The organism is Brachybacterium sp. YJGR34, from assembly GCF_003347015.1.
Taxonomy (GTDB): Bacteria; Actinomycetota; Actinomycetes; order Actinomycetales; family Dermabacteraceae; genus Brachybacterium.
The window spans coordinates 1-57,084 of sequence record NZ_PNFB01000013.1; the positions used below are offsets into that span (position 1 = coordinate 1).

The window sequence follows — 57,084 nt, forward strand, 5'->3', positions numbered from 1 at the left end:
CCGCCCCGGCACTGACAGACGAAACCCCCACCCACTGCAGGGCATCATTCTGTGGACAACCCACCCCGGTGGAGGAACCATGGCCGCACCCCACCACCCCCAGCCACCCGAACCCCAACGACCTGCAAACACACCGACATGCAGACCCAGCCCCGAGAGGACCCGTCGCCCACTGCGTCAACCCCTTCCGCCGAAATGTGGATAACCCGCCCCTATGGAGGAGAAATGACGTTCGGCACCTCCGCTGCCGAACAGCCACCTCTGGCGCACCATTTGACTCGTAGAACATGGGATAGCGGTTCTCGGAGCGGCGGCGAAGCCGTTCACGGCACCGACATCGCCCCGTCCGCTCGGGCACGAGAACAGCGGCGGAGCCGACCGGCTACGCTCCACCGCATGCCCGACGACATCCGCAATGTGCACACCGCTCTCTCGATGATCACCGAGCCCTGGCAGCCTCACCGACTGACGAGCATCAACGACTACGACGTCAAGGTCGTGAAGCTCCAGGGCGAGTTCACCTGGCACACCCATCCCGAGACCGACGAGCTGTTCCTGGTGCTCAGCGGAGTGCTCACGATCCAGATGCGGGACCGGGACGTCGTCCTGCACCCGAACGACGTGTACGTCGTCCCCCGCGGCGTCGAGCACTGCCCGATGGCGTCCGAGGAGGTCCACGCGATCCTCATCGAGCCGCAGGGCACGGTCAACACCGGGGACGCCGGCGGCGATCTCACCTCCCCGCTGCGCGAGCTCGACGGGAGCTGACTCCCCCCACGAGCTCCAGGACCTCAGCCGCGCAGCCCTCGATCAGCGAGGTACCCGCGCAGCAGGTGAGGCCAATCGGTCTGGATCGCCGTGGCGCCGACGTCCACGAGGTGCCCCCAGCCCGCGTCCCCGCCCTCGCGCAGCGAGACGTCGTCCGAGTGCTCGAGGTGCAGCCGTGCGCCGTTCTCGAGGTTCAGCGCGTTCAGCAGCACCAGCGGATGACGCGCGGCGACCTCGGCGACCCGGGCCGGGTCCGCGAAGGGGTCCGTCGGCTCCGCGGCCAGCAGCTCCGCGCCGATGAGATGGAGCCCGTCGATCGCCTCGACCTCGGCCAGCTGCTCGGGGGTGCGGACGATCGGGAAGTACAGGAACGGCACCGGATGGTCCGCCAGGGCCGCGAGCGGCTCGACCAGGGGCGGGGACTTCAGCAGCACCCGGTCCGCGTGCGGAGCCAGCACGTCCAGCAGGCCCGGCCACAGGCCCCAGGAGCGGTCGATGTTCAGCCACACGTCGGGCAGGGCCTCGAGCAGATCCGCGAGGCGATCGGGGCCGGACCGCGTCACCCCGCCCTGCCAGAGGAAACGCAGTTCGTCGATCTCGGCGGCGGGCATGCTGCGCAGGTCGAGCTCGCGGCCGAAGTGCTTCGCCTCGTAGCCGTGGTGGAAGAGGTAGGGCACGCCGTCGGCCGAGGCGAGGACGTCGAGCTCCACGACGTCGGCCCCGGAGCGCACGGCACCGATGGCCGCGTGCACCGTGTTGTCTGGGGCGCTGCCCAGGGAGGTGCCGCGATGGGCGATCACCAGCGGCGCGCCGCGCGTGTCGAGGAGGTCGTCGAAGGCGGCACGGAGCGCGGCGCGGCTGGTCACAGGACAGTCTCCTCGAGGATCGGCGGCAGCGACCAGTCTTCCGCACCGCCGCGCGTCCCGCGCCGGGTGCTCCCCCTGCGAGATGATGCTCCGAGCGCGGGGCACCCGTACCCCGCCGGCAGCCACCACGAGAGGACCCAGCAGTGAGCGTGAAGATCATCCACGTCGGACTCGGCGGATGGGGAGGCGATTGGGCGCGCACCGCGATCCCGGCCGTCGCCGAGGTCGAGGTGGTCGCGATCGCCGATCCCGACGCGACGACCCTGCAGACGGTGGGCGCCGCCATCGGCGCGCCCGCCGCGGCCCGGTTCCCGAGCCTCACCGCCGCCCTCGCCCGGGTCGAGGCCGAGGCGGTCGTCATCACCGCACCGGCGGTGACCCATGCCCCGCTCGCGCTCGAGGCGCTCGAGGCCGGAAAGCACGTCCTGGTCGAGAAGCCCTTCGCGAACACCGCCGAGGAGGCCGCGACGGCGGCACGGCGCGCGGAGGAGCTGGGGCTGGTGCTCCAGGTCAGCCAGAACTACCGCAACTATCCGGCGCCGCGGACGGTCCAGCGTCTGCTGCAGGAGGGGGTGCTCGGGGAGCTCGCGGGCATCAGCATCGACTTCCGCCAGTGGGACAACGACCGGCCCTTCGAGGACCACCCGCACTACCGCTTCCCGCACCCCATGATCAATGACATGGCCATCCACCACTTCGACCTGCTGCGCAAGGTCACCGGCCAGGAGGCGGCGCGGGTCTACACCAAGGTCAAGGATCCCTCGTACAGCAAGTACGTCGAAGAGGCCTCCGCCGTGATGACGATCGAGATGACCGACGGCCTCGTGGTCAGCTACCGCGGCAGCTGGCTGAGCCGCGGGGAGCCCACGCCGTGGGCCGGGGAGTGGCGCATCACCGGTGAGCACGGAGAGCTCTTCTTCACCAGCCGCGGGGGTGGGGGTGCCGCGGACCCCGCGCACGCGGACCTCGTCACGCTGCGCCGTCCCGGCGCCCGACCGGAGCCCGTGGCGCTCGAGGCCCAGGAGCTCTACGGGCGCTCCGCCGGGCTCGCTCTGTTCGCCCGCGCGATCCGGACCGGCGGCGTCCCGGAGACGGTGGGATCGGCGAATCTCGGCAGCCTCGCCCTCATGGAGGCGGCCGGACGCTCCGCGGCCTCGGGCAGGGTCGAGGACGTCCTCCTGCCCTGAGGGGCCGCCCGCGCACAGCGGCCCCCGCCGGTCCCGGTCTCCCGGGTCCGACGGGGGCCGCTCCCTGCGGCGCGACTCAGAGCGTCGCGGAGAAGGGGTCGAAGTCCACCGGGACGGGCGGGACCGTCTCGACGGAGCTGTCCACCGTCACGAACTCGCCGCTCGCGGCGGATTCCTCGGCCGAGAGCATCACGTCGAGCACGTGATAGCCGAGCTCGCCGCTGGCCACGTGGGGGCGGTCCTCGGCGATGGCGCGGACCATGTCCAGCAGGCCCATGCCGCGGCCGACGACCACGCCCTCCTGCGGGACCTCGATCCACGACTGCTCCGGCGGCGCCTCGCCGAAGGACTCGAAGGGCTTCACGTACGCGATCCGTCCCTCGAACATGTTGGGATCGGGCACGACGAGCGAGCCTTCGGTGCCGTGGATCTCGACGATGCCCTGGCGGGCCAGGGGCGAGTCGAAGCTGACCAGGGAGGTGCCGGTCTGGCCGGCCTCGAACTGGGTGAGCACCGAGATGGTCGAGGGCGTCTCGACCGGGAAGGTCTGCCCGGCGTCCGGACCCACCTGGATCCGGCGCTCCTCCTGGGCGCGCAGGCCCATCGCGGCGACCTTGTCCACCGAGCCCAGCAGGCTCACCAGGGCGGTGAAGTAGTACGGGCCGATGTCCAGCAGCGGGCCCGCGCCCTTGGCGAAGAGGAAGGCGGGGTTGGGGTGGAAGACCTCGGGACCCTGCCACTGCATGGAGGTCTGGGCGAACAGCGGGCGTCCGATGGTGCCCTTGGCGATCTCGCGCTTGGCGGTCTGCACGCCGGGGCCGAGCACCGTATCCGGCGCGCAGCCCACCCGCAGACCGGCCTCGTCGGCCGCCGCGAGCAGCGCCGAGGTGGACTCGCGGTCCAGACCCAGCGGCTTCTCGGTCCACACGTGCTTGCCCGCGGCGATCGCCGCGGAGGAGATCTCCGCGTGCACGGCGGGGATGGTGAGGTTGACGACGACCTGCACGCCGGGGTGGTCGAGCACGTCCTGCGCGGTGCCGTGCGCGGGCACGCCGTGCTTCTCCGCCTGGCTGCGGGCGCGCTCGGTGTCGAGATCGCCGAGGATCAGGACCTCGACGTCCGGGAACGAGGCGAGGTTCTCGAGGTAGGTGTCGGAGATGACGCCGACGCCGATGAAGCCGACTCCGACGGCGCTCATGCCACGAACCCGCCCTCGACCAGGAAGCGGTAGCTGTCCGCGATGTCCTCGAAGACGTCGCCCGGGGCGTGGTCGTACTCGATGACGGCGTACTTGACGTTCGTGGCGGCCTCGAGGGCCTCCTTGGTGGGCACGTCGCCCTCGCCCGCGTGGCGCTGGTCCAGGCTGTCCGAGGAGAACTTCGGCGCATCCGGCGCGAAGGGGTTCGAGGCCGGGGCGACGCCGTCCTTGACGTGGACGGCGACGAGACGGTCGCCGACCTCCTTGACCAGCGAGACGACGTCCTGACCGCCGACGAGGGCCCAGAACAGGTCCAGCTCGATCTCGACGGCGGGCTCGGCCAGCTCCAGGAAGCGCTGGTAGGCGGTCCGGCCGTCGAAGGACGCCAGGAACTCCTGGGCATGGTTGTGGTAGCCGACGGTGAGGCCGAACTCCTTGGCCTTCTCGGAGGCGGTGTTGAGGCGCTCGGCGATGTCCTTCACGCCGTCCTCGGTGAGCCAGCGCTCGGTGGGGACCATCGGGTCGATGACGGTCTTCATGCCGATCTCGGCGGCGGCCTCGAAGACGACCTCGTTCGAGGGGGTCGGGATGGAGCCGTCCGGGGTCCACAGCTCATCCGAGAGCAGCGGGGCGTGGCCGGTGGGCGAGGTCAGGCCGGCCTTGTCCAGGGCGGTGCGGATCTCCTTCGGGCGGCGGACGAAGTCGAAGGCCTCGACGGTGCGCAGGCCGATCCCGGCCAGTCGGTCGAGGGAGCCATCCATGTCCGCGGAGAACTCGGCGGCCAGCGAGTAGAGCTGGACGGAAGCGATGGGCAATGCCACAGGGCACCTACTTTCGAGAAGGGGGTGGTCGCCCACGTGCCGCGCATCACGGCGAGGGCGTGGATCGCAATCTATCACGCAAACCCTCCACGCGGAGGTTTCTGCGCGGCTAGCATCAGCCCCATGGTCGAGACGGAGAAGTCGCATCCCGAGAGCCCCGCCGAGCGGCGCGGGACGCCCGCGGTCATCGGCCGCGCGGGCTCCTACAGCAAGGGCGTCGCCCGGCGGCAGGAGATCCTCGATCGAGCGATCGAGGTCTTCAGCGAGCGCGGGGCGGAGGGCACCTCCCTGCGGCAGATCGCGAGCGCGATCGGCGTCTCCCATGCCGCGCTGCTGCACTACTTCTCCTCCCGCGAACAGCTGCTGGTGGCGGTCTACGAGCAGGCGGAATCGCGGCGGGACACCTCGCGGATGTACGGGGACTCGATCTCCGCCGTCGATGTGCTGGTCAAGGCCGCGATGATCAACCTGGGCGTCCCCGGGATGGTCGAGCTGTACACGACCCTGGTCGCCACCTCCCTCGCGGTCGAGGGCTCCCCGGCCCACACCTTCTTCCGCGACCGCTTCGCGCGGATCCGGGAGGAGCTCACCGAACGGCTCGGCATGGAGCAGGCCGCAGGGCGCGTGCGGCGGGACGTGGATCCCTCCGACATCGCGGCGCTGCTCATCTCCGCCTCCGACGGCCTCCAGATCCAATGGCTGCTCGAACCCTCGATCGAGCTCGAGCGCACCCTGGAGACCTTCTCGGTGCTGCTGGCCCCGCCTACCGCTTGAGGCTCCCGCGCAGGTCCGGCACATCGGCGAGCAGCCGGCGGGTGTACTCGGCCTGCGGCGAGAAGATCACCTCCTCAGTGCTGCCGCGCTCGACGACGCGGCCCCGCTCCATGACCGCGACCCGGTCCGCCAGGTAGCAGGCCTGACCGATGTCGTGGGTGATGAACAGGACCGTGAGCCCCAGATCGTTCTTGAGGTCGTGGAGCACGTTGAGCACGTTCACCCGCAGCGTGGCATCGAGCATGCTCGTGGCCTCGTCCGCGAGCAGCACCTTGGGCCGCATCATGAGCGCCCGCGCGATCATGACGCGCTGGCGCTGCCCGCCGGACATCTGGTGGGGGAACTTGTGCAGGACCTCCTGGGGCCGCATGTCCACGTAGCCCAGGCACTCCTCGATGAGCGCATCGGCCTCGTCCTTCGGGACCTGGGCGAGCGCGAGTCCGCGGCGCAGCAGCGAGCCGACGGTGAAGAACTGGTTGAAGGAGGCGAAGGGGTCCTGGAAGACGGCCTGCACCTCGGTCCAGTACTCGCGCAGCGCGCGACCCCGCAGCGAGGTGACGTCCTGGCCGCGGTAGGAGATCGTCCCCGAGGTCACCGGCATCAGCCGCAGCAGCATCCGCGCCAGGGTCGACTTGCCCGAGCCGGACTCCCCCACCACCGCGAGCACGCTCGAGGCGGGGAAGTCGAGGCTCACGTCGTCGACGGCGGTGATGGTGGAGCCCGCGACGCTGAACTCCTTGGTGACGTCGCGGCACGACAGCATGATCTCGCCGGTGCTGCGACTGCGGGTGATGGTCTCGTCCTGGGCGTTCACGGGGCGCCCACCTCCTCGGGGTTCGGGCCGGCGCCGGCCGTGAAGCGTGCCGCCCCGCGGGCGCGGGTCTCGTGGCTCGGGTCGAGCACCGAGGACAGCAGCGTGCGGGTGTAGGGGTGCTGGGGGTCCTCGACCAGCTGCCGGGTGGGGCCGGACTCGACGATCTGCCCCGCGTTCATGATCGCCAGCCTGTCGGAGACCTGCGAGAGGACCGGCAGGTCATGGGTCACGAAGACGACGCCGGACATGATGCGCTGGTCGACCATCTCCAGCAGCATCTCCACCAGCATCCGCTGGCTGGAGACGTCCAGGGCGGAGGTCGGCTCGTCGGCGATCAGCAGGCGGGGATTCTGCAGCGTGGAGATCACGGTGATCATGCGCTGCTTCATCCCGCCGGAGAGCTGATGGGCGTAGGAGTCCAGCGCCCGCACCGGCATGTCCAGCATCGTCAGCCGCTCCCGCGCGAGGTCCAGCGCCTCGTCCTTGCTGATCCGCGGGTCGTGCGCCCGCATCACGTCCCGGACCAGCGAGCTGATCCGCAGCGTGGGGCTGATGGAGTTCATCGCGCCCTGCGGGAGCATCGAGACGGTCCGTCCCCGGTAGGGGCGGTGCCGTGCGACGTCGGCCGTCGAGAGGGTCGAGAGGTCGATGTCGTCCCCGTCGATCTCGAGGGTTCCGGACAGGACGTACAGCGGCGGCACGGCGATCATCGCCAGGGCGTTGCCCAGAGTGGTCTTACCGCAGCCGGACTCCCCGGCCAGTCCCAGGATCTCGCCGTCGCCCAGCTCGATCGAGACGCCGTCGACGGCCGTGAAGTCCGTCTCCCCGCCGCCGTAGACGCAGCGGATGTTGCGGGCCCGGGCGAGCGTGCCCCCGGTGGAGCCGGCCGGCTCCGGATTCTCGGTGCTCATGCGGGATCTCCTGCTCTGCTGCTCTCGGGGGTGGTCTCCGCAGGATCCTCCTGCTCGGCGAGCCGTCGCGCCTCCTCGGCGCGGCGCGCCGCGGCCTGCTTCATCTGCTTGCGCTTGCCGCGGCGCAGCCGTGGGTTGAACACCTCGTCGAGGCTCGCCTGCAGCAGCAGGAAGCCGAAGGAGACGAGGGTCAGCACGATCGTCGGCGGGAGGAAGGCCCACCAGGCGCCCGAGGCGACGGCCTGGAAGGCCAGTGCCCAGTGCAGCTGGGTGCCCAGGGAGTTCGCTCCCGAGGGCCCCAGGCCCAGCATCGAGAGCGCCGCCTCGGCGAGGATGGCGCCGGCGACCTGCAGCACGAAGGCCATCACCGCGTAGGACAGGATGTAGGGCAGGACGTCCTTGACGAGGATGCCGCCCAGGCGGGCCCCGGAGAGCCGGGCGACGTCGATGTGCTCGCGGGTCGCGACCGAGGACGCCTGGGCGCGCACGGCGCGGGCCGTCCAGGGCCACGAGGTGATGCCGATGACCACGGCGAGGGACCAGATGGTGCTCTGCGGCAGCGACACCGAGATGAGGATCAGCACCACGATCGCGGGGATCGCGAGCACCACGTTGGTGACGCCCATCAGCAGCTCCTCGAACCAGCCGCCCACATACCCGGCGAGCAGGCCGATGGTCACGCCGATGGTGGTGGCCACGGAGCCGGCCACGAGACCGATGATGAGGGAGGTACGGGTACCGGCCATGAGGACGGCGAGCACGTCGTGCCCGAAGTTGTCCGTCCCCAGCGGCAGCCCGCTGCTCGGGGCGTCGTAGAGCGAGCCGACCTTCTCCCCCGGCCCCGTGGGATAGACCAGGCCGGCCATGCCCAGGGCGATCACGAAGACCACCAGGACCAGGGCCACCCAGAACCGTGCGGAGAAGTTGAAGGAGCGCAGCGTGTTGGCGCGGGGGGCGGCCGTCTCCTCGGCCATGGAGGTGTTCACGGTGCTCATGTCACTTCTCCCCCGACTTCGCCGCGCGGATGCGCGGATCGACGATGCCGTAGACGATCTCGACGGCGAAGTTCGCCAGCAGCACCGCCACCGTGATGATCAGCGTGATGGCCTGGATGACGGGATAGTCGTTCGCGGCGATCGCGTTGAACAGCAGCAGCCCGACCCCCGGATAGCTGAAGACGAGCTCGGTGATCAGCGCACCGCCCACCAGGGTGCCGATCGCGAGCGCGAGGCCCGTGATCTGCGGGAGCATCGCGTTGCGGAAGATGTACTGGGTGATCTTCCCGTCCCGGATGCCCATGGCCCGGGCGTAGTTCACGTAGTCCCCGCCCAGCTCGTAGATGGCCATCGAGCGCATGCCCACGGCCTGACCGCCGATGAACACGATGACCAGCGACAGGAACGGCAGCCAGTAGTAGCTCAGCGCATCCCAGAAGAAGGCGACGGAGAACTCCGGCGTGAGTCCCAGGGAGTAGGCGCCGCCGACGGGGAAGAACCCGGTGACCACGGCCAGCAGGTACAGCAGGATGATCGACAGGCAGTAGTACGGCATGGCGGAGAGGAACAGCGCGGAGGTGAACACCGAGCGGTCCCAGTTCCCGCCGCGGAACGCCGCGATGGCGCCGATGACGTTGCCGAGGATCCAGCCGATGAGGATCGCCGGCAGCTGCACGGCGATGGACCAGGGCAGCGCGTCGCCGACCAGCTCGTTGACCGAGGCCGGATAGTACGCGAAGGAGGTCCCGAGGTCCCCGCTGAAGACGTTGCGGAGGTACGTGAGGAACTGCTGGCCCAGTGACTGGTCGAGACCGAACTCCTGTACGTAGCTCTCATAGATCTGCTTCTGCTGCTCACTGGTGACGGAGCCTCCGCGCACCAGGTTCGAGACGATGACGTCGACGGGGTTGCCGGGGACGAGCCGCGGCAGCAGGAAGTTCAGGCTCACTGCTGCCGCGAGCGCGACCACGTACCACACCGTCTTCTGGGCGATGTAGCGGCCGAGTTTCACGAGAGGACCTCAGCCGCCGATCTTCGTCAGCTGGAAGATCCACTGGTTGCCCGCGCCGCGGAACATCGGCGGGGCGTAGTCGTTCTCCTCCGTGGGCCAGTTCGCCCAGTTGCTGGCGTTGAACTCGAAGAACTCATCCGGGCGGTACATCAGCGGGAAGGCCGGCACCTCGGCACGATAGAGATCGTCGAGCGCGACCAGCGCCTCCCTCTTCTCCTCGTCCTCCACTGCCGCGGCCGCATCCTGCAGCAGATCGTTGACCTGGTCGTTCTCCCACCTCCCGAAGTTGCGGTAGGCCGTCTCGCCGGGCGGAACCATCTCGACGTTGCTCATCACGTCGCTGAAGCGCTGCCACGGCGTGGAGGGCCCGGTGCCGGCCACGTACCAGCAGCACAGATCGAAGTCCCCGTTCTGGATCGCGGTCTGGGTCTGGGCCTGCTGCGGGAAGTTCGTCGCCGCGTCCACGCCGATCGCCTGGAAGTTCTTCGCCACGATCTCCAGCGCCGCGTTCCAGTCGGTCCAGCCCTGCGGCGTGATGAGCTTCCACGGCCCCAGCTTCTGACCGTCCTTGGCGTAGATCCCGTCCTCGCCCTTGGCGTAGCCGGCCTCCTCGAGCAGGGACTCCGCCATCGCGGCGTCATAGACCCAGCCGTCGGCCTCGGCCTTCTCCCGGTCCAGCCACTGGTCCTCGGCGCCGTCCGGGATCACCAGCGAGGCCAGCACCTGCGAGGAATACCCCGACATCGCGGTCTCCGCGATCGAGGCGTAGTCCACCGCGTGGGCGAGCGCCTTGCGCACCAACGGATCGTCCAGACCCGGCCGGGCGGTGTTCATCATGAGCATCGGCATCGAGCCGGGGACGTAGTAGGGCTCCTCCTGGAGGTAGGTCCCCACGGGCTTGTCCGCTTCCCACATCTTCCAGATCTGCGGCACGAACTGCTGCATGACGTCGAGCTCGCCGTTCTGGAACTTGAGGTTGCCGTCCTCATTGGACTTGAAGATCGGGTGGACGATCTTCGAGACCACGGGCAGGCCGCCGTAGAAGTCCTGGCCCCAGTACTCCTCGAAGCGGGCGAGGATGATCTGGGTCTGGTCGGCGAGCTCGAGGGTGAAGGGGCCCGTGCCGATCGGCTCCATCGTCTCCCAGGAGGCGATCGCGTCCCCGCTGTCCGCGGCGGCCTGCTCGAACTGCACCTTCTGGACGATGAACTGCGTGGCCAGCGAGTTCAGCACGGATCCGACGTTCTTGCGGTCCTGGTTGATCGCGACGGTGATCGTGGTCCCCTCGGCGGTCATCTCGTCCGCCTCGATCCAGAACGAGGCGACGCCCAGGCCCGGATCGATCTTCCCGAGCTCGAAGGTGTACAGCACGTCGTCGGCCGTGAACTCCGATCCGTCGTGCCAGGTCACGCCCTCCTGGAGGGTGAGGGTGATCGACTCGGTGCCGTTGATCTCGTGGGTGGCGGCGAGGCCGCCCAGCAGCTCGCCGCTGACGATGTCGAAGCGCAGCAGCGTCTCGTAGAGGTACTGGGCGACATTGCCCGAGGCGGGCCACGCGGGCGAGGCGGCGAAGGTGTTGTAGTTGGTGGGCGGGCTCCACTGGAAGCCCGCGATGAACAGATGGTCCGCGGCCTCGCCCGATCGGCCCGCACCTGCGGATCCGTTGTTGCCGACGCCGACGAGCTCCTCGTCCTCACCCCCGCCGTTCCCGCCTCCGCCGGTCGCTCCGCCGCAGGCCGCGAGGGCCGCGGCGCCGCCGACCACTCCGGTGGTGGCGAGGAAGCGGCGTCGACTGGTACCGATCGGGATACGGCGCGATGCGCTAGCGGTCATGGCAGACCTGCCTCTCTGTGTCCGCTCCGTCCACGGAGCGCGGATCGACGGTGATCCGTTGCACAGATTGAACCTCCCGGCCGCCAAAAACTTCCATCGGTAGCCGTTACGGAAGAATAACGATTGTGGGCCAGGTCACGTGTGAAACGTTTGCGCCCGCGGTTCCTGGACGTGACCTGGACCGGACCTTCGGCGGCGTGCCGGTCAGACCCCCGCGCCGATGCGTGCGCGCGCCAGGATCTGCTTCGCCGCGACGTCCGCTCCGGCCAGCAGCGGCGAGGGCACGCCCGGCGTCGCGCCGATGGCGCTGCCGGGCTGGGTGCTCTGGGCGGGGATGCCCAGGACCACCACCGACTCGTCGACGGTGCCGTCGGCGGCGACCAGGTTGTGCCCGGACAGGACCTCCTCGCCGAGGACGGCCCCGGTGGCCTCCATGCTCGGCGTCGGCACACCGTCGACGGCGTGCAGTCGGGCGCGGCCGGTCCCGAGCAGCGAGCGCAGCAGTGGATCGCTGGTCTCCGGGATCCGCCCCTTGGACATGCGGGTCTCCAGCAGCACGCGGGAGCTCGCCGTACGACCGGTGATCGCCGAGGAGGCGCGGAACTCGCCCGCGGCGGCGTCGGCCTCGATCCGCGTCTCGGGGCCGAGGAGCTCGATCACCCCGGCCTCGACGAGCGCGAGGACCAGGCGCGTGCGCTCCGCGGGCGGGCCGGAGGCGAGCGCGAGGGAATCTCCGTCGAACCAGCCCAGCACGTCCTCGGCGAGGGAGGCGCCGTGGAAGGCACCGCCGCCGGAGAGCTTCCCGACACGCCGGCGCAGCGCGCCCATCGCGCCGTTGACCGCGGCCCGCGGATGGCGCCAGGGATCGGACAGGGAACCGAGCTCGTCCTCGACCAGACGCTCGACCAGCTGCGCCCACTCCTCGGGGGTGACCTGCTCGCCATGGGTGGGGCGGTGCAGCTCGTCCAGGGTCCACGTCCAGCGGGGATCCCCGATGGCCGCCTCGAGGACCGCATCGACCTCCTCCGCCGTGTCCGCCTCGTCGAGCGCGCTCATCCAACGGCCGCAGACGGCCGCCGGGGCCAGCTCGGTCAGCGCCTCGAGGTAGACGCGCGCGAACTCGCGGCCGAGGATCGGCCACACCTCGGCGGCGAAGTCGACGCCTCCGCGCGCGAGCAGATCGTCGAACCATTCGTCGCGGGCCCAGCGCGGCACGAACGGCCGCACGGAGCGACCGCCGTCCGGCTTGGAGCGGTAGGGCACCCCGCGCCGGGAGCCCACCAGCAGGTGCGGCTCCCGGCCGGAGCGGCGATAGCGCAGCCGCCCGGTGGGATCGCCCGGGACCTCGGTGACCTCTCCGCCCCAGGCGGCCGCGAGCTGGCCGACGACGTCGAAGAAGTTCGCGCCCAGGCCGCGGACCAGGACGGTCTCGCCCGCGGGGAGGCCGGTGTACGAGCGTTCCGCGGGCATGCCGGGCTCGACGTACCGCAGGCCGAGGCGCTCGGCGAACTCCACCAGGTGCGCCACCTGGGGCGAGCGCAGCGACTGGACCATGCCCTGCGCGAGGACCACCGTCGCACCGGACAGCCGGCGCCCGTCCGCGAGCACCACGGCGGACCCGTGCTCCGTGCGCTCGATGTCCACGGCCGTGCCGAGGTGCTCGTCGACCTCGACGTTGCCGGTCGCGATCGCGGCCTCGAGCTGGTCGCGGTAGTAGACGCCCTGCAGGCGACGCGTGGGGAAGGAGGCGCCGGTCAGCGCCGAGGCCTCCTGCACCACCCACTCCCCCGCGCGGTGGTGCCCGTCGGCGCGGACCCGGCGGGCCCAGTCCACGAGGTCGGGTCCGGGCGCGGACGGTCCGGTCATCGGCGTCGAGTCGTCGGGATGGACGGTGGTGGAGTCGGCCTGGGTGTTGTTGAGGTACTCGGCGGGCTGGTCGACGAGCCAGGTGGCGCCGGGGCCGATGGCGAGGGCGTCGACGACGGCCAGGCGCGCAGGCGCGCCCTGCGTCACCGCGATGCGCGCGGCGGTGCGCAGCACGGTGGCCACGCCCCGCGGGCCGCCGCCCACGATCACCGCATCGTAGGTCGGGTCCGTCATCGGGCCGCGACCGGGAGCTTCTCGGCCCGGAGCGGGTCGTCGGCCTCGAGCTCGCCGAGCCGCGCGCCGGTCCGCGTGAACCCGTCCGCGTCCACGCGCGGGCGCACCTCGACGGCGTCCTCGCGCGCGGCGACCTCGACGTCGACCTCGTAGACGGTGCGCAGGGTCGGGGCCTGAAGGGCCTCGGCCGGGCTGCCGTCGGCGATCAGCCGACCCCCGTGCAGCACCACGATCTGGTCGCAGTAGCGGGCGGCGTGGTTGAGATCGTGGATCGCGATGAGCGCGCTGATGCCCTCCTCGCGGGTGATCTGCCGGACGAGCTGCAGGGTCTCGATCTGGTAGCGCAGGTCCAGGGCGGAGGTGGGCTCGTCCAGCAGCAGCACGCGGGTCTCCTGGGCGAGGGCGCGGGCGATGAGCGCGCGCTGCGCCTGGCCGCCGGAGAGCTCCGAGAGCGAGCGATCGGCGATGTCGACCAGACCCATGCGCACGATCGCGTCCTCGACCACCGCGCGGTCGTGCGCGGTGGGAACGAGGCCGAAGTGCGGAGTGCGTCCCAGCATCACGGCCTCGCGGACGGTCAGGTCGAAGGGCGCGTCGCCGGCCTGCGGCACGTAGCCCACGACCTTGGCGAGCTCCCGGCGGGCCAGGCCCCGGGTGTCCCGGCCCTCGACGCGGACGGTGCCGCTGCGCGCGCGATGCACCCCGGCGATGGCCTTGACCAAGGTGGACTTGCCGGAGCCGTTGGGGCCCAGCAGCGCGCAGAAGGCACCGGAGTCGACCTCGAGCGAGATGTCCTCGAGGACCGGGCGCTTGCCGTAGGAGAAGGAGAGGTTCTCGATGGAGAGGCTCACTGCAGGGAGTTCCTTCGCGTGAGGATGAGATAGATGAACACGGGACCGCCGATGAAGGCGACCACGATGCCGACGGGCACCACCGCGGGAGCGATGACGGTGCGGCCCACGGCGTCGGCGACCAGCAGCAGGAGTCCGCCGGAGAGGGCGGCGAAGGGCAGCAGGTGGCGGTGATCGGCGCCGATGGCCAGGCGCGCGATGTGCGGGCCGACGAGCCCCACGAAGCCGATGATGCCGCAGAACGAGACGACCACCGCGGCGAGGGTCACCGACAGGCCGATCAGTCCGATGCGCAGCGGCCCCACGTTGACGCCGAAGCTGCGGGCCGCGTCGTCGCCCGCGAAGGCGATGGCGTTGAGGTCCTTGGAGAAGTACAGCGTCACGGGGATGGCGATGAGGGTGACGACCCCGACGATGAGCACGTCGCTCCACACCGCATCGTTCACCGAGCCGAAGGTCCAGCGGATGATCGCCTGGAGGGTGTTCTCGTTCGCGGTGAACTGGAGCGCCGAGGTGAGGGCCTCAAAGATCTGGGTCATCGCGATGCCGAGCAGCAGCAGGGTCGCCACCGCCATGCGGCGCGCGGTGGCGATGCCGAGCACCACCGCGGAGACGGCCAGCGCCATCACCATGGCGCCGGCGATGGTGGCCCAGGCCGGCAGCTGGTTGGTGCCGGCGAGGGTGATCACGAGCGCCGCGCCGAAGGCGGCCGCCGGGGAGACGCCCAGGGTGAAGGGGCTGACCAGCGGGTTGCGCAGCAGGCCCTGCATGAGGACGCCGGAGACGGAGAGCGCGGCGCCGGCGCTGAAGGCGAGCAGCACGCGCGGAAGGCGCAGCTGGGTGATCACCGCGTAGGTGGAGGCGAAGTCCGCGCTGATCGTGCCGCCGAGGATGCTCAGCCGGATCGAGCGGACCACGTCACCGAGCCCCAGGCCCGCGGTGCCGATGGTCACGGAGATCAGCACGGCGAGGACGGAGACGACGGCGCCGAGGGCGAGCACGAGAGTCTTGCGCAGCTCGCCGCGGCGGGCGCGCTCGGCACCGGTGCGCTCGGGGGTCGGTGCACCGGAGGGGCGGGGGCGGTCGATGGTGGCGGTCATGCTGCGGGTCCCTGCACGTAGTCGGCGGCGTCGGTGAGCTCGGTGTCCTGGAACTCGGTCACCCAGCGGGCGAGGTACTCGTCGGGGTCGACGTCCTCGAGCTCGGCGGGATGCAGCCAGGTGCCGAGGTAGAGCGCGCCCAGGGACTTGCCCAGAGCGCTCGTGGCCCAGCCGTTGGCGACGGCGACGGCCCCGTCGGTCACGGCCGTCATCCCGCTCCAGCCGGGCCGGGAGGCGATGTCCTCGCGCAGCTGCTCGAAGCGGTCCACCGGCTCCGCGGAGGGCTCGAACTCGTGAACGACGAACTGCGGGTCACGCAGCACCACCTCGGAGGGGTCCACGGTCAGCTCCTCCTGGGCATCGCCCCCGGAGGCGTCGTCGAAGATGTTCGAGCCGCCGGCGGCCAGGATCATGGCATGGAAGCCGGATCCGGGCAGCGTGGTGAGGTACGGCTCGACGGTCTCGAAGTACACCGGGACCGGCTCGACGTCCGCGAGCCGCTCCTCGAGCAGGGAGGAGATCTCCGCGCGGAAGTCGAGCACGGTCTGCGCGCCGTCCTGGGCGCCGAACACCTCGCCGAGCAGGGTGAGGGTCTCCTCCACCACGTCGGTGTCCCAGGCGGTGGCCACCACGAGCGGGATCCCGAAGGGCTCCAGCTGCTCCTCGGCCTCCTGCCAGACGGCGTTGCGCGGGAGGATCACGACGTCGGGCTGCAGCTCGGCGATGGCCTCGTAGTTGAGCTGGTCGAGGCCCTCGGCGATGACCTGGTCCTCCTCGATGGGGAGGTAGGGCAGACGGTCGAGGCTGGCGCGGTCCACGCCCACCACGCGATCGCCCGCCCCGAGGGCGCGGAGGAACTCGTTGGTGTAGCTGTTGACGACCACGGCGGTCTGCGCGGGGCCCGGGAGGGTGACCTCGCGGCCCTGGTCGTCGGTGACGGTGAGCGGCTCCGCCGCCGCCTCCTCGCCCTCGACGGTGACCTCGCCGCAGGCGGCGAGTCCCAGGACGGGCAGGGCGGCAAGGGCGCCGAGGAGGGAGCGGCGGCGAAGGATGCTGGTCATGAGTCCTCGATGGGGGTGCGTGGGGAAGGCTGGGGGCCGTCAGGCGGTCTCGTCGGGGAACGACGGCTCGCCGAGGCTGAGCATGAGGCGGTTGGCCCAGGCGAAGAAGGCGGCGGCGGTGACGAGATCGGTCGCCTCCTCCACCGTGAGCTCCAGCGCCGTGAGCGACTGCGCCCAGGCGTCGTCGGCGAGGGGCCGCGGACGGGAGAGCTCCGCGGCGGCGGAGATCACGCCCGCCCAGCGCGGGTCCTGCCGGGCGCCGAGGGGTGCGAGGTCCGCGGCGATCCAGTCCTCGTCCCGCTCGAGCGGGGCGGCGAGCAGGGCGTCGACATCGTCGGGCCGCTTGGCGAATCCGGCCGCCTTGCGGGCATGGACGGAGGCGCAGTAGATGCAGTCGTTGACCCGGCTGGTCGCAGCGGCGGCGAGCTCCCGCTCCGCCTTGGGGAGGCCGTCGCGGGGCAGGAAGATCGCATTGTCCAGGGCGCTGCGGGCGGCGGTGATGCCGGGGGTCAGCGAGAGCATGCGGAAGTAGACGCTGTTGGTGCTGGCCTTGGAGGCGAAGGAGGCGCGCTGGACCTCGGTGAGCTCCTCCTCGGTGGGCACCGCTACCCACGGCTCCCACTGGAGCACCTCGCGCGTGAAGTGCGCCGGGCGGGTGCGTCCCGTGCCGGTGGTCCCTCCGTGCTCGGCGCGGCGGCCTCGGGTGCGCAGGACCCGGGCAGGGGCATCGGCCGAGGGATGGGAGGCGCCGTGCAGGGCCGCGAGGCCCGCGACCAAACGCTGGAGGTAGCTCTCGAAGGAGACCAGCTGGCTGACCAGCACCGCGGTGGGCACCGCGACCCCGGCGGCGGCGAGGCGGTCCTGATCGGCGGCGGTGGTCAGCGCCGGGGAGACGGACAGCAGGTCCACGTGGTCCCGCAGCGCCTGCACGGTCTCCACCGCGAGGCCGTGGACGGGCTCGGCGATCGGGTCCGCTGCCAGCAGGCGCGCATCGGCGCCCTGGGAGCGGTGCCAGTCGGCCAGCGCACCGCTGCCCTGCCACTCGGCGGTCAGGGCGGCCAGGGCATGGCGCACCGGGGAGGGCAGGGGCTGATCCCCCCGGTACAGCGCGTCATAGGCCTCGCGGGTGCGCTCGAGGACCTCGGGCCGCAGCGCGGTGAGGACCTCCCGACCCTCGGCGGTGTCGGTGAGGACGGCGGCGAGGATCTGGTGGGCGTCGAGGGCGGTGGTCGCAACAGACATGCAGACATCTTATGCATCCACCAAGGTCCCCTATGGGGTCGCGAGGTGTGGCGACCGACACGCGGCACCGCCCGGGCGGGCCGCAGCCCTGCTCACCACGGAATCCGCGCGGGGCGGAGCCGTTCACAGGAGTTCATCCGCGCGCGTGGCGCCCTCCTCCAGCCAGCGCGGGGCGACCAGCTGCACGCGGGGCGCGGCGCCGTCACCGTCGAGCAGGCGCACGAGCTCGCGGACGGCGAGCTCGCTGATCTCCGTGCGGCGCGGGTCGACGCGCGGCACCGCGGCCAGCAGCGGGCTGATGGCCAGGAGGTCCTCGGCGGTCAGCGCGATGAACAGGCGGCGAGGATCGGTGAGCGCCCCGGTGGAGGCGTAGGCGAAGAGATCGCTCGGGGCCCCGGTCAGCCCGAACAGCGCGGTCCTGCTCCCGTCCGGTGTCAGGAGCGCGGCGCGCTCCGCGGCCTCGGCCGCCCGGCCTCGCTCGTGGAGCACCTCCAGGGCGCTGTCGCGGGCACGGACCTCCACCCCGTCCAGGAAGCGCGCGATCTCGTTGCGCTCGCGCCGGCCGTCCATCGCGCCGAAGAGCAGCAGCCGCTCGCACCCCTCCGCCTCGGCACGGTCCACGACCATGCTCCCGAGCAGCTCGAAGTCGAGATCGACCATCGAGCCCTGGGGGACGGCGTCGGGCCGGCCGAGGGTGACGAAGGGCAGTCCGGAGTCCACCACGGGCGCGATGCGCTCGTCGTGCTTGCCCAGCTCCATGAGGATCAGGGCCTCGCAGATCCCGGTGCGCACCACGCGATCGATGCCGCGCGCTCCCTCCTGGGCGGTGACCAGGAGGATGTCGTACCCGAAGCGCCGGGCCTCCCGGGCGACGGCCCCGACGAACTCCATCAGCGGTCCGTCGTTCCCGTGCGCCTTGGGCACCATCAGCCCGATCACCCCGCTGCGGCGCGAGCGCAGGGTGCGCGCCCCGGAGTTGGGGTGGTAGCCGAGCTGCTCGATCGCCTCCTCGACGCGCCGCCGGGTGGCGTCGGAGATCGGGCGGGCGCCGGTGAGCACGTAGCTCACCGTCGACTGCGAGACACCGGCCAGGCGGGCGACGTCCAAGCTCGTCGGCGCTCGTCGTCGAGATGCCCGCCCGGCACCCGTCCCGGTTCCCCCGCTCATGCGTCCCCTCCTCGGATCAGCCGGCGGCGAGACCCGAGGTGCCCGAGGTCCACGCCTCGAGCGCCCGGCTGCGGCCGTCGGCGGCATCCAGGGTACGGGCCTGGGCGAGCGCCTCGTCGAGGACCTCGGCCAGGGCGACGGTCCGCCCGGTGTCCGCGGAGCGCACCGCCGCCTCGACGATCGCCTGGGTCCAGACGTTGCCGTGCACCTCGGAGGCCGGCACCGGGCCCCCGCGGAGGGCGGCGCAGAACTCGGCCAGCGAGGCGTCGAGCTCCCAGCGGTCCGCCTCTGAGGGCGCGCGGCCGGACAGGTCCGTCCCGTCCTCGCTGCGAGCGCTCGGCGGCGTGTCGCCGTCCCAGGCGACGGTTCCGCGGGGGCAGCTCAGGGTCCACTCGCCGTTCCAGCTGGTCTCACGGCCCGGGGCGCACCAGGACCCCGAGTAGGTGTGGACGGCGCCGGAGTCGTAGGTGATGGTGACGGTCGCGGCCGCGTCCCCTTCGTACCAGCTCCAGGAGGGGTTGTAGGAGGTGGCGGTGACCTGGACCGGGCTGCCGTCGACGAGGACCCGTCCCGCGTCGAAGGCATGGATCGCCATGTCCACGATGAGCGGATGGGCCATCTCCTCGCGGAAGCCGCCGAAGCGGGGAGCGCGGGAGAACTGCGTGTCGACGATGCCGGCGCCGCCGAGCTCCTCGGCCAGGTGCCGCGCCTCTCGCAGATGCGGGTTGTTCCGGCGCGACTGGGAGACCATGAACAGCGTCCCCGTCGCCTCGGCGTGCCCGGCCAGGGACACGGCCTCGGCGAGCGTCGCCGCGCAGGGCTTCTCCCCCAGCACCGGGAGGCCGGCATGGAGGGCGTCGGCCGTGACGGGGTGGTGCGCGGCGGGGATCGTGACGTCGATGACGGCCTCCGCCCCGGCGCACCGGGCCACCTCGACCATGTCCGTCCCGGTCGCGATCGACGCGCGCTCGGCGGCGGGGACCAGGTCCTCGACCGCGCGCTCGGCGGCGCCGTCGACCACGTCGACCACGCCCACGAGCCGGGCCTCCGGAGCCTTCAGCACGGTCCCGATCCAGGCGCGGCCCATGCCGCCGGCACCGACGACGACGACCTCGACCGGTGCGACCGCCTGCTGCTCGGCGCTCATGCGTCCTTGCCCGCCGCCGCCGCGTCGCCGACGCCCTGGCCGCTCTCACCGGTCACGAACCACTCCGTGGGGTACCGGTCGAGGAAGGGCATCTCGCGGTCCGCCACGGCCGGACGCGCCCATCCCACGCCGTTGGCGATCACACGGCGCACGTCGCGCTGCTGGTAGACGGGGTAGTCCTGGTCTCCGGGGCTGAAGTAGAAGATCTTCCCCTTGCCGCGGCGGAAGGTGCAGCCCGAGCGGAACACCTCTCCCCCGCTGAAGGAGGACACGAACACCAGCTCGTCGGGCACCGGGATGTCGAAGTGCTCGCCGTACATCTCCTGCTCCGGGATGATGAGCGGGTGCGGGATGCCCTCGGCGATCGGGTGCGAGGGGTTCACGGTCCACACCAGCTCGCGGTCCGCCTCATTGCGCCAGCGCAGCGTGCAGGTGGTGCCCATGAGCCGGGTGAAGGGCTTGGACCAGTGGCCCGAGTGGAGGACCACGAGCCCCATGCCGGACAGCACGTGGCGCTGGACGCGCTCGGCGACCTCGTCGGAGACCTCCCCGTGGGCCATGTGGCCCCACCAGGTGAGCACGTCGGTCTGGGCGAGCACCTCCTCGCTGAGGCCGTGCTCGGGATCGTCGAGCAGGGCGATGCGGGTGGTCACGGAGTCGCCGAGGTTCTCGACGATGCCGTCGCGGATCGCGGAGTGCATCCCCTCGGGGTAGAGGTCGCGGACGCGCTGATCGCGCTGCTCGTGGCGGTTCTCGCCCCAGACGGTGACGCGCAGCGGGGCGGCGTTGTCGGTGGTGGTCATGACGGGTGTCCTTCCTGGACGTGGGTGCTTCGGTGCAGGGTCACTTGACGGCCCCGCCGGTGGCTCCGGCGGCGACGTACTTCTGGGCGACGATCATGAGGATGACGGCGGGCAGCGAGGACAGCACCGCCGTGGACATGACGGCGCTCCAGTCGGTGTCGTTGGTGCCGATGTAGGTGTACAGCCCCAGCGTCACCGGGCGGATCGATTCTCCCGTGGTCAGCGTCAGGGCCATCAGGAAGTCGCTCCAGGCGAAGAGGAACGAGAAGATCCCAGCGGTGATCAGCGAGTTCTTCGAGACCGGGAGCACGATCGACCAGAAGGCCCGGACATGTCCGCAGCCGTCCACCCGGGCCGCCTCGACGATCGAGGTCGGGAAGGTCTCCAGGAAGGCCCGCATGATGAGGATGGCGAAGGGGATGCCCTGGGAGGCGTCGGCCAGGATCAGCCCGGGGATCGAGTTGATCAGCCCCAGCGGCGTGTAGACCGTGTACAGCGCGTTGGCGATCACGATGCCGGGGATCATCTGGCTGATCAGCACCAGGAAGAGCAGCGCCGCGGTCCCCTTGATCCGGAACTGCGCCAGCGCATAGGCGCAGGGCGCGGCGATCACGATCGAGAGGAGGCAGGCGCCGACGGCGACGATCAGCGAGGTGATGAGGTTCTGTCCCTGGTCGGCGATCGCCCGGGAGTAGCCGCTGAAGTCCGGGTTCAGCGGCAGCCACTGGATGTTGAGGCTGTTGCCCGCCGGGGCGAGCGAGGCGTTGACCATCCAGTAGACGGGGAACAGCATGATCGCGACCAGCACGATGCCGATCACGGTGTGCAGGGCGGAACGGGCGGAGCGCGTGCGGCGGGGGGCGCCGGTGAGGACGGGGCGCGAGGCGGTGTCGGTGGCAGTGCTCATCGGGGTCATCCGTTCTTCGCGGCGCGGGCGTTGGCGCGCAGGTACACGAGGCTGAAGGCCAGGGCGATCAGGATCAGGATGTTGCTCAGCGCGGCGCCCTGACCGAAGTCGAACTCGACGAAGGACATCTCGTAGCTGCGGGTGGCGAGGGTCTGCGTGGCGTTGGCCGGGCCGCCCCCGGTCAGGCCGATGATCAGGTCGAGGACCTTGATCGTGTAGATCACCCCGAGCAGCAGCACCACGCTCACCACGGGCCGCAGCATCGGCAGGGTGATGTGCCAGAAGGACTTCCATCCGGTGGCGCCGTCGAGCTGGCCCGCCTCGTAGAGCTCCTCGGGGATGGACTGCAGGCCGCTGTAGAGCAGCACGACGTTGAAGGGGATCCCCAGCCAGATGTTCACCATGATGACGGCGATCAGGGCCGTGTCCGAGCTGGTCAGCCAGGGGATCGGATCGTCGATCAGTCCGATGCCGGTGAGGAAGGCGTTCAGTGCGCCGTTGTCCTGCTCGAGGATCCAGCGCCACACCGCGGCGGAGACGATCATCGGCAGCAGCCAGGGCAGCAGCAGCAGGGAGCGCAGGAAGCCCGAGAGCGGGAAGCGCCGACGGAAGTAGAGCGCCAGAGCCATGCCGAGCACGAACTGGCCGGCGATCGAGCCGACGGTGAACAGGGCGGTGTTCCCGAGCGCACGCAGGAAGATCGGGTCGGAGAAGGTCGCGGCGTAGTTGTCGAGGCCGACGAACGGCGCCTTCCCGTTGAAGAAGGTCGAGAAGTCGTAGGCCTGGAAGCTCATGACGACGTTCTTGATGATCGGATAGCCGAAGAAGGCGATCATGTAGAGGACGGCGGGCAGCACGAAGGCGTAGCGCACCAGGAGGTCGCCGGTGTTGCGCCGGCGTCGGGGCGCGGGGGTGCCGGCGGCGGGTGCCGTGATGGCGGACTGGGTGGTGGTCATGTCTCTTCCCTCGCTCAGCTGACGGTCCGGGCGGCTTCGTCGAACGCCTCGGCCGGGTCGGTGTCGTCCACCAGGACGCGCTGGTTCGCGGTGTAGATCGCCTTCGCGGTCCGCGGCCAGTCGGGCCCGAGCTTCGCGGTGCGGGAGCGGGCCGTCGCGACCTGCTCGACGAAGGTGCTCAGGTCAGGGTTCTCCTCGCCGAACCGGCGCGCGGCCTCCGCGTCCCCGGGGATGGTGCTGCGCTCACCGGCCATGAACAGCTGGTTCTCGGGGGCGACGAACGCCTTGAGCAGCTCGGCGGCCTTGCGCTGCTTGTCCTCGTCCCCGGTCAGGGGCACCGTCCAGACCTCGCCGCCCAGCGGGGCGACGGGCTCGCCTCCGGCAGTCGGCACGGGGATCGTGACCACATCCCACTCGAGGTCGGGGGTGTCCGCCTCGAGGCCCGCGATGTTCCAGGGCCCGTTGACGACCATGGCGGCGTGACCTGCCTTGAACTGGTCCATCACGTCGCCCTGCTTCCAGTTCACGACGGAGCGCGAGGCGAGGCCGTCGCGGACCAGGTCGGACCAGAACTGCGAGGCACCGAGCACGCCCTCGCCGGAGAGGTCGGTCTCCTCGCCGCCGTTGGACCACATGAAGGGCAGGAACTGCCAGGTCCCCTCGTAGTTGGCGACCGCCGAGAAGGCGATGCCGTAGCGCCCCTCCGTCGTCACGGCCTCGGCGGCCGAGCGCAGCGCGTCCCAGGTGGTCGGCGGCTGGACGCCCGCCTCCTCCAGCAGCTGCACGTTGTAGAAGAGCGCGATGGTGTTGACCGTCGGAGCGATGCCGTACAGCGTCCCGTCGTACCGGCCGAGATCGGCGACGGCCGGGGTGAGGCCCTCCGCGGTGAGCCCGTAGTCCTCGAGGGAGGCGAGGGCACCGGATTCGGCGACCTGCTGGACATTGGGGTTGTCGAGCATGAGGAGGTCCGGCATGGTGCGCGAGGATCCCATCTGGAGCACCTTGGCGATGAGCTGATCACCGGGCACGCGCTCGCGGGAGAAGGTGAGGCCCAGCTCCTCGGCGCAGGCGCTGAAGGTGCCGTTGATCGCGACGTCGTCGGCCGGGGTGTTGTAGTAGTCGACGATCCTGATGGCGTTCGGGTCGCCGCTCGTCCCGCCGCTCCCGCATCCGGCCAGGGCGGCCAGCGGGGGCACGGCGAGACCGGCGCGCAGGAGGTCGCGACGTCCTGGGCGGCGCGGGCCGCCCGGGACCACGGCAGCGCTGTGCTGTGGTGCGGACCAGGGTGCGGAAGACATGGTCGTCCTGCTTTCTCCACGCCAGGGAGTCATCGATTCGAATCGATGACGGTGGCGCTCGTCGACGGTGGCGGTGTGAGAGATGAGGGCCGCGGAGCAGCCCGCCCAACGCCGGACCGGGTGCTCGCGACACCGAGCGCCATCGTGCCCCACGGGCGGTGGTGATGCAAACGGCGCGGCGGCCGTCGCGCCGGCATCGAGGGCCCGGGAGCGACTGTATCCGCTGGTCAGGACACCGTGCCGACACGACGAGAATTCATCGATTCGTATCACCGGATGCGGCGCCGACGCCGAGGGATGCCGCTGGGATCGGAGCTCAGGACGTGCAACGGCGCCCCTCGCCGGAAGGGCGAGGGGCGCCGCGCAGTGAGGAGCGACGAGGCCGGGTCAGGAGGCCTTCGCGCCGAACAGCGGCTTGTAGGTCAGGCCGGCGATCGCGGCACCGACCAGCGGCGCGACGATGAACAGCCACACCTGGCCGAGCGCGCCGGTGTTGAAGACCGCCACGGCGATCGAGCGCGCCGGGTTGACCGAGGTGTTGGTGATCGGGATCGAGATCAGGTGGATCAGCGTGAGGGTGAGGCCGATGGCCAGCGGTGCCATGCCAGCCGGGGCACGGGTGTCGGTCGCGCCGAGGATCACCCAGAGGAACACCGCGGTCAGGACGACCTCGATGAGCAGAGCGGACAGCAGCGAGTACCCGCCGGGCGAGAGCTCCCCGTAGCCGTTGGTGGCGAAGGACCCGGCCGCGGTGGGATCGATGGCGAAATCGGGCTGGCCGCTGGCGATGACGAAGAGCAGCACCGCGGCGATCAGGCCACCGATCACCTGCGTGATCATGTACGGGCCGACGGCCTTGGCCTCGATCCGCCCGGAGAGGAACACGCCGAGCGTGACCGCCGGGTTGAAGTGGCCGCCGGAGATGTGACCCAGCGCGTAGGCGCCGGTGACGACCGTCAGTCCGAAGGCGAGCGCGACGCCGAGGAAGCCGATGCCCATGTGCGTGCCGTCGCCGTCGAGGAAGCCGGCCGCGAAGAGCGCGGCGCCGCAACCGCCGAAGACGAGCCAGAACGTGCCGAGCAGCTCGGCGGTCAGTCGCTGGGTGAGGGTGGGGGAAGGTGTCTCGGTCACGGTGTCCTCCGTGGGGAGCCGAACGGAACAGGGGGACGGCGGATCGAGGAGGATCCGCACTCCTGTGCAGTGTGTCACGAAGGTCGCCCCGATGGCGGCATTGACCTGCTGGCCCCGCGGGCGGTGCACCACCCGCCCTCGAGGCGCCGAGCAGGCGGCCGCGCGCTATCCTCGCCAGCGGGGACCGTGATCGCGTGCACGGCGAGCGAGGAGGACCATGGCGCCGACGATGAAGGAGGTCGCGGCGCGCGCCGGGGTGTCGACCAAGACCGTCTCGCGAGTGGTGAACGACCAGCCCCACATCAGCGCCGACGTGCGCGACCGGGTCCGTCGGGCGATCGACGACCTGGGCTGGGCGCCCAACACCCATGCCCGGTCCCTGCGCACCGGGCGCACAGGGCTGATCGCCCTGTCGCTGGTGGACCTCACGACGCCGACGGCGGCCCGTCTCGCCCAGGCCGTGGTCCGCGAGGCCGAGCGCCGTGGGCTGCAGGTCTCCATCGAACCCTCCCGCGGCCGCACCGAGCGCATCGCCCAGACCCTCGCCTCCCGCGGCGCCCTCTTCGACGCGGTGATCCACCTGGGCCCGCTGCCCGAGGACCTCACGCCGTCGTGCTCCACGCCGGAGCAGCCGATCGTCGTGCTGCACTCCGAGCGGTCGGCGCCCCACGGCGAGGTCACCGTCGACACGGTGGACAACGACGAGTGCGCGGCGGCCGATGCCCTCGCCCGCCACCTGCGGATGCTCCAGGTGGGCGGGGCGGTGCTGCTGGGGCGGGAGGACGGGGTGCCCGATGCCTTCTTCGAGCGCCTGCTCTCCGCCTTCCCCGGCGCGCCCGTGCTGCGGCCGGCCCCGGAGGCCTCGCGGCCGAGCACCCATGCGGCCGACCGCTCGGCGGGCCGCCGCGCCGCGGCCGCGGCGCTGGCACGGCACCCCGACGCCCGGGCGCTGCTGTGCGCCGACGACGAGCTCGCGATCGGTGCGCTCTCCCTGCTGCGCGAACGGGATGTCGACGTGCCGGGCCGGATCCTCCTGACCGGCCACGGGTACATCGATGACGGGCAGTTCTCCACGCCCACGGTGACCACCATCGACCCGGACGCCGCGGAGATCGCGCGGCGCACCGTCGAGCTGGTCGTCGCGCGGCTGGGCGGGGACGACGGCCCGCCGCGGCGCGTCGTCGTCCCCGCGGCCCTGATCCGCGCGGAGTCCACCCTGGGCCGGGCCGACGACGGAGGGCGGGGGCGCACATGGCGCGGGTGACCCTGGCGGACGTGGCCGCGGCCGCGGGCGTCTCGACCGCGACCGCGTCCCATGTGCTGCGCCGCGGCGACCGGGCCGGCGGCACGATCCGCGTCTCTGCCGCGACGGCGGAGACGGTGGAGCGCACCGCCCGTGAGCTGGGCTACGTGCCCTCCGCCGCGGGCCGCGGTCTCGCCCGCGGCAGCGCGGACCGCATCGCCATCATGGTCCCGAACCTCCATCAGCCGTACTTCGCCCGGATGGCCGAGGCCCTCATCCTCGCCCTCGAGGAGAGAGGGCTGAGCACCACCCTGCGCATCTCCTTCTACACCCCGGAGATGGAGCGGGACGCGGTGCTCGGGCGCACCACGCGCGACGTCGCCGGGATGATCCTGTGCCCGCACTTCCTCAGCGCCGAGCTCCTGGAGGGCCGGGTCCCACCGCTGCCCGTGGTGCAGGTGGGGGGCGCCCCGACCCCCGGCATCGACTGCGTGGTGATGGACGAGTACGAGGGCGCCCTCGCCGTGGCCGGGCACCTGCTGGACATGGGGCGGCGCCGCCTCGCCTACGTCGCGGACCCCTGGCTCAGCACGCATGACGGCCCCCGCTACCGGGGATACCTCGACGCCCATCGGGCGCGCGGCCTGGAGGTGGACTCCGCCCTCGAGGTCAAGGGATCGGACTGGGACCGGCGGGAGACGGGCACCGAGGCGATGGTCGCGCTGCTGCGCTCCGGTGTCACCTTCGACGCGGTGATGTGCGTGAACGACGCCGTCGCCGTGGGGGCGATGCGCACCGCCTCCCTCGCCGGGCTCCGCATCCCGCAGGACGTCGCCTTCTCCGGCTTCGACAACACCGACGAGGCCGCCTTCACCACGCCGCCGCTGACCTCCGTGGACCCGGGCGTGCCGGAGATGGCGCGATACGCCGTCGCGATGCTGGCCGAACGACTCGCCGGGAGCGACCTGCCGGCCCGGCGCGAGAGCGCACCGTCGGCTCTCGTCACCCGCGCCTCGACGGGCGTCTGAGGCGCCCGGGGCGACGATCCGGCCGTCGGATCCCACGGAAGGTCACAGGAGGATCACGACACTAGGACACCGTCATGTCCACTCTTGACATCGCTTAATCGCGCGCCGCACCATGGCGTCCGTCACATCGCACCGAGGAGACCACCCGCGTCTCGACGAGGAGACTTCGTGCTCGATCAGTCCCCGCCCTCCGCACGCCCCGCCCCGGCGCTCCCCCGCGCCGTCCGCGCCTCCGGCCTGCGCCCCCTCGACCTGGCGGCGGTGCGGCTGGACCCCGCCGGTCCGCTGGGCGCCTGGCAGGAGCTCAACGCCGCGGCGACGATCCCGCACTGCATCGCCCAGCTCGAGACCTCCGGCGTGATCGACAACTTCCGGCGCGTCATCGGCGAGTCCGGGGCGGCGCATCGCGGCTTCGTCTTCGCCGACTCGGACCTGTTCAAGGTCATCGAGGCCGTGGCCTGGGAGATCGGCCGCACCGGGACCACCGCGCACGATGACTGGCTGGACGAGATGATCGCGCTGGTGGCCCGGGTCCAGGAGCCCAGCGGCTACCTGCACACCTGGATCCAGGGCGTGCACCCGGAGAAGAAGTTCGCCGAGCTGTGGTGGACCCATGAAATGTACGTGCTGGGCCATTGGCTGCAGGCCGCCATCGCCCTGGACCGCACGGCCGGGCGCCGCGACCTGCTCGAGCTCGCGCTGCGCTTCGTGGATCTCGTGGACCGCCGCTTCGGACCGGGGCGCGAGGACGGCATCCCCGGCCACCCGGAGATCGAGACGGCCCTCGTCGAGCTCTACCGCCATACCGGCGAGGAGCGCCACCTGCGCCTGGCCCAGCATCTCGTGGACCAGCGCGGGAGGGATCTGCTGCCCGGCGGCGGTTTCGGGAACCATTACTTCCAGGACCACCTGCCCGTACGCGAGGCCGTGGACCCCACCGGCCATGCGGTGCGCCAGCTCTACCTCAACGCCGGCGTCACCGACCTCCACCTCGAGACCGGTGAGGAGGCCCTCGGCACGGTCATGGCCGAGCAGTGGGAGCGGGTCCACACCCGCAAGATGTACCTCTCGGGCGCCTTCGGCTCCCGTCACCGCGACGAGTCCTTCGGCAACGACTACGAGCTGCCCAGCGACCGCGCCTATGCCGAGACCTGTGCGACGATCGCGGACCTCCAGTGGACCTGGCGGATGATGCTGGCGCGCGAGGACCCCCGCCACGCCGACGTCATCGAGCGCGAGATCCACAACGCTCTGGCCGCCTCGGTCGACGAGACCGGCACCCGCTTCTTCTACTCCAACCCCATGCAGCGCCGTCCCGATCGCTTCGACGAGGAGAACGCGCCCGCCGATCGCCAGGAGTGGTACTCCTGCGCCTGCTGCCCGCCCAACATCGCCCGTCTCATCGCGCAGCTCGGCGCCTACGTCGCGGCGGTCCGCGAGGACGAGCGCGGGACGAGCCTCGAGCTGCTCCAGCTCGCCGGCGCCTCGATCACGCTCCCGGAGGCTCTGGGCCGCGGCACGCTCGAGGTGCGCACCGACTACCCCCGCTCCGGCACGATCCACCTCTCCCTGTCCGCGCAGGAGACGACGACCGGCGCACGGATCGGGGTGCGGATCCCCGGCTGGGTGCGCAGCGGCACGCTCACCTCCGCCGACGGCACCGCCCGAGCGCTGAGCGAGCCCGAGCTCGACGCCCAGCGGCTCGAGCTCGGGATCGCCGAGGTCGACGGCGCCCGTCTCGACCTCGACATGCCGCCGCGGTGGACGCTCTCCCACCCCCGAGTGGACGCGACCCGCGGCTGTGTCGCGCTCGAGCGCGGCCCGATCGTGCACTGCCTCGAGCAGGCGGACCTGCCCGAGGACGTGGCGGTGGACGACCTGCTGATCCCCCGCGTCCCCACCGCCCGTCCCGGCGACGACGGGACGCTCCGGGTCACCGTCCTGCACCGCCGTCCCGGCGGCGCTCTCTACGAGGAGGTCACCGAGGAGTCCCCGGGCGCGGAGACCCGACCGCTGGAGGTCTCCGCCGTGCCCTTCGCCCGCTGGGGGAACCGAGGACCCGGCGCGATGCGCATCTGGCTCCCGCGCGAGAGCTGACCATCCCGGCGGGCCGGTTCCACCGGCCCGCCGCCCACTCCTCGCCCGCACCGCCGCAGCCCGCCGCCTCCCGATCCTGCAGTTCCCCACCCACCCTGCAGTTCCCCACCCACCCCAGGAGACGATGATGTCGACCTTTCCCCCTGCCCTCCCCCCTCGTCGCCCCCGTCGGCGCACCGTGCTCGGCGGTCTCGCCGCGACGGCCGCTGTCGGCGGCTCCCTCGGACTGACCGCCTGCGGAGGCGGGAGCGACGGGGGCAGCACCGAGGGCGAGCTGCGGATCCTGGTGATCAAGCACGCCCTGACCAAGCCCATGGCGGAGATGGAGTGGACGAAGACCCTCGAGGAGGCGGCCGGCATGCCGATCGTCTGGGAGGAGGTCAGCGCCGACTGGGACCAGAAGAAGTCCACGATGCTCGCCGCCGGCGACGTCCCGGACCTCATCGTGGGCACCCAGGCCATCAACGACACGGACCTGGCCACCTACGGCACCCTCTTCGAGGACCTCTCCGACGACCTCGAGTCCCTGCCCAACGTCGCGGCGATGTTCGAGGAGAAGCCGGAGCTGCAGGCTCTCGCCACGCAGCCCGAGGGGGAGATCTACTCGGTCCCCGGCTACAAGAGGTTCTGGCCGCCCACCGTGCAGCACCAGTACATCAACACCCAGTGGCTCGAGACGCTGGACCTGGAGGTGCCGACCACCTGGGACGAGCTGTTCGACGTGCTGGTCGCGTTCAAGGAGGGAGATCCCACCGGCACCGGGGCGGAGATCCGTCCCATCGACTGGAGCCCCGTGGGAACCGGCGGCTTCGGCTACTTCCAGTCGATCCTGCTGCTGGGCAGCACGGGACTGCCGATCTCCGGCGGGGGCGGCCAGGGCTACTTCCTCGAGGACGGCGTGGTGGGGAACTTCCTCACCGACGAGCGCTACCGCGAGGTGGTCACCTTCCTGGCCCGCTGCCAGGAGGCCGGCCTCCTCTCGGCCGACGTCATGACCCAGGACTACTCCACCTACCAGTCGGTGGCCCGCGGGCCCGGCGACGGCACCGCGACCGTCGGCTACACCTTCGGTTGGACGCGCTCGGACCGCTTCGGGCCGGACATCGCCGACCAGTACGAGTCCATCGGCGTGCTGCAGCGCTCGAGGGACCAGTCCGAGCGACTCACCTGGAGCTACGACCAGTACGGCGAGAACTACCCGGGCAATCAGGTGGTGCTCTCGGCGACCTCGAAGAACAAGGAGGCCGCCCTGGCGGTCATCGACACGTTCTACGAGGAGGAGATGTCGCTGCAGGTCCTCTTCGGCGACATCGGCCCCAACATCGAGAAGACCGGCGAAGGCTCCTACAAGGTGCTGCCGCCGCCGGACGGCACGGACCCCTCGACCTGGAAGTGGACCTCCACCCTCGCCGACAACGGTCCGGTGTGGATCCGCGACTCGCTCGAGGTGGAGCTGCCCTCCGACCTCCAGGAGGCCGTGGACGAGTCCGAGGTGCTGCAGCCGGCCATCGACGCGATGGACCTGGACAAGGACGTGTACCCGGGTCTGTTCATCAAGATGACCAAGGAGGACCTCAACGCCATGAGCCTGGTGGACACCACGCTCATGAACACCGCGATGACCAGCTTCGCCGAGTGGATCACCAGCGGCGGCATCGACGAGGGCTGGGAGCCCTATCTCGCGACCGTCGAGGAGTCCGGCGTGCGCGACAACATCGCGACGATGCAGAAGTACTACGACGAGTACATGGCCTCGAAATGAGCATCGGGACCACCACAGGCACGGACGCCGCGAGTCGGCGTCCTGGACGCACCGCCGCTCCGCCCGCGTCCGGTGCGGAGCGGCGGGGGCCGGTGGCGCGGATGCGCCGCCACCTGGGCCGCTACTGGCAGCTGTGGGTGATGCTCGCTCCCGCGCTGATCGTCGTCATCGTCTTCGCCTACATCCCCATGTACGGGATCCAGCTCGCGTTCCGCGAGTTCGACCCCACCAAGGGGCTGACCGGCGGGGAGTGGGTGGGGCTGAAATACTTCAGACAGTTCTTCGAGAGCCCGCTGTTCTGGGACCTCATGCGGAACACGATCGTCATCTCGCTGTCGACGCTCGTGCTGGGCTTCCTCGCCCCGGTCCTCCTGGCGCTGGTGATCAACCAGATCCTGCACTCGCGCCTCAAGCGCTTCGTGCAGACGGTCACCTACCTGCCGCACTTCATCTCCATCGTGGTGATCGTGGGCATGCTCCAGGTGTTCCTCTCGCCGGAGACCGGGCTCATCACCCGCTTCCTGGCGCTGTTCGGTCTGGACGACATCAACTACCTGGGCAGCACCACGGCCTTCGTGCCCGTGTACGTGCTCTCCGACATCTGGCAGCACACCGGGTGGAACAGCATCATCTACCTCGCCGCCCTCGCCGGGGTGAGCACGCATCTGTACGAGGCGGCGCGCATCGACGGCGCCTCCCGGCTGCAGATCATCCGCCACGTCGACATCCCGGCCCTCGTCCCCACGATGGTCATCCTGATGATCCTCAACATGGGCGGGGTGCTGGCCACGGGATTCGAGAAGATCTTCCTGATGCAGAACACCCTGAACCTGCCGGTCTCCGAGGTCATCGCGACCTACACGTACAAGATCGGCATCCTCTCCAGCCAGTTCAGCTACTCCACGGCGATCGGGCTGTTCAACACCGTCATCAACTTCGCGTTCCTGGTGCTGGCCAATCAGATCTCGAAGCGCGTCACCGACACGAGCCTGTGGTGAGGGGACCCATGAGCACCGACACCCTGCGCACCGCGCGCACGCGCCGCCTGAGTCGACGAGTGGGCCGACGGCTGGGCCGCAGCGACCTGCTCTTCATGAGCGTCATCTCCCTCATCCTGGCCGCCGTCCTGTTCGCCACGCTGTATCCGCTGTACTTCGTGCTGATCGCCTCGATCAGCGATCCGACGGCGGTGGCGACCGGTCGGGTCCTGCTCCTGCCCAAGAATCTGAGCCTCTTCGGGTACGAGCAGATCCTGGCCGACTCCCGGATCTGGACGGGCTACCGCAACACCCTGGTCTACAGCGTGGTGGGGACGATGCTGAACCTCGTGGTGACGCTGCCGGCGGCCTATGCGCTCTCGCGGCGCGAGTTCCGCCCCCGGCGTCCGCTCATGCTGTTCTTCGCCTTCACGATGTTCTTCAGCGGCGGGCTGATCCCCACCTACCTGCTGTACAAGGACCTGGGCCTGCTGGACAACTGGCTGGTGTTCATCCTCCCCTCGGCGCTGAACGTCTTCAACCTGATCATCGCGCGGGCGTTCTTCGAGAACTCCCTGCCCGAGGAGCTCTTCGAGGCCGCGATGATCGACGGGGTGGACTACTTCCGGTTCTTCACCACGATCGCGCTGCCCCTGTCGAAGGCGCTGATCTCGGTGATCGGCCTGTACTACCTGGTCTTCCACTGGAACGACTTCTTCACCGGCCTGGTCTTCGTGCGCGACTACGACAAGCAGCCCCTGCAGATCGTGCTGCGGGACATCCTGCTGTCCAATCAGGCGTTCTCCGGCGGGGCGGGCGGCGCCGGCGGGTCCGGCGGCGCCTACGGCCAGCGCTATGCGGACCAGATCAAGTACGGGGTCATCATCGTCTCGACCCTGCCGGTGATCATCCTGTATCCCTTCCTCCAGAAGTACTTCGAGAAGGGCGTGCTGATCGGGTCGGTGAAGGGATGAGCACGGCGAACCCCGCGCGGCCGCGACGACTCATGCCGCAGCTGGTGCGCTGGCACCTGGGGCTGGGCGAGCTCGCCCTGCGCCTGTTCCTGCTGAACCTGCTCTGGGTGCTGGGGGTCCTCGCCGGCGGCATCGTGCTGGGGATCGCGCCGGCGACCGCCGCGCTGCATGCCGTGCTGCGGCAGGACCGGATCGAGGGCGTGCACGAGGCCGAGGGCACCTCGCCGCCCCCTCGCGGGACGCTGTGGGCGGAGTTCTGGGCGGCCTGGCGCGGCGAGTTCGTGCGGGCCACGCGCCTGGGTGCCGTGCTCGCAACCGGATGGGCGCTGCTGCTCGCAGACCGCTGGGTGCTCTCCGCCCTGGATCTGGGGACTGCGGGCCCCGCGGCGAGCGGCATCGTGGTGCTGCTGACCGTTGCTCTGGCGCTGGTCACCGTCGTGGTGTGGCCGCTCGCGGCTCACTTCGAGGATCCACTGCGCACGGTGCTGCGGATGGTGCTGACGGTCCTGGTCGCGCGGCCCGGCCTCACCCTCTCCGTCCTCGTGGTGCTCGGCGCCGCGGCCGCGATCTGGCAGTCCCTGCCGGGGCTGGTCCCGGTGTTCGGCCTGGCGCTCCCCTGCTGGGTCGTCACCTTCCTGGTGTGGCGCTCCGGGGTGCTGCCCCGGGAGTGAGACGCGCCGATGGCCCAGGAGGATCATGCCCCCCGGGCCGTCGCCGCTCGTCGGCAGAGCCGTCAGCTGCCGATCCGGGTGATCTCGAAGAGCCATTGGTTGCCCGCGCCGCGGAACATCGGCGGGGCGTAGTCGTTCTCCTCGGTGGGCCAGTTCGCCCAGTTGCTGGCGTTGAACTCGAAGAACTCATCGGGCCGGTACATGAGCGGGAAGGCCGGCACCTCGGCGCGATAGAGATCGTCGAGGGCGACCAGCGCCACCTTCTTCTCGGCGTCCTCGACCGCCGCGGCCGCATCCTGCAGCAGATCGTTGACCTGGTCGTTCTCCCACCGCCCGTAGTTGCGGTACGCCCGCTCACCGGCGGGGGCCAGATCGACGTTGCTCATCACGTCGCTGAAGCGCTGCCACGGCGTGGAGGGCCCCGTGCCGGCCACGGACCAGCAGCACAGGTCGAAGTCCCCGTTCTGGATCGCGGTCTGGGTCTGGGCCTGCTGCGGGAAGTTCGTCGCCGCGTCCACACCGATCGCCTGGAAGTTCTTCGCCACGATCTCCAGCGCCGCGTTCCAGTCGGTCCAGCCCTGCGGCGTGATGAGCTTCCACGGCCCCAGCTTCTGACCGTCCTTGGCGTAGATCCCGTCCTCGCCCTTGGCGTAGCCGGCCTCCTCGAGCAGCGACTCCGCCCTCGCGGCGTCGTAGACCCAGCCGTCAGCCTCGGCCTTCTCCCGATCCAGCCACTGGTCCTCGGCGCCGTCGGGGATCACCAGCGAGGCCAGCACCTGCGACGAATACCCCGACATCGCGGTCTCCGCGATCGAGGCGTAGTCGACGGCGTGGGCGAGCGCCTTGCGCACCAACGGATCGTCCAGACCCGGCCGCGCCGTGTTCATGATGAACATCGGCATCGAGCCCGGGAGATAGTACGGCTTGTCACGAAGGTAGGTCCCCACCGGCTTGTCCGCCTCCCACATCTTCCAGATCTGCGGAACGAACTGCTGCATGACGTCGAGCTCGCCGTTCTGGAACTTGATGTTGCCGTCCTCTGCGGACTTGAAGATGGGATGGATGATCTTGGACATCGCCGGGAGGCCCCCGTGCATCGAAGTCCCCCAATAGTCCTCGTGCCGTGCCAGCACGATCTGGGTCTGGTCGGCGAGCTCGAGAGTGAAGGGGCCCGTGCCGATCGGCTCCATCGTCTCCCAGGACGCGATCGCGCCCCCGCTGTCCGCGGCAGCCTGCTCGAACTGCGCCTTGTTCACGATGGGCTGTGTGGCCAGCGTGTTCAGTACCGAGTCGACGTTCCTGCGCTCCTGGTTGATCGCCAGGCTGAGAGTGGTGCCCTCGGCCGTCATCTCGTCGACCTCGGTCCAGATGCCCGCGATGCCCAGGCCCGGATCGATCTTCCCGAGCTCGAAGGTGTACAGCACGTCGTCCGCCGTGAATTCCGATCCGTCGTGCCAGGTCACGCCCTCCTGGAGGGTGAGGGTGATCGACTCGGTGCCGTTGATCTCGTGCGAAGCGGCCAGGCCCGGAAGGAGTTCGCCAGTCAGGATGTCGAAGCGCAGCAGCGTCTCGTAGACGTACTGGGCGGCGTTGCCGGCGGAGGGCCAGGCGGGCGAGGCGGCGAAGGTGTTGAAGTTCGTCGGCGGGCTCCACTGGAAGCCCGCGATGAACAGATGGTCCGCCGTCGCCCCGTCCCGACCTGCACCGGCCCTCCCGTTGTTCCCGATGCCGACCAGTTCTCCGCTGTCGCTCGCTCCGCCGCCACCGCCTCCCATCGCACCGCCGCAGGCGGCCAGAGCAGCGGCGCCTCCGAGGGCGCCTCCAGCAGTCAGGAATCCTCGCCGTGTCGCGCGGGCCGTGCCGCTCTGTGCTGAGCGCTGGTTCATGATCGTCCTGCATCTCTGCGACGGACGCCGCGGTGTGATGCGACCGGCGTGCTTCCCGACGTCCTCAGCGGTCGCATCCGCCCTCCTTGTCCGGACGGGAGTGCGGGCGCGCGATGTCGCTGGTCCCCTTGTAGCCGTACGGATCCTCCCCGGCGACCATCACGATGTCGCGGAAGTCGTGCTTGCCCACGTGGACCCCCTCCGGCATCGCCTGCCAGGGCAGCAGCGATTCGGCACTCATGTAGTGATTCGCCAGCGCACGGCGATAGCCGTGCTCGCCGGAGTTCTGGAGGGAGCGGTGCAGCAGGTAGCCGTTGAAGATGATCGCGCTCCCGGCCGGGATCTCGACGGGGACCGCGTCGGCGTCGTCCCACGGGAAGTCGTAGGCCTCGATCGTGCAGTCGAAAGCGGGATCGTTCTGCTCGCGGTCCGGATAGAGCACGCCGCGGCGGTGGGAGCCCGGCAGCACCCACAGGCATCCGTTCTCGATGGTCGCGTCATCCAGGGCGATCCATGCCGCCGTCAGGGAGCGGTCGCGGGTGGGGATGAAGTACTCGTCCTGATGCCAGGCCTGTCCGGGCTTGCCCTCGGACTTGATGAAGAGCATCGATTGCATGGCTTTGACATTGGGGCCGATCACCCGGGTGAGGACATCGAGGATCCGTGGCGCCTTCAGCGCCTCGAGGGCCACCTCGGAGATCTTGTGCGGGTAGTGGATGCACAGGAACTGGCGCATCAGCTCCTCGGTGTCCGCCGTGGCGGAGACGTCGACCGGCGCGGCATCCACCTCGCCGAGCTCGCCCCGACAGATCCGGGCGGCGTCGCGCCGGAGGGAGGCGACGAGGTCGGCGTCGATCGCGTCCTCGAGGATGACGAATCCGTCGCGCTCGTAGTCGTCCACGAGTCGCTCATGACGGGGATCGGTATGCGGGGTGACGGCGAACTGTGTGGTCATGATGGCCAGTACAGCGAAGGAACACACTGTGGTCCATGCCACAGGATTGCGGTTCAATGACTGATCATGATCTCCTCCGACCTCTCCCTGACGGCCTCCGGTCCCGCGCGGATCGCGGACTATCCACCCGGCTCCAGCTACGGTCCACGACGCCTGCCGGATTTCGAGCTCGTCTGGCTCCTCGCGGGCTCCGCTCAGCTCACGCTCTCGCCGGGGCGCGCGCCGACCGAGGCACGCTCCTGTTCCCTCCTGCCCGGGGACGTGGCGATCACTCGGCCCGGCGTGCAGGACCATTACGCCTGGGATCCGGTGATCTCCAGCCGGCACGCATATCTGCACTTCACGGCGGACGATCTGGGATCTTTGCCGGATCCGGCAGCATGGCCCGCGATGCGCAGCTTCTCCGAGCTGCCGGTGCTGGAGTCGCTGTGCGACTACCTGCTGGCTCTCGCCGGTGACGAGGGCCGGCCCGCCGCAGAGCGCAGTGCGCAGGTCCTCCACTGGCTGGTCGATCTCTACGTCACCGGACCGCTGCCGAGGGACCCCCTGGCCGGACTCCCCGCCGCCGTACTCGCGGCGCTGGAGGAGACCGGCGAGATCTGGGCCCGGGACGGGCTGCGGCTGATCCACGTCGAGGAGCTGGCCCGCAGGTCCCATGTCACGCCCGCGCATCTCCACCGTGTCGTGAAGTCAGCCCTGGGCATGGGGCCCGCTCAATTCCTCGAGCTCGTCCGGCTCTGGCAGGCCGCGACGGCGCTGCAGCGCAGTAGCGCCACGATCAGTGAAGTCGGCGTGCTGTGCGGCTATCCGGACCGCTTCCACTTCTCGCGCCGCTTCCGTCACCTCTACGGCATCCCCCCGCGCGAGGCCCGCGAGGTGGGCGCGTCGCCGGATCCCGCCGGTCCGCTGCGGGCCGCGGGACTGCTCGGGCTCGCACAGACGCTCCTCGCTCCGCGGCGTGCGGCGCCCTGAGGGTCGAGGAGTCGACGTCACCGCGGTCCGGCGGCCGCTATGCGGGTGCAGAGACCGTCCGGAAGCCGGCGTTGCCCATCGAGGAATCCGGGGTGTTCCGGGAACGGGCGGAGCAGCGGTAGCGGTTGCAGTAGGAGTCGTGACAGAGGTAACTGCCGCCCCGCAGCACCCGTGCGTGACCCGTCTCCGGTCCGACGGGATCGATGTGGGTCCCGCCGCGCCGGGACCGCTCGAGATAGGTGCCCGGATGGAACCAGTCGCGGCACCATTCCCAGACGTTACCCACGCACTGCCACAGCCCGTACCCGTTGGGCTCGAAGCTGCGCCCCGGGGCGGTGGTGAGGAAGCCGTCCTCGAGGGTGTTCGTCCGAGGGAAGGTGCCCTGGAAGATGTTGGCGCGCCAGCCGCCCTCGTCGACCGGGTTGTCGCCCCAGGGGTAGCGGGCACCATCGAGTCCGCCGCGGGCCGCGTACTCCCACTGCGCCTCGGTGGCAAGGCTCCGTCCCGCCCAGGTGCAGTACGCCTGCGCGTCGTTCCAGCTGACGTGGACGACGGGATGCTCCTCGAGACCCGCGAGGCTCGAGCCCGGGCCGCCGGGATGCTGCCAGTCGGCGCCGAGGACGCCGATCCACCAGGGAACGCCGGGCGTCGGTCCGATCCGTTCCGCCTCCGCCGCCTCGACGGCCAGGTGGAAGACGGCCGACTCCCCGAAGCGCTCGGCCTCGGTGCGGTACCCGGTCTCCTCGACGAAGCGCGCGAACGCGGCGGTGGTCACCGGTGTCGCATCGATGTCGAAGGCGCCGAGGGCGACCTCGTGCCGCGGCGTCTCTCCGTCGGCCCGGTTCGCATCCCCGGACGCGTCGCCCATCAGGAAGGTGCCTGCGGGGACGCGCACCTGCTCGATCGGGTGGGACCCCGCGGCACCCGCGGGCACGACGCGGGCCGGAGCGTCGGCTCCCCTGCGCGGTGGCGCCGATAGTCCGCAGCCGCAGCCGGTGCCGGCGGGATGGTGGTCCGGTGCGCTCATCGCTCCCCGGCCGTTGCGAGGGCCTCCTCGGACTCCTCGGCGAGCGCTGCGTCGATCGCCCGCAGCTGCGGGACGCTGAGGGCACCGGTGAGGGCGAGCTGCCAGAGACTCACCGTGGCCGGCACCGCGACCATCTCGGTGTGGAACAGGGTCGGGGCGATGCGCTCGAGGACACGGCGGACCGCCGGGGTCGAGGACAGCTCGTGGATCGGCGTGGTGAGCAGCCGGGGTCGGTCGAGCTCGTCGGTCGCGGGCATCGGCTCCGCCATCTCCCGCGCGCGGCCGGCGTGCTCGCGCGCGAGCAGGTGCTCGGGACCCACGGGGCCGCTGGCCGGGAGGCCGAGCCTCTCGAACTGGCTGGCGGGCGCATCGCTGGCCCGCAGGCGCTCGGCGAGGAGCTGGGCCAAGCGCAGCTCGAGTTCGTCGTCCACCAGGGGGGAGAGCTGCTGCGGATCGTCCTCGAGGTCGAACAGCAGCGTGCCGTGCTGCCAGGGATTCATCCAGCCGGCCGCTGCTTCGAGGCGCATGGTCCGCAGCCCCTTGGTGAAGGAGAAGGGCGAGGCGGGCTCCCACTCCGCCAGCTCCTGGACGGCGAAGCGCGAGCGCATATGCGTGGGCATCAGCGTGAACTCCTCGAGCGGGGAGTTCTCCGCGGTGCCGCTGGAGCGCATGTACACGTACCGGCCGTCGGTGATGTTCACGTGCCCGCCGTGGATGCCGTAGAGCGCGGCCTCGCGGTGCGCGTCGGGGAGGGCGAGATCGAGCCCCTGCATGTCCTCCGGGACGTCGAGTCCGAAGAAGGACAGCAGGGTGGGGGCGATGTCGATGGTCTGGGCGAGGTCGCCCCGGCGGGCGTCGGCCGCGCCGGACCGCGGATCCCACAGGAACATCGGCAGGTGCACCAGCTCGTTGAACCACGGCTGGACGGACTTCGCCCACCAGCCGTGCTCCCCCAGCAGGAAGCCGTGGTCGGTGTTCACGATGAGCATCGTGTCCTCCCACAGCCCGTGGCGGTCCATGGCATCGAGCACCCGGCCCAGCGAGCGGTCGCACATCGAGACCAGCGCGGCGTACTCGTACCGCGCGTGCTCGACCTGCTCGGAGGGCTCGGAGATCCTCTGGTAGCCGGGCCAGTCGAACTCCTCCCCGTCGTACTCGTGGGGGTAGAGGTCCTTGTACGCCTGATGGGTGAAGAACGGCTCGTGCGGATCGAACAGCTCGATCTGCGCCATCCACCGATCGACCTGGGCGTTGGTGTCGATGAAGTGGATCCCGGCATCGACGGTGAGGGTCTGGGAGTGCTCCGCCTCGGTGGGCATGTAGGAGCGGTTCACGCGGTCCTGCGAGCGCATGCCGGGCCCGGCGTCGACCACGCCCTTCCACGGGTCGCCCTCCTGGCCGCGGAAGAACTCCCAGGTCGAGTAGCGGGTGTGGTAGGTCGCGCCGCCGTCCTCCCAGTAGTGGGGGTGGTCCGAGGCCAGGTGGGTGTGCACGCCGTTCTCGCGCAGGATCTCGGGCATCGAGTCGTCGAAGGGCTCGAGCGGGCCCCAGGAGCGGTGTAGGAAGTTGTGGCGCCCGGTGTGCAGCTCGCGCCGCGCGGGCATGCACGGCATCGATCCGGCGTAGAAGTTGTCGAAGGTGGCGGCGCGCTGAGCGAGCCGGGCGAAGTTCGGGGCGTCGACGATGGTGTTCCGGTACGGCGGCAGCATGTGCCGGTTCAGGCTGTCGAACATGAGCATGATGGCCTTCATCGGGCGGTCTCCTCAGGGGTGACGGGGCGCTGTGCCCGGACGGTGGGGGTGACAGGTGACGCGGCAGGGGCTGAGCGCAGCTCCTCGCGGAGAGCGGCGACGCGCGCGATATGGGCGTCCTTCGCCGCGGCGCCGGTGCGGTGCGACCACTCCCCGACGCGCGCGGCGAGCGCTTCGTCGAAGGGGAGCTCCGGGGCCGTCTCGAGGTGCCGGTCGCGGAAGCGGTAGCGCGCGACCTCCCGGGTGCGTTCCTCGATCTCGGTGTCGAGCAGGCCGATCAGCGCCTCCCGCGTCATGAAGCCCGCGAAGGCCAGTCGGGCCTGGAGGTCGGGCTCCTCGAAGCGCGTGGGCGGGTGGTACGGACCGGTCAGCCAGTCGAGGAAGACGGTCGCACCCTCCTCGGTGAGGCTGTACCGCTTCGCGTCGGTCGCGCCGGGCCGCGGCTCGACCTCATGGACCACCCATCCGCGGGACTCCATGGCGGCCAGCGAGCGGTAGACCTGGCTCATCTGGGTGTTCGAGCGCAGGAAGCGCCCGGAGGTATCCATGTACTTCTTGAGGTCGTATCCGGTGGCCGGCTTCAGCGCCAGCACACCGAGGAGCAGGTGCTCGAGCTTCATCGCGTGCCTCCTGAGGTGATCGTCGCCAAGCGTGACACATGTGGAATGGAAGGGCAAGCACGCCAACCATCGGGAGCACGTTGACCGAGCGTGACGATTGTGTCATGCTCCCCACCCATCGGCATTCGCATTGTGTCATGGCCTGCAATGAGGCATCTCCTCCGGACGGGCCCCTCGCAGCTCACCGCGGAGCCGTCGCACCGATCCGCCCCTGACGACGACGACAGGATCCTCGATGTCCACGACCGCACCGGACGCCCCGGCGTCCCAGCACTCCCCCGCGACCCGGGTCCCGCACCGCTGGCGAAACCTGGCCACGCTCACCGGTTCCACCGCCGTGGACAGCACCGAGGGGAGCCTGATCGGAACGCTCTTCCCCTCGATCGCTGCGTCCCTCGGTCTGAACAGCGGCCACCTGGGCACCATGACCGCGCTCGGAAAGCTCGCCTCCGCCCCGGCGGGACCGCTGTGGACCTGGCTCGCCGCATGCACCTCCCGCAAGACCGTCCTGGTCACCACCTCGCTGCTGGGCGGCGCCTTCGGCATCGCCTCGGCGTTCAGCACCGGCTACATCTCGCTGCTCGTGCTGAACGTCCTCATGGCCGCCGCGCTCGTCGGGGCCTCCCCCGTGGGCAACGCCCTCATCCTCGACTGCTTCTCCGACCGCGAGCGGGCACGCGCGATGTCCTACTTCTACGGGGCGATCAACGGCATCGCCTCGCTCATGGGGCCGCTGATCGGGCTGTTCTCCCTGTCCGAGGACGGCTGGCGGTACGGACTGGCGACGATGGGCTCGATCGCGGCGCTCGCGGGCGTCGCACAGCTCGTCCTCATCAAGGACCCCGGCGTCGGCGCCTCGGAACCGGAGTTCGCCGATCTCGCGTCCGGGCGCCGCGTCCGGGAGAAGACCTCCCTGCGCGCGATCCTCGGGCTGTTCCGGGTCCGCTCGTACAGCCTCATGATGCTCTCGCGCCTGCTCTCCGGCCACCTGCTGATCTCGGTCTACGGCGTGACCTTCCTGGTCGACGAGCGCGGGTTCTCCAACGCCCTCGCCGCGACCGTCCTGCTGCCCTTCGGGATCGGATACCTCGTGGGAACCCTGGGCGGAGGGATGCTGGTGGGCGTGCTCGATCGGGTGATGCCGCGCCACGGACGGATCTGGTACATCCAGCTCGCCCAGATCCTCTTCGCCGTCGCGGCCATGGTCGCCACGCAGCTCCACCTGGGCGGGATCCTCGCCTACGCCGTGCTGTGGGCCCTGATGGGCGCCGCGCAGGGCATGAACCCGCCGGTCAACCGGCCGATCGTGGCCGCAGTCATCCCACCCAAGCTCCGCGGCCAGGCGATGGCCGTCTTCATCACCGTCTTCGAGACGATCGGCTGGGCGCTCTTCTCCTTCGGGGCGGGCCAGTTCGCCGTCACCCACGGCATCCAGAGCGTCTTCTTCTGGGTGTTGGGGGTGCTCATGGTCGTCAACGCCCTGGTGCTCGGCCTGCTCCACCTCACCTACCCGCGTGATGTCGCCGCCGCGACAGCGGATCGGGAGCGCGATCGCGAGGCCACACTCGGCGCCTCGGGATGATGATCCGCTGCGCGGCATCGGGCACCTCGCCCCCTGAGGGCTGCTGCGGGGACGGGGTCGTGTCCCAGCGGGAGCGCCGGCGGCGGTGCTAGCGTGCCGGGGTGACTGCCTCCGCCCCCCGCACCGCTCCCCCGTCCCCCGCCGCCGGTTTCGACCGGGAGAAGTACATCGAGCTGCAGTCGCAGCACATCCACGCCCGTCGGGAGCAGATCGGCGGGAAGCTGTACCTCGAGATGGGCGGGAAGCTCTTCGACGACCATCACGCCTCCCGCGTGCTGCCCGGCTTCACCCCGGACAACAAGATCGCGATGCTCGAGCGGCTGCGGGACGAGCTGGAGATCCTGGTGTGCCTCAACGCCAAGGACCTCGAGCGGCAGAAGGTCCGTGCGGACCTCGGCATCCCCTACGAGGAGGACGTGCTGCGGCTCATCGACGTCTTCCGTGAGCACGGCTTCCTCGTCGAGAACGTGGTGATCACCCAGCTCGAGGAGTCCAACCACGTGGCGCTCGCCTTCATCGAGCGCCTGCAGCGGCTGGGCCTGTCCGTGGCGCGGCACGGCGTGATCCCCGGCTACCCGCAGGACACGGCCCGGGTGGTCTCCCCGGAGGGCCTGGGCGCCAACGAGTACTCGGAGACGCAGCGGGACCTGGTGGTGGTCACCGCTCCCGGGCCGGGCTCCGGCAAGCTCGCCACCTGCCTCTCCCAGATCTACCATGACCACGCCCGCGGCATCGCCGCCGGCTACGCGAAGTTCGAGACCTTCCCGATCTGGAACCTCCCCCTCGAGCATCCCGTGAACCTCGCCTACGAGGCCGCCACCGCGGACCTCGACGACCTCAACCTCATCGACCCCTTCCATCTCGATGCCTACGGCGAACAGGTCACCAGCTACAACCGCGACGTCGAGGTGTTCCCGCTGCTGCGGACGCTGCTGGCGAAGCTCACCGGCGATTCCCCCTACGCCTCGCCCACGGACATGGGCGTGAACATGGCCGGGCACTGCATCGTCGACGACGGAGCGTGCCGGGAGGCGGCGCGCCAGGAGATCATCCGCCGCTACTACAAGGCCGTGGTCGCCGAGCGGATGGGAGATCTGGACGACATCGTCTCCCAGCGGGTGGCGATGGTGATGGCGAAGGCGGGCTGCGAGCTCGCCGATCGTGCCGTCGTCGGCCCGGCGCTCGCGGTCGAGGAGAGCACCGGCGAGCCGGGCGCGGCGATCCAGCTCGCCGACGGCTCGCTCATCACCGGCAAGACCAGCGAGCTGCTGGGCTGCAGCGCGGCGATGCTGCTCAACGCGCTCAAGCACCTGGCCGGTATCGAGGACGAGGTGCGTCTGCTCTCCCCCGCGTCGATTGAGCCGATCCAGACGCTGAAGACCGATCATCTGGGCTCGCGCAATCCGCGCCTGCACACCGACGAGGTCCTCATCGCCCTGTCCGTCTCCGCCTCGAACGACGAGCACGCCGCCCGGGCCCTGGCTCAGCTGCAGAACCTCTCCGGCTGCGACGTGCACACCACCACCATCCTGGGCGGCGTGGACGAGGGGATCTTCCGCAACCTCGGCATCTCGGTGACCTCCGAGCCCCGCTTCCAGCGCCGGGGCCTGTACCACAAGCGCTGAGGCCGACGGGGGCGTCGGAGCAGCGCGCCCGAGGGTTCGAGCTGGTGATCTGGTCGCCTGAGCCGATGCTCACCGGACCAGATCACCAGCTCGATCCGTGACAAGGTGTCGCCGCGCCTCCCTCGCACCTTCAGCCTGTCATCCGGTGCGGTGTCCGGCGGGACTCCCCGAGCATGGGGTCAGAAGCCGTGAGCTGTGAGCCAGCGATACCCCGCGGTGACCACGTCGAAGGGGTCGAGCGCGGTGCGATCAAGCTCCACGAGCGCCCATTCGAGCCCTGCTGGCAGAGCAGCGACCGCACCGTCGAGATCCGCGCTCCCGTATCCGAGCGGGACCTGATCGGCGAGCGGGTCGTCGGCACGACCCGGCCCGTCCTTGAAGTGCACGAGTTCGACGCGATCCCCCAGGCCTCGCAGGAGCGCCGGGACGTCTCGACCTGCCGTGTGCGCCCAGTACAGATCGACCTCGGCGACGATCGACGGGTCCAGCGCCTGGAGGAATCGGTCGTATCCCCGCGTGCCGTCGGGCAGCTCGGGCCAGTCCCACCAGTGATTGTGATAACCGATCCGCACCTCGTGCTCTGCTGCCCTGTCGGCCAGCAGCCCGAAAGCGTCCGCGAAGCGCTGGACTCCTCCGGGGGTGGTCAGCACATCTCGACCGAAGCCGAGGACGTGCTCGGGGATGCTGGCGATCGCGACGGGAACTCCGACGATCGCGAGTTCCTCGAGGAGCCAGTCCATCTCCGAAGGAGCCGGGAATCGGGTGTGCGCCGAACTGGCCGTGAGGCCCGCCAGATCAATGCTCCGCCGCAGCATCTTCGCCTGTGTCAGCCGCTCTCCCCTGGTCAGGGACGGGTTCCCGAGCCCGAACGGCTCCACGCCCTCGAAGCCGATCTCCGCGACCCGTGCGAGAGCGCGATCCGGGTCGTGGGCGAGCGCATCACGGATCGCGTACAGCGCGAGTCCCTTGACAGCCATGAAAGACCTCCACACAAGCTATGTGATTACTTACTCTCGTTGAGTAAGTATGTTGGCCACGTCCGCCCACCGCAAGGGAGAATCGCCATGAGTCTCGTCCAGCCCTCGAGGAGCACCCCGTGACCCCACTGCGCCATCGTACGGCCGCCGAAACCGCGACTGCCGTGCTGGATCTGGTCCGGCGCCAGTCCCCCATCTCCCGCGTCGAGCTCTCTCACACCACGGGACTCACGGAGACATCCATCTCCAAGACCGTGCGCCGCCTGCTCGAGGCGGGGCTCGTCGAGGAGGCCGGCCAGGACTCGAGCGGGCGGGGGAAGTCCCGCACCCTGCTCCGGCTGGCCCCGGGGGCGATGCATGCTGTCGGCGTAGTCCTCGACGACACCCGGATCCAGTGCGTGCTGACCGACTTCAGCGGCGCCATCCTGGCATCGCGTGAACTGGAGGGAACCCGCGGAGACCTCCCACCCCACATCACCGAGCGCGTCTCAGCAGCCGTGCTGGAGATGATCTCCTCCGCCGGGATCACGGTATCCGACGTCGTCGGCACCTGTCTGGCGAGCCCTGGCCGCTTCGACGAGGAGAAGAAGCGGCTGCGCATGTCCCTGGTGGCCTCGGACTGGGAGGACTATGACGTCCAGGAGCAGTTCACCGCACTCACGTCGATTCCCGTCCGGCTCGAGAAGGACTACGGCTGCGCAGCGCTCGCTGAGCACTGGGTCGCCCGGGATACCTCTTCGGACTTCATCACCGTCTACCTGGCCAATGGCATCGGAGCGGGTATCGTCCTCGACGGCGAGCTCTATGGAGGCACATCCTCGAATGCGGGCGAGATCGGACATCTTCCGCTCGATCCCGACGGCCCGGAGTGCAGCTGCGGGAACCGCGGATGCCTCGAGCGGCTCGCAGCCCCTCAGTACCTCGTCACCGCGGCCTTGGCGGACACCTCACTGGTGGCGCGCCTCGCGCTCGTCGGTGATCGGGACACGATTCGCGTCGACTTCGAGAAGATCGTGCGGGCCGCCGTCACCGGCGACGACGGCGCGATGGCCCTGATCAGCGGCGCGGCGGAGCGACTCGCGCAAGCAGTCGTCGGCCTGGCCAACACCCTCGATGTGAAAGAGGTCGTCCTCGCCGGCCCCACGCTCGAACTGGTCGGCGAGATCTACGCCGAGCGGATCCAGGACGCTCTGGACCGACGCTTCTTCCTGCGTCCGGTCCATGAGGTGACCGTGCGCCTGTCCAGCCTCGGCCTCGACGGGGCAGCATCGGGCGCCGCGATCTCCGTGCTCCGCGCCGAGGCCATCACGCGCTAACGGGCGGCGCCGCGCGTCCGGCCGGCGCCGTCGTCCCGCCGCATCCACGCCGACACGCCACCACGGGCAATGCCCTCGACTCCACCTGCGGCATGCGCACCACCGCGTGACCTCTCGGGTGCCCACCCCTTGACAGCTCTACTTACTCAGGTTTAGAAAGTACGCATCCCGTCCATCGATGCAGTTGCGACCAGTTCAAAGAGGAGCGTCACCATGGGTATGTCACGGTCATCGGGTGTCAGTCGGCGCAGCGCGCTGAAGTACGGCGCCACCGCATCCGCCGGAGCAATCGCCGCTTCCACCCTCGCCTCGTGCGGCGATGCGAGCGGGGGCACGACAGAGATCCGCATGTGGTCCTGGTACAGCGAACAGCAGGAGGTCCTGCCGAAGGTGATCGACGCCTTCCAGGAGAAGAATCCGTCGATCACGGTCACCAATCGGATCTTCGGCAGCCCGGACCAGTACCTGCCTGCATTGCAGGCAGCGGTGTCCGGTGGAGACATCCCAGAGATCTTCGCTCCCCACACTCGCGCCCTGGAGTACGGAGCAAACGGCATCAGCCTCGATCTCAAAGCGGCGCTGGGCGCAGACTTCACGGACAGGTTCTTCGAGTCCGCGAACAATCAGTACACGCAGGACGGAGCTCAGTACGGGATCGGCTGGATGGCTCAGACCTTCGGAATCTTCTACAACCCCGAGTCGTTCGCCGCGGCCGGAGTGGATGGCGAGCCGGAGACTTGGGACGATCTGATCGCTGCAGCAGACCTCATCCGGGGCATTGATCTCGCGCCGCTGTCAGCCTCCTTCAACCCCGGCACCAGCGGGCTGGACTTCTTCCTTCCTCTGATCACCCAGGTCACCGATGACCCCACCTGGTATCTCGCCCTCGACCGCGGCGAGAGCGGGTACGAGTACACCTCCCCGGAGGTGGTCCAAGCGCTCGAGCTTTTCGAGACGATCGTGAAGGGCTCGGTGTTCCAGAACGGAGCAGGGGCGACGCAGGGCGCCGAGGCAACGCAGCTCTTCTACACCGGGCGCGCCGCGATGCTCTTCAGCGGCTCGTGGACTCCTCAGGGACTCGTCCAGGACGCCGATCCCGAGTTCGTCGAGACCTACAAGGTCATGAAGAATCCGGCGATCGCCTCCGGGGAGCAGCATTGGACCGCGAATCAGGCCGGTGCCGGATGGTCGGTCACCTCCGAGGAGTCGAAGCAGGACGCGATCCTCGAGTTCCTCTCCTTCCTCTACGAGGACGAGCAGTACTCGACGCTCATGAACGAGTCCAACTCGATGCCGGCGACCAAGGCCGCAGCCGAGCGCATCGAGAATCCGATCATGGAACAGATGACCTCGTGGCTGATCGATGGCGACGGCTGCCCACACATCCCCTTCGGGCCGGGCTCCTCCGAAGCGGGCGGGCCGCTGATGTCGATTCTCGATGGTTCCGGCACGCCGGAGCAGGTGGCTCAGGACATGCAGGACGCCGTGGCGAACGCCCGAGGGACGGCCTCATGACCTCCACGCTGACCCATGGCGGCGCGCCGCCGACGCCTACGAAGACCGTGCGCAGGCCCTGGAGCGTCCCCCCGATCCGCCGGAAGGAGATGCTCGCCGCCTACGGGTTCGTTCTCCCCACCTTCTTCCTGTTCGCCCTGTTCGTCGGGTACCCGATTCTCCACACCTTCTATCTCAGCACCGCGGAATGGAGTGGATTCGGTGATGCCACGTTCATCGGGCTCGACAACTTCCTCCGAGCCGCCCTTGACCCCGTTGCGCAGAGCGCCTTCCTGCTGACAATCGGATGGGCACTGGCCACGACGGTCCTCCAAACGGCGATTCCCCTCGTCATCGCCGCCATGGTCGCGACCGTGCCGGGACCGATCTCCGTGGTCGTGCGCACGGCGCTGTTCATCCCAGGGATCGTCTCGTTCGTCGTCTCCGGCGTGCTCTGGCGACTGATCTACGACCCGAACTTCGGGACTCTCAACGCTGCGATCCAACGTCTCGGTGTCGAGGGCTTCAACCATCCGTGGCTCGGATCGGCCAACTCCGCGATCCCGGCGCTCCTGGTCGTCGCAGTGTGGCAGGGCATCGGGATGAGCATGCTGATTTTCTTCGCGGGCATCCAGGGCATCGACCCCGGCCTGAACGAGGCCGCGATGATGGACGGCGCGGGAGTGCTCCAGCGCTTCCGTCACGTGACGCTGCCGAGTCTCCGCTTCGTCACGGCGATCGTCCTCGCGCTGAATCTCATGAACGGCTTCAAGGTCTTCGACCTGATCTACGTCATGACCGGCGGCGGCCCCAACAACAGCACCCAGGTTCTCGGGACGTACCTCTACGGTCTGGCCTTCGGATCCACCTCGGGGTCCGTGCCCCAGCTCGGATACGCCTCGAGCCTTTCCATCATCGTCATGGCGCTGTGCACCGTCGCGGTGCTGTTCCAGATGCGCCTGAGCCGGAGGGCCGGAGCATGAGCGCCACGATCACCTCGAAGACGGTCACGGGACGGATGGGCCGATGGGCCACCAGCGCCGTCCTGCTGCTGATCAGCATCGCAACGGTCTACCCCTTCGTGTGGATGATCCTGACCTCGCTGCGCGAGTCCAACTCGGTGTTCGGAGGTCCGTTCATCCCCGAGCGGATCACTCTGGACGCCTACTCGAGGGTCCTCGAGTTCACCGGCTTCGTCGGCCACTACTGGAACTCCCTCTGGATGACCACTGTGACCTGCGCGGTCGTGCTGGCTCTGTCGACGCTGTGCGGCTACGCGTTCGCGAAGCTCCGCTTCCCGTTCAAGAATGCGCTGTATGTCGTGCTGCTCTCGACGCTGATGATGCCCGGCACGGCATTGATCATCCCGGTCTACCTCCAACTTCGGACGTTTGGACTCCTCGACAGCCAACTGGGATTGATCATCGTCTACGCCTCAGGAGCCGCTCCGTTCTCGATGTTCCTGATGCGCGCCTTCTTCGAATCGCTGCCGGATGAGTTGGTTCAGGCTGCACGAGTCGATGGCGCCGGAGAGCTCCTGGTGTTCCTCCGAGTGGTGCTGCCCCTTGCACGGCCGGGGATCGCCACCGTGGTGATCTTCCAGTTCCTGGCGACCTGGAACGAGTTCCTGATGGCGAATACGGTCCTGCAGACTCCGGACAAGCTGCCGCTGCAGCCCATCCTCTTCTCCCTGCAGGGCCAGTACTCCACGGACTGGACCACGCTGTGTGCAGGTCTCGCGCTCTCCGCGATCCCCGTGGTCCTGGTCTACGTCTTCCTCCAGAGGCAGTTCATCGCCGGCATGACGCTCGGCGCCGTCAAGAATTGAGAAAGTGTAACCCTATGAGCATCCGATCGATCACCCTGAACGTCCGCGACATTGCCACCTCCCGTGCCTTCTACGAGAAGTATCTGGCTGCGCAGGTTCTGGAGGAGACTGCCGAGTATGCGCTCCTGGACGTCGTGACTGCCACGATCCGTCTGCGCAAGGTGAACGGGTCCGAATTCTCTTCCTGGCAAGCGGACGATCTCCGTCGTGGATTCCGCCACATCGGTTTCAAGGTCGCCGACACCGATCGTCTCTTCGCTGATGTCGAGGCCGACGGTGTGCCGGTGCACCTCGCACCGCTCGATGCTGAGGGCGGGGTGCGCATCGCCTTCTTCTACGACCCCGACGGCACACTGCTGGAGTTCGTCCAAGGCGACCTCCACTACCACCACGTCGCCGACCAGGAGCTCGTCGATGCGGAGTACGCGCTCGGTGTGCCCGAGCGCCCACGTTTCGATCACATCGCGGAGACGGTGGAGAACTTCGAGTCGACCCAGACCTTCTACGACCGGCTGGGCTTCCGTCACCACGGCAGCATCGTCCAGGCCTCCGATCCGCGCGGCTTCCAGATCCGGTTCCTCAAGAACGACGACAGCGTGCTGGAGATCTTCACCTACGAGGCGACGACCAGCCCGACTCGCCAGGTACAGGACGCTCCGGGATTCGCCGACGTGGTGCTGAGCGGCGCCGAGGTCTGGCCTCCGCCGGGAGCTGCCACCGACGACGACGGTGCCGTCGCCGATCCCGATGGGCTCGCGCTGCGCAGTGAGCTCTCGTGACGGGATCGGCGACTCCTCGCCCTGACCTCGAGGGCTGGAGCCGCCCTCTTGGTCGTACGGGTCTGGACGTCTCGGCGATCTGTGCCGGCGGTGGCGTCCTCGGCTCGGTGCCGCAGATCTTCGGCTACGAGGTCACCTCCGATGAGGCGTCCTCCCTGCTGTCGGCTCTGTTCGACTCCCCCATCTCCTTCCTGGATACCTCCAACGGGTACTCCGACGGGAGGAGCGAGGAGCGGATCGGACAGGCGCTGGCTCGGCGCGGAGGGCCTCCGGGCGGCTTCGTGCTCGCCACGAAGGTGGACGGGCACGACGGCGACTTCTCCGCGCAGCGAGTCAGGGCGTCGATCGAGGAGTCCTCCCGCCGGCTCGGCATGCAGTGCTTCCCACTGCTGTATCTGCACGACCCGGAGTACTACCCGGACGAGGACTTCTTCGGGCCCGATGGGGCGGTCGCCGCTCTGACCGCGGCCAGGGAGGCAGGTCGGGCTCGACATCTGGGCATCGCAACGGGCAGCATAGAGCTGGCGCACCGGTTCCTGGACACGGGCGAGTTCGAGGTGCTGCTCATGCACTCCCGGTACACGCTCGTCGATCGCAGTGCCGACGAGCTGTACGATCGCGCGGCGGCCGAGGGGATCGGGATCGTCAATGCCGCCGTGCTCGGCGCCGGTGTCCTCTCCCGCCCGCACCAGAGCCACTCGCTCTACGGATACCTTCCGATCCGAGATGACGTCCTGCAGGCGGCCCGTCGGATGGACGTCATCGCGCAGACAGAGGGCATCCCTCTGTCCTCGCTCGCCATCCAGTTCTCGGTGCGAGATCCGCGGATCTCCTCGACCGCCATCGGGCTCAGCCAGGAGCGGCGCATCGCCCAGACCCTTGAGGGACTGCGCGTCGAGGTGCCGCAGCGGGTGTGGGATCAGATCGAAGCCCTCGTACCTCCGCCGGAGTCCTGGCTCCACTGACCGTGAGACCTGGCGAGCTCGGCCCGCCGCAGACCACGCCGGCACTGCTCCGCGGGCAACCCCCTACCCTGCGCCCCAACGCGACGTCGGAGCAGCGCGCCCGAGGGTTCGAGCTGGTGATCTGGTCGCCTGAGCCGATGCTCACCGGACCAGATCACCAGCTCGATCCAAGGTGTCGCCGCGCCTCCCTCGCACCTTCAGCCTGTCATCCGGTGCGGTGAACCGGCGCGGACCGGGTGATCGCCCGTGCCCTCGGCATCTCGGTGGCCCCGAGCTCCGCGCCCCTTCCCCCGCGGGCTCCGTGCCACATGCACTGAGTCCTCCGCAGGTCGAGCTGGTGATCTGGTCGCGTGAGCCGATGCTCACCGGACCAGATCACCAGCCCGACCAGAGGCCGGACAGATCAGGCGGACGGTGCCTCGTCGGACCCGTCGGAGGTCCCCGCCGCGGTGTCAGCGCCGGCCACCGCGGCGTTCCGGCCGGTGAACCTCCACAGGAGCATCGCGGCCAGTCCCAGCAGCAGCGGCGCCGCCACGATCATGACGCGCCAGACGATCATCGCCGCGATCGCGGGCTCGGCGATCTCGTGACCCGCGGTCTCGGTGAGCGAGGCCAGCATCGCGGTGTCCATGACGCCCAGGCCCTGCGCCGGGAACATGGTCAGGGGGAAGGCGAACAGGTAGGCGACGCCCACCTCGAGGATCGAGAGGTCATCGGGACGGATGCCGATCATGCGCATCGCGACCAGGAGGATCACCAGGTCCATCAGCACCATCCCGGCGCTGCAGGCGAGGGATCGGGGGAAGCGGTAGCCGAAGCGCTCGGAGAGGTTCTCCTGGAAGGACGCGAAGCCGCCCGCCCACACCTCCGGGTCGGTAGTGCCGCGCACGCGCCGCACCATCCCGCCCATCGCGAGCCCGATCCGCCGCGCCTCCTTGCGCCCCCGCAGCACCAGCAGCACCACCGTGACGAGGAAGGCGGCGATGAACAGGCTCACCAGGTCGAACCAGCGCAGCCCCGGCCCGACGCTCAGCAGGGGAAGCAGCACGAAGCCCAGCAGCGGCGCCGAGAAGCGCACGATGTAGAAGGTCATCGAGTTCATCGCCGTTGCCGCGAGCGCCCGCGGACCGTCGATGCCCCAGGAGCGGAACATCGCCACCCGCAGCACGATGTCGCTGGGCGCGGGAGCGAAGGCGGAGGCGGTGTTGGAGGAGAGGTCGTTGATGGTGCAGCGGTAGAGGCCCACCCCCGGCAGGAAGATCGACAGCGGCGCGGCGCTGAAGATCTGCCGGATGATCAGCAGCGGCAGGAACAGCAGCGGGCTCCACAGCGGCACCGAGCTCAGCGCGTCCCACACGGTGGCCACGTCGATGCGGCGGAAGGTCCGCACCACCACGGTGACCACGAGGATGACGATCGCGGTGGCGACCAGGCGCGAGACCCACGGGCCCTTCTTGTGCCTGCGCAGCGTCCTCTCGACCGAGGTGGGCGGCGGTGCGTCACCGGCGTCGGTCGGCGTCTGCTCGGTCACCTCTCCTGCTCCCCTCTGCCCGACCCACGGGCGGACCGGTCGATCCGGGCGCGGCGGGGTCCCGACCGCGATGGTCCAGCGTACACAGCGAACACCTCGCGAATCGGCACGCGGCACGGGCGGGCTACGGTGAGGCCATGACTCTCGCCCGCCGGATCCGTCGCGGAACCCTCCGCGTGCTCGCCGTGCTGTGCGTGCTGGTGGTGCTCGCGGTGCTCGCCCTCGTGCTGTGGGCGCGCACCGGCGTGATGCCGGCCGAGCCGGCGCCGCTGGACGCCGTGCTCGAGGATCCCGGGATCACGGTCGAGGAGAGCTCCACGGCCATGGTGATGCGGCCCGCGGACGATGCCGAGGCCGGGGACGTGGGCCTGGTCTTCTATCCCGGAGCGAAGGTCGAGGCGGAGGCGTACGCGGAGCGTCTGTCCGATCTGGTGACCGAAGAGGGAATGTCGGTGGTGATCGTGAAGCCCTGGTTGCACCTGGCGCTCTTCGATCCCCGGGGGACGGACACCTTCACCGCGCGCGTGCCGAGCGTGACGACCTGGATGGTCGGCGGCCATTCGATGGGCGGTGTCCGCGCGTGCCTCGCCGCCGAGGACGTCGACGCCCTGGTGCTGCTGGCCTCCTACTGCTCCACGGACCTCTCGGCCTCGGGTCTCCCGGTGCTCAGCCTCGCCGGGAGCGAGGACGGCCTGTCCACACCCGAGAAGGTCGACGGCGCCCGCGATCTGCTCCCGGCGGACGCAGAGATGGTCGAGATCGAGGGCGCGAGCCACGCGAGCTTCGGCGACTACGGCCCGCAGCCGGGCGACGGCACTCCGACGATCACCGATCCGGCGATGGACGCGGTGGTCACCGCGGAGGTCGGAGATCTGGCACAGGCCGTGGGGCCGAACGGCGACTGATTCCCGGTCGGCCCGGCCGGGTGCCATCCGGCGCGCATGGTCGCCGGCCCTGCGTCAGGCGGCGCTGTGGAGTGCGAAGGCCGCGAGGAAGCCGAGGGCGGCCAGCAGCCCGGAGTACAGCGAGTCCTCCGCGACGGCCTCGGGGATCATCGTGTCGGTGATCATCGCGAGGATGGCGCCCGCGGCCAGGGCGTTGACGAAGGCGATCGTGGCGGGCGACGCCCCGCCCAGCATCGAGTAGCCCGCCAGCGCCGCCAGCCCGGAGGCCAGGGCGATCGCGCCCCAGATCGCGAAGACATAGGTGGCGCTGCGCCCGGCGCTCTTCCACCCCGCACTGCTGGAGAGGCCCTCGGGGACGTTGGACAGGAACACCGCGGCGAACATGGCCATGCTCATCCCGGATCCGGAGAGCACGCTGAGGCCCAGCGCCATCGACTCCGGCACGCCGTCCAGCAGGGCTCCGATCGCGATCGCTCCCCCGCTGCCGCTCTTCTCCTCCTCCGAGGTCTGGACCGTCCCCGAGGAGCGTTTGCGATGCCTCGCCCCGTAGCGGGCCAGCAGCAGGTTCAGCCCCACATAGGTCACCGCCCCGACCAGGAAGCCGGCCCCCGTGGCGACCAGGCCGCCCTCCTCCATCGCCTCCTCCACCAGCTCGAAGGAGAGGGCGGAGATGAGCACCCCCGCACCGAAGGCCATGATCCCGGCGACGACCTTCGCAGGCACCGTCACGAACCACGCGATCGCGCTGCCCAGCAGCAGCGCGCCGCCGGCCACGAGTCCGCCCAGCAGGGCGATGAGCCAGGGAGCCATGGCGCGGTCCTTCCAGCGATCCGACGGGTCGGGCCGACCCTAGCTCGGATCGGAGAGCGACGCCGTCCCGCCGCGAGGACAACGCCCCGGTCCCGCGCGCGGCGGGACCGGGGGGGGCTCTGCCGGCTCGCCGTCAGGGCAGCGTCACCAGTGCCTGGACCGGAGTGTGGTCCGAGGGGTATGCGCCGTCCTTGGACCGCGAGACGTTGATCGCGGCGACGGTGGTGGTGATGTCCGGCGTGGTGAGGACCCAGTCGATGCGCGGTCCGTCCGCCACCGGGTCCTCGTACGCGGGGAAGGTGCCCCAGGCCTCGGTGACCTGCTCGGCGGCGCTGTCCCAGGTGTCGACGGTGGGGCCGTCGGTGACCAGGGTGGTGTAGGCGCCGGAGTCCTGCGCGTGGGAGTTGAAGTCGCCGGTGACGATGGTGGGCAGCCCGTCGAGCTCACCGCCCTCGAAGAGGTCGATCATGGCCTGGGCGCTCTTGATCCGGGCGGGCTCGGACTCGTGGTCGAAGTGGGTGTTGATCATCGCGAACTCCCGTCCGCTGACCAGGTCGCGCAGGCGGGCCCACACCACGATGCGGGTGACGTTGTTGCCCCAGGTGGCGGAGCCGATGGCCAGCGGGGTGTCCGAGAGCCAGTACTGGTCCCAGGAGAGCACCTCGATGCGCCGGGGATCGTAGAAGATCGCGGAGTACTCGTCCTTGCTGCCGCCGGCGCGGCCGTAGCCGATCATCCGGTGGGTGGGAAGCGCCTCCTCGATCGCGGGCAGCTGCGCGTACTTCGCCTCCTGCACCCCGAGCAGGGTGGGCTGCTCCCGCTTCAGCAGATCGACCAGGATCGGCCGACGGTCCGGCCAGTGGTCGGGGTCGCCCGGCTCCGTGTCGGTCGAGCGGTCCAGGCGGATGTTGAAGCTCATCACGTGCAGCTCGTCCCGCCCAGCCCTGCCGATCAGGGCGCGGCCGCCCCGGTTCTCGGCGGGCTCCGCGAGGGCAGGGGCGGCGAGCGAGGTCGCGGCCACGCCGCCGACGGCGACGCCGAGACCGGTGAGCAGGGAACGGCGATCAAGTGGGGTGGTCATGGGTGTGTCTCCAGATGAGAGGCGGGATCGTGCCTCCGCGACCCTAGGAGATGCGTCGCGACGGATCGCCGCGGAACGGACGTCCGGTAAAAGGGTTCACCAGATCGACGTCCGTACGTCACCGTCGGCCCGGGAGGACCGCCGCAGGACGCCCCGTCCGGCCCCGGGTCAGGGCAGCGTCACCAGCGCCTGGACCGGGGTGTGGTCCGAGGGGAAGGCGCCGTCCCGGGAACGGGAGACGTTGATCGCGGCGACGGTGGTGGAGATGTCCGGCGTGGTGAGGACCCAGTCGATGCGCCCGGCACGATCCACGGGGTCCTTGTAGTTGGGGAAGGTGCCCCAGGACTTGGTGAGCTTCTCCCCGGTGCTGTTCCAGGTGTCGAGCGTGGTGCCGTCGTCGGTCAGGATCGCGTGCGGCTCCGAGCTGTGGGCGCGGGCGTTGAAGTCGCCGGTGATGATCGTGGGCAGACCCTCGAGCTCGTCGCCCTCGAGCAGCTCGCGCAGCGCTTCGGCGCTCTTGACGCGCGCGGGCTCGGACTGGTGGTCGAAGTGGGTGTTGATCATCGCGAACTCCGCGCCGCTCTCGAGATCTCGCAGCCGGGCGATCACCATGATCCGCGTGATCTCGTTGCCCCAGCCGGTGGAGGCGATCTCTCGCGGGGTGTCCGAGAGCCAGCGCTGGTCCCAGGAGATCACCTCGAGCCGGCGGGCGTCGTAGAAGATGGCGGCGTACTCGTCCTTGCTGCCGCCCTCGCGGCCGTAGCCGATCATCGCGTGGTGCGGCAGCGCCTCCTCGATCGCCGGCAGCTGCGCGAACTTCGCCTCCTGCACGCCCAGCAGGGTGGGCTGCTCGCGCTCCAGCAGGTCGATGAGGATCGGCCGACGGTCCGGCCAGTGGTCGGCCTCGCCCGGCCGGGTCAGGGGGTCGGTGTCGACGGAGCGGTCCTGACGGATGTTGAAGGACATCACGTGCAGCTCGTCACGCGCGGCCTTCCCGATCAGGGCATCCCCTCGCCCCTTCCCGGAGGGCTCGGCCGCGGCAGGGGCGGCGAGGGCGTTGACGGCGGCACCGCCGACGGCTGCGGCTCCGAGGCCGGTGAGCAGAGAGCGGCGATCAAGAGTGCTGGTCATACGGGAGAACTCCACGGTGCGAGGGGGCAGGTGCCACCGCGAACCTAGGAGCTCGCCCGCGCCGGATCGGGCGATGTGGGCGATTCGGCAGCAGGTTTCATCTGCCCGCCCACCGCCCGTCCGCCGCCTGTCACCCGCGGCCCGGCAGCGATCCC

The 57,084-nt window shown here is 70.0% G+C and carries 50 protein-coding genes; 20 read left to right on the forward strand and 30 right to left on the reverse strand.

Going from position 1 to position 57,084, the window contains the following annotated elements; genetic code table 11:
* Positions 1-396: 396 nt before the first annotated feature.
* Positions 397-768, forward strand: a complete 372-nt coding sequence (locus tag CXH06_RS11725) for a cupin domain-containing protein (RefSeq protein ID WP_114855381.1) — start codon at positions 397-399, stop codon at positions 766-768.
* 23 nt (positions 769-791) lie between these two features.
* On the opposite strand, the gene CXH06_RS18615 is transcribed toward CXH06_RS11725, so the two are convergent.
* Positions 792-1,634, reverse strand: a complete 843-nt coding sequence (locus CXH06_RS18615; RefSeq protein WP_114855382.1) for a glycerophosphodiester phosphodiesterase family protein — start codon at positions 1,632-1,634, stop codon at positions 792-794.
* Between the two features lie 143 nt (positions 1,635-1,777).
* On the opposite strand from CXH06_RS18615, the gene CXH06_RS11735 reads away from it, so the two are divergent.
* Entirely contained in the window at positions 1,778-2,821 is a 1,044-nt protein-coding gene (locus CXH06_RS11735) for a Gfo/Idh/MocA family protein (protein ID WP_114855383.1), read from the forward strand.
* A 76-nt stretch (positions 2,822-2,897) separates the two neighbouring features.
* Here CXH06_RS11735 and CXH06_RS11740 read toward each other — a convergent pair whose 3' ends face one another.
* The gene (locus CXH06_RS11740) at positions 2,898-4,019 is read right to left on the reverse strand and encodes a Gfo/Idh/MocA family protein (RefSeq protein WP_114855384.1); all 1,122 of its coding nucleotides are present in this window, start codon (positions 4,017-4,019) and stop codon (positions 2,898-2,900) included.
* Entirely contained in the window at positions 4,016-4,840 is an 825-nt protein-coding gene (locus CXH06_RS11745) for a sugar phosphate isomerase/epimerase (protein WP_114855385.1), read from the reverse strand. The genes CXH06_RS11740 and CXH06_RS11745 overlap by 4 nt, the downstream gene beginning before the upstream one ends.
* Before the next feature lie 123 nt (positions 4,841-4,963).
* On the opposite strand from CXH06_RS11745, the gene CXH06_RS11750 reads away from it, so the two are divergent.
* Positions 4,964-5,614, forward strand: coding sequence for a TetR/AcrR family transcriptional regulator (locus CXH06_RS11750; RefSeq protein WP_114855386.1), 651 nt, complete (start codon positions 4,964-4,966; stop codon positions 5,612-5,614).
* Here the strand turns inward: CXH06_RS11750 and CXH06_RS11755 are convergent.
* The 17 genes from CXH06_RS11755 to aqpZ form a co-directional block, all read right to left on the reverse strand.
* Positions 5,604-6,428, reverse strand: coding sequence for an ABC transporter ATP-binding protein (locus tag CXH06_RS11755; RefSeq protein ID WP_232820328.1), 825 nt, complete (start codon positions 6,426-6,428; stop codon positions 5,604-5,606). The two genes, CXH06_RS11750 and CXH06_RS11755, sit on opposite strands and share 11 nt — an antisense overlap.
* Positions 6,425-7,339 carry an ABC transporter ATP-binding protein gene (locus tag CXH06_RS11760; RefSeq protein WP_114855387.1) on the reverse strand — a complete coding sequence of 305 codons (915 nt, stop codon included), beginning with the start codon at positions 7,337-7,339 and terminating at the stop codon, positions 6,425-6,427. Before CXH06_RS11760 ends, CXH06_RS11755 begins: the two co-directional genes overlap by 4 nt.
* Positions 7,336-8,334, reverse strand: a complete 999-nt coding sequence (locus tag CXH06_RS11765; RefSeq protein WP_114855388.1) for an ABC transporter permease — start codon at positions 8,332-8,334, stop codon at positions 7,336-7,338. Before CXH06_RS11765 ends, CXH06_RS11760 begins: the two co-directional genes overlap by 4 nt.
* Position 8,335: 1 nt before the next feature.
* Positions 8,336-9,346: an ABC transporter permease gene (locus tag CXH06_RS11770; protein WP_114855389.1), complete on the reverse strand. Its 1,011-nt coding sequence runs from the start codon at positions 9,344-9,346 to the stop codon at positions 8,336-8,338.
* Between the two features lie 9 nt (positions 9,347-9,355).
* Positions 9,356-11,179 carry an ABC transporter substrate-binding protein gene (locus tag CXH06_RS11775; RefSeq protein ID WP_114855390.1) on the reverse strand — a complete coding sequence of 608 codons (1,824 nt, stop codon included), beginning with the start codon at positions 11,177-11,179 and terminating at the stop codon, positions 9,356-9,358.
* Positions 11,180-11,383: 204 nt separating this feature from the next.
* A complete protein-coding gene (locus CXH06_RS11780) occupies positions 11,384-13,279 on the reverse strand; it encodes an FAD/NAD(P)-binding domain-containing protein (RefSeq protein ID WP_114855391.1) in 1,896 nt (631 codons plus the stop codon).
* Positions 13,276-14,130 (reverse strand): ABC transporter ATP-binding protein, encoded by an 855-nt coding sequence (locus CXH06_RS11785; protein ID WP_114855392.1) that lies wholly within the window; start codon positions 14,128-14,130, stop codon positions 13,276-13,278. The genes CXH06_RS11780 and CXH06_RS11785 overlap by 4 nt, the downstream gene beginning before the upstream one ends.
* Positions 14,127-15,230, reverse strand: a complete 1,104-nt coding sequence (locus CXH06_RS11790; RefSeq protein ID WP_114855393.1) for an iron ABC transporter permease — start codon at positions 15,228-15,230, stop codon at positions 14,127-14,129. Before CXH06_RS11790 ends, CXH06_RS11785 begins: the two co-directional genes overlap by 4 nt.
* Positions 15,227-16,291, reverse strand: a complete 1,065-nt coding sequence (locus CXH06_RS11795) for an ABC transporter substrate-binding protein (protein WP_114855394.1) — start codon at positions 16,289-16,291, stop codon at positions 15,227-15,229. The genes CXH06_RS11790 and CXH06_RS11795 overlap by 4 nt, the downstream gene beginning before the upstream one ends.
* A 39-nt stretch (positions 16,292-16,330) precedes the next feature.
* Complete coding sequence (locus tag CXH06_RS11800) at positions 16,331-17,533, reverse strand: peroxidase-related enzyme (protein WP_114855395.1); 1,203 nt, start codon at positions 17,531-17,533, stop codon at positions 16,331-16,333.
* 123 nt (positions 17,534-17,656) lie between these two features.
* Entirely contained in the window at positions 17,657-18,700 is a 1,044-nt protein-coding gene (locus CXH06_RS11805; protein WP_114855396.1) for a LacI family DNA-binding transcriptional regulator, read from the reverse strand.
* 16 nt (positions 18,701-18,716) lie between these two features.
* Positions 18,717-19,847, reverse strand: coding sequence for a Gfo/Idh/MocA family protein (locus tag CXH06_RS11810; RefSeq protein ID WP_114855397.1), 1,131 nt, complete (start codon positions 19,845-19,847; stop codon positions 18,717-18,719).
* Positions 19,844-20,650, reverse strand: coding sequence for a ThuA domain-containing protein (locus tag CXH06_RS11815; protein ID WP_114855398.1), 807 nt, complete (start codon positions 20,648-20,650; stop codon positions 19,844-19,846). Before CXH06_RS11815 ends, CXH06_RS11810 begins: the two co-directional genes overlap by 4 nt.
* Positions 20,651-20,690: 40 nt before the next feature.
* Positions 20,691-21,557 (reverse strand): carbohydrate ABC transporter permease, encoded by an 867-nt coding sequence (locus CXH06_RS11820; RefSeq protein ID WP_114855399.1) that lies wholly within the window; start codon positions 21,555-21,557, stop codon positions 20,691-20,693.
* Between the two features lie 5 nt (positions 21,558-21,562).
* A complete protein-coding gene (locus CXH06_RS11825; protein WP_114855400.1) occupies positions 21,563-22,513 on the reverse strand; it encodes a carbohydrate ABC transporter permease in 951 nt (316 codons plus the stop codon).
* Between the two features lie 14 nt (positions 22,514-22,527).
* Entirely contained in the window at positions 22,528-23,811 is a 1,284-nt protein-coding gene (locus CXH06_RS11830; protein WP_114855401.1) for an extracellular solute-binding protein, read from the reverse strand.
* A 387-nt stretch (positions 23,812-24,198) separates the two neighbouring features.
* Positions 24,199-24,942, reverse strand: coding sequence for an aquaporin Z (aqpZ, locus tag CXH06_RS11835; protein WP_114855402.1), 744 nt, complete (start codon positions 24,940-24,942; stop codon positions 24,199-24,201).
* Positions 24,943-25,159: 217 nt separating this feature from the next.
* Between aqpZ and CXH06_RS11840 the strand changes: the two genes are divergently transcribed.
* The 7 genes from CXH06_RS11840 to CXH06_RS11870 all read left to right on the forward strand — a co-directional run bounded on the left by CXH06_RS11840 (position 25,160) and on the right by CXH06_RS11870 (position 33,694).
* A complete protein-coding gene (locus CXH06_RS11840; protein ID WP_114855403.1) occupies positions 25,160-26,206 on the forward strand; it encodes a LacI family DNA-binding transcriptional regulator in 1,047 nt (348 codons plus the stop codon).
* Positions 26,194-27,213 carry a LacI family DNA-binding transcriptional regulator gene (locus CXH06_RS11845; protein WP_114855404.1) on the forward strand — a complete coding sequence of 340 codons (1,020 nt, stop codon included), beginning with the start codon at positions 26,194-26,196 and terminating at the stop codon, positions 27,211-27,213. Before CXH06_RS11840 ends, CXH06_RS11845 begins: the two co-directional genes overlap by 13 nt.
* Positions 27,214-27,381: 168 nt before the next feature.
* Positions 27,382-29,310, forward strand: a complete 1,929-nt coding sequence (locus CXH06_RS11850; protein WP_114855405.1) for a glycoside hydrolase family 127 protein — start codon at positions 27,382-27,384, stop codon at positions 29,308-29,310.
* 127 nt (positions 29,311-29,437) lie between these two features.
* Positions 29,438-31,072, forward strand: coding sequence for an extracellular solute-binding protein (locus tag CXH06_RS11855; protein ID WP_114855406.1), 1,635 nt, complete (start codon positions 29,438-29,440; stop codon positions 31,070-31,072).
* Between the two features lie 101 nt (positions 31,073-31,173).
* Positions 31,174-32,070 (forward strand): sugar ABC transporter permease, encoded by an 897-nt coding sequence (locus tag CXH06_RS11860; protein WP_232820329.1) that lies wholly within the window; start codon positions 31,174-31,176, stop codon positions 32,068-32,070.
* 8 nt (positions 32,071-32,078) lie between these two features.
* Entirely contained in the window at positions 32,079-33,023 is a 945-nt protein-coding gene (locus tag CXH06_RS11865) for a carbohydrate ABC transporter permease (RefSeq protein WP_114855408.1), read from the forward strand.
* The gene (locus CXH06_RS11870) at positions 33,020-33,694 is read left to right on the forward strand and encodes a YesL family protein (RefSeq protein ID WP_114855409.1); all 675 of its coding nucleotides are present in this window, start codon (positions 33,020-33,022) and stop codon (positions 33,692-33,694) included. The genes CXH06_RS11865 and CXH06_RS11870 overlap by 4 nt, the downstream gene beginning before the upstream one ends.
* Before the next feature lie 62 nt (positions 33,695-33,756).
* Here CXH06_RS11870 and CXH06_RS11875 read toward each other — a convergent pair whose 3' ends face one another.
* Both CXH06_RS11875 and CXH06_RS11880 read right to left on the reverse strand, forming a co-directional pair.
* Entirely contained in the window at positions 33,757-35,580 is a 1,824-nt protein-coding gene (locus CXH06_RS11875; RefSeq protein ID WP_114855410.1) for an ABC transporter substrate-binding protein, read from the reverse strand.
* Between the two features lie 64 nt (positions 35,581-35,644).
* The gene (locus CXH06_RS11880; protein WP_114855411.1) at positions 35,645-36,535 is read right to left on the reverse strand and encodes a phytanoyl-CoA dioxygenase family protein; all 891 of its coding nucleotides are present in this window, start codon (positions 36,533-36,535) and stop codon (positions 35,645-35,647) included.
* A gap of 66 nt (positions 36,536-36,601) precedes the next feature.
* On the opposite strand from CXH06_RS11880, the gene CXH06_RS11885 reads away from it, so the two are divergent.
* On the forward strand, positions 36,602-37,507 hold the full coding sequence (locus CXH06_RS11885; RefSeq protein ID WP_114855412.1) for an AraC family transcriptional regulator: 906 nt from the start codon (positions 36,602-36,604) through the stop codon (positions 37,505-37,507).
* A gap of 37 nt (positions 37,508-37,544) precedes the next feature.
* Here the strand turns inward: CXH06_RS11885 and CXH06_RS11890 are convergent, their stop codons facing one another.
* Genes CXH06_RS11890 through CXH06_RS11900 form a run of 3 tightly spaced genes read right to left on the reverse strand, consistent with a single transcriptional unit; the run spans position 37,545 to position 40,905 of the window.
* Positions 37,545-38,534, reverse strand: coding sequence for a formylglycine-generating enzyme family protein (locus CXH06_RS11890; RefSeq protein ID WP_114855413.1), 990 nt, complete (start codon positions 38,532-38,534; stop codon positions 37,545-37,547).
* Positions 38,531-40,285 (reverse strand): sulfatase, encoded by a 1,755-nt coding sequence (locus tag CXH06_RS11895; RefSeq protein WP_114855414.1) that lies wholly within the window; start codon positions 40,283-40,285, stop codon positions 38,531-38,533. Before CXH06_RS11895 ends, CXH06_RS11890 begins: the two co-directional genes overlap by 4 nt.
* Complete coding sequence (locus CXH06_RS11900; RefSeq protein WP_114855415.1) at positions 40,282-40,905, reverse strand: PadR family transcriptional regulator; 624 nt, start codon at positions 40,903-40,905, stop codon at positions 40,282-40,284. The genes CXH06_RS11895 and CXH06_RS11900 overlap by 4 nt, the downstream gene beginning before the upstream one ends.
* A gap of 235 nt (positions 40,906-41,140) precedes the next feature.
* Here CXH06_RS11900 and CXH06_RS11905 point away from each other — a divergent pair, with 235 nt between their 5' ends.
* Together CXH06_RS11905 and CXH06_RS11910 are read left to right on the forward strand one after the other, a co-directional pair.
* Entirely contained in the window at positions 41,141-42,487 is a 1,347-nt protein-coding gene (locus CXH06_RS11905) for an MFS transporter (RefSeq protein ID WP_114855416.1), read from the forward strand.
* 101 nt (positions 42,488-42,588) lie between these two features.
* Positions 42,589-44,112, forward strand: coding sequence for a DUF1846 domain-containing protein (locus tag CXH06_RS11910; protein ID WP_114855417.1), 1,524 nt, complete (start codon positions 42,589-42,591; stop codon positions 44,110-44,112).
* A gap of 179 nt (positions 44,113-44,291) precedes the next feature.
* Here the strand turns inward: CXH06_RS11910 and CXH06_RS11915 are convergent, their stop codons facing one another.
* Positions 44,292-45,089, reverse strand: a complete 798-nt coding sequence (locus tag CXH06_RS11915) for a sugar phosphate isomerase/epimerase (protein ID WP_114855418.1) — start codon at positions 45,087-45,089, stop codon at positions 44,292-44,294.
* A gap of 164 nt (positions 45,090-45,253) precedes the next feature.
* On the opposite strand from CXH06_RS11915, the gene CXH06_RS11920 reads away from it, so the two are divergent.
* The 6 genes from CXH06_RS11920 (at position 45,254) to CXH06_RS11945 (ending at position 51,471) form a co-directional block, all read left to right on the forward strand.
* Positions 45,254-46,405 carry an ROK family protein gene (locus tag CXH06_RS11920; RefSeq protein ID WP_369832989.1) on the forward strand — a complete coding sequence of 384 codons (1,152 nt, stop codon included), beginning with the start codon at positions 45,254-45,256 and terminating at the stop codon, positions 46,403-46,405.
* 213 nt (positions 46,406-46,618) lie between these two features.
* Complete coding sequence (locus CXH06_RS11925) at positions 46,619-47,920, forward strand: ABC transporter substrate-binding protein (protein WP_114855420.1); 1,302 nt, start codon at positions 46,619-46,621, stop codon at positions 47,918-47,920.
* A complete protein-coding gene (locus CXH06_RS11930; protein ID WP_114855421.1) occupies positions 47,917-48,882 on the forward strand; it encodes a carbohydrate ABC transporter permease in 966 nt (321 codons plus the stop codon). The genes CXH06_RS11925 and CXH06_RS11930 overlap by 4 nt, the downstream gene beginning before the upstream one ends.
* The gene (locus CXH06_RS11935) at positions 48,879-49,727 is read left to right on the forward strand and encodes a carbohydrate ABC transporter permease (RefSeq protein WP_114855422.1); all 849 of its coding nucleotides are present in this window, start codon (positions 48,879-48,881) and stop codon (positions 49,725-49,727) included. The genes CXH06_RS11930 and CXH06_RS11935 overlap by 4 nt, the downstream gene beginning before the upstream one ends.
* 14 nt (positions 49,728-49,741) lie before the next feature.
* Complete coding sequence (locus CXH06_RS11940; RefSeq protein WP_114855423.1) at positions 49,742-50,506, forward strand: VOC family protein; 765 nt, start codon at positions 49,742-49,744, stop codon at positions 50,504-50,506.
* Positions 50,503-51,471, forward strand: coding sequence for an aldo/keto reductase (locus CXH06_RS11945; RefSeq protein ID WP_114855424.1), 969 nt, complete (start codon positions 50,503-50,505; stop codon positions 51,469-51,471). The genes CXH06_RS11940 and CXH06_RS11945 overlap by 4 nt, the downstream gene beginning before the upstream one ends.
* A 403-nt stretch (positions 51,472-51,874) precedes the next feature.
* On the opposite strand, the gene CXH06_RS11950 is transcribed toward CXH06_RS11945, so the two are convergent.
* On the reverse strand, positions 51,875-53,002 hold the full coding sequence (locus CXH06_RS11950; RefSeq protein WP_157975716.1) for a lysylphosphatidylglycerol synthase domain-containing protein: 1,128 nt from the start codon (positions 53,000-53,002) through the stop codon (positions 51,875-51,877).
* Between the two features lie 137 nt (positions 53,003-53,139).
* On the opposite strand from CXH06_RS11950, the gene CXH06_RS11955 reads away from it, so the two are divergent.
* Positions 53,140-53,907 carry an alpha/beta hydrolase gene (locus CXH06_RS11955; RefSeq protein WP_114855426.1) on the forward strand — a complete coding sequence of 256 codons (768 nt, stop codon included), beginning with the start codon at positions 53,140-53,142 and terminating at the stop codon, positions 53,905-53,907.
* Positions 53,908-53,961: 54 nt separating this feature from the next.
* Here the strand turns inward: CXH06_RS11955 and CXH06_RS11960 are convergent, their stop codons facing one another.
* The 3 genes from CXH06_RS11960 to CXH06_RS11970 form a co-directional block, all read right to left on the reverse strand.
* Entirely contained in the window at positions 53,962-54,717 is a 756-nt protein-coding gene (locus CXH06_RS11960) for a ZIP family metal transporter (protein WP_114855427.1), read from the reverse strand.
* Between the two features lie 133 nt (positions 54,718-54,850).
* Positions 54,851-55,798 carry an endonuclease/exonuclease/phosphatase family protein gene (locus CXH06_RS11965; RefSeq protein ID WP_114855428.1) on the reverse strand — a complete coding sequence of 316 codons (948 nt, stop codon included), beginning with the start codon at positions 55,796-55,798 and terminating at the stop codon, positions 54,851-54,853.
* Positions 55,799-55,966: 168 nt separating this feature from the next.
* Positions 55,967-56,929 carry an endonuclease/exonuclease/phosphatase family protein gene (locus CXH06_RS11970; protein ID WP_114855429.1) on the reverse strand — a complete coding sequence of 321 codons (963 nt, stop codon included), beginning with the start codon at positions 56,927-56,929 and terminating at the stop codon, positions 55,967-55,969.
* Positions 56,930-57,084: the final 155 nt, after the last annotated feature.

Excerpts from the sequence above, each read along its gene's own strand:
- CXH06_RS11725 (WP_114855381.1), top strand. The coding sequence starts at position 397 with ATGCCCGACGACATCCGCAATGTGCACACCGCTCTCTCGATGATCACC.
- CXH06_RS11740 (WP_114855384.1), bottom strand. The coding sequence starts at position 4,019 with ATGAGCGCCGTCGGAGTCGGCTTCATCGGCGTCGGCGTCATCTCCGAC.
- CXH06_RS11750 (WP_114855386.1), top strand. The coding sequence starts at position 4,964 with ATGGTCGAGACGGAGAAGTCGCATCCCGAGAGCCCCGCCGAGCGGCGC.
- CXH06_RS11760 (WP_114855387.1), bottom strand. The coding sequence starts at position 7,339 with ATGAGCACCGAGAATCCGGAGCCGGCCGGCTCCACCGGGGGCACGCTC.
- CXH06_RS11765 (WP_114855388.1), bottom strand. The coding sequence starts at position 8,334 with ATGAGCACCGTGAACACCTCCATGGCCGAGGAGACGGCCGCCCCCCGC.
- CXH06_RS11775 (WP_114855390.1), bottom strand. The coding sequence starts at position 11,179 with ATGACCGCTAGCGCATCGCGCCGTATCCCGATCGGTACCAGTCGACGC.
- CXH06_RS11780 (WP_114855391.1), bottom strand. The coding sequence starts at position 13,279 with ATGACGGACCCGACCTACGATGCGGTGATCGTGGGCGGCGGCCCGCGG.
- CXH06_RS11790 (WP_114855393.1), bottom strand. The coding sequence starts at position 15,230 with ATGACCGCCACCATCGACCGCCCCCGCCCCTCCGGTGCACCGACCCCC.
- CXH06_RS11795 (WP_114855394.1), bottom strand. The coding sequence starts at position 16,291 with ATGACCAGCATCCTTCGCCGCCGCTCCCTCCTCGGCGCCCTTGCCGCC.
- CXH06_RS11800 (WP_114855395.1), bottom strand. The coding sequence starts at position 17,533 with ATGTCTGTTGCGACCACCGCCCTCGACGCCCACCAGATCCTCGCCGCC.
- CXH06_RS11805 (WP_114855396.1), bottom strand. The coding sequence starts at position 18,700 with ATGAGCGGGGGAACCGGGACGGGTGCCGGGCGGGCATCTCGACGACGA.
- CXH06_RS11810 (WP_114855397.1), bottom strand. The coding sequence starts at position 19,847 with ATGAGCGCCGAGCAGCAGGCGGTCGCACCGGTCGAGGTCGTCGTCGTC.
- CXH06_RS11815 (WP_114855398.1), bottom strand. The coding sequence starts at position 20,650 with ATGACCACCACCGACAACGCCGCCCCGCTGCGCGTCACCGTCTGGGGC.
- CXH06_RS11820 (WP_114855399.1), bottom strand. The coding sequence starts at position 21,557 with ATGAGCACTGCCACCGACACCGCCTCGCGCCCCGTCCTCACCGGCGCC.
- CXH06_RS11825 (WP_114855400.1), bottom strand. The coding sequence starts at position 22,513 with ATGACCACCACCCAGTCCGCCATCACGGCACCCGCCGCCGGCACCCCC.
- CXH06_RS11830 (WP_114855401.1), bottom strand. The coding sequence starts at position 23,811 with ATGTCTTCCGCACCCTGGTCCGCACCACAGCACAGCGCTGCCGTGGTC.
- CXH06_RS11840 (WP_114855403.1), top strand. The coding sequence starts at position 25,160 with ATGGCGCCGACGATGAAGGAGGTCGCGGCGCGCGCCGGGGTGTCGACC.
- CXH06_RS11845 (WP_114855404.1), top strand. The coding sequence starts at position 26,194 with ATGGCGCGGGTGACCCTGGCGGACGTGGCCGCGGCCGCGGGCGTCTCG.
- CXH06_RS11855 (WP_114855406.1), top strand. The coding sequence starts at position 29,438 with ATGTCGACCTTTCCCCCTGCCCTCCCCCCTCGTCGCCCCCGTCGGCGC.
- CXH06_RS11860 (WP_232820329.1), top strand. The coding sequence starts at position 31,174 with ATGCGCCGCCACCTGGGCCGCTACTGGCAGCTGTGGGTGATGCTCGCT.
- CXH06_RS11865 (WP_114855408.1), top strand. The coding sequence starts at position 32,079 with ATGAGCACCGACACCCTGCGCACCGCGCGCACGCGCCGCCTGAGTCGA.
- CXH06_RS11870 (WP_114855409.1), top strand. The coding sequence starts at position 33,020 with ATGAGCACGGCGAACCCCGCGCGGCCGCGACGACTCATGCCGCAGCTG.
- CXH06_RS11875 (WP_114855410.1), bottom strand. The coding sequence starts at position 35,580 with ATGAACCAGCGCTCAGCACAGAGCGGCACGGCCCGCGCGACACGGCGA.
- CXH06_RS11880 (WP_114855411.1), bottom strand. The coding sequence starts at position 36,535 with ATGACCACACAGTTCGCCGTCACCCCGCATACCGATCCCCGTCATGAG.
- CXH06_RS11885 (WP_114855412.1), top strand. The coding sequence starts at position 36,602 with ATGATCTCCTCCGACCTCTCCCTGACGGCCTCCGGTCCCGCGCGGATC.
- CXH06_RS11890 (WP_114855413.1), bottom strand. The coding sequence starts at position 38,534 with ATGAGCGCACCGGACCACCATCCCGCCGGCACCGGCTGCGGCTGCGGA.
- CXH06_RS11895 (WP_114855414.1), bottom strand. The coding sequence starts at position 40,285 with ATGAAGGCCATCATGCTCATGTTCGACAGCCTGAACCGGCACATGCTG.
- CXH06_RS11900 (WP_114855415.1), bottom strand. The coding sequence starts at position 40,905 with ATGAAGCTCGAGCACCTGCTCCTCGGTGTGCTGGCGCTGAAGCCGGCC.
- CXH06_RS11905 (WP_114855416.1), top strand. The coding sequence starts at position 41,141 with ATGTCCACGACCGCACCGGACGCCCCGGCGTCCCAGCACTCCCCCGCG.
- CXH06_RS11915 (WP_114855418.1), bottom strand. The coding sequence starts at position 45,089 with ATGGCTGTCAAGGGACTCGCGCTGTACGCGATCCGTGATGCGCTCGCC.
- CXH06_RS11925 (WP_114855420.1), top strand. The coding sequence starts at position 46,619 with ATGGGTATGTCACGGTCATCGGGTGTCAGTCGGCGCAGCGCGCTGAAG.
- CXH06_RS11930 (WP_114855421.1), top strand. The coding sequence starts at position 47,917 with ATGACCTCCACGCTGACCCATGGCGGCGCGCCGCCGACGCCTACGAAG.
- CXH06_RS11935 (WP_114855422.1), top strand. The coding sequence starts at position 48,879 with ATGAGCGCCACGATCACCTCGAAGACGGTCACGGGACGGATGGGCCGA.
- CXH06_RS11940 (WP_114855423.1), top strand. The coding sequence starts at position 49,742 with ATGAGCATCCGATCGATCACCCTGAACGTCCGCGACATTGCCACCTCC.
- CXH06_RS11955 (WP_114855426.1), top strand. The coding sequence starts at position 53,140 with ATGACTCTCGCCCGCCGGATCCGTCGCGGAACCCTCCGCGTGCTCGCC.
- CXH06_RS11960 (WP_114855427.1), bottom strand. The coding sequence starts at position 54,717 with ATGGCTCCCTGGCTCATCGCCCTGCTGGGCGGACTCGTGGCCGGCGGC.
- CXH06_RS11965 (WP_114855428.1), bottom strand. The coding sequence starts at position 55,798 with ATGACCACCCCACTTGATCGCCGTTCCCTGCTCACCGGTCTCGGCGTC.
- CXH06_RS11970 (WP_114855429.1), bottom strand. The coding sequence starts at position 56,929 with ATGACCAGCACTCTTGATCGCCGCTCTCTGCTCACCGGCCTCGGAGCC.